The organism is Lactonifactor sp. BIOML-A5, from assembly GCF_009677585.1.
Classification (GTDB): Bacteria; Bacillota; Clostridia; order Lachnospirales; family Lachnospiraceae; genus Lactonifactor.
The window spans coordinates 57,672-115,342 of record NZ_WKYV01000021.1; the positions used below are offsets into that span (position 1 = coordinate 57,672).

Annotated in this window: 52 protein-coding genes (2 of these 52 cut by a window edge); 12 read left to right on the top strand and 40 right to left on the bottom strand. The window is 46.2% G+C overall.

All coding sequences use genetic code 11. The annotated features are described in order from the left end of the window. Window positions 1–467: the 3' portion of a ferritin gene (locus tag GKG41_RS15760; RefSeq protein WP_154260365.1), read on the top strand. 46 nt of this gene lie to the left of the window's left edge; the window shows 467 of its 513 coding nt (coding positions 47–513); the start codon falls outside the window, past its left edge; the stop codon is at window positions 465–467. A gap of 27 nt (window positions 468–494) precedes the next feature. Further along, a complete protein-coding gene (locus tag GKG41_RS15765; protein ID WP_154260367.1) occupies window positions 495–731 on the top strand; it encodes a kinase in 237 nt (78 codons plus the stop codon). A 59-nt stretch (window positions 732–790) separates the two neighbouring features. Here the strand turns inward: GKG41_RS15765 and GKG41_RS15770 are convergent, their stop codons facing one another. The 3 genes from GKG41_RS15770 to ahpC form a co-directional block, all read right to left on the bottom strand. Then, entirely contained in the window at window positions 791–2,056 is a 1,266-nt protein-coding gene (locus GKG41_RS15770; protein ID WP_154260369.1) for an MFS transporter, read from the bottom strand. Window positions 2,057–2,058: 2 nt separating this feature from the next. After that, complete coding sequence (locus GKG41_RS15775; RefSeq protein WP_154260371.1) at window positions 2,059–3,708, bottom strand: FAD-dependent oxidoreductase; 1,650 nt, start codon at window positions 3,706–3,708, stop codon at window positions 2,059–2,061. Between the two features lie 73 nt (window positions 3,709–3,781). Next, window positions 3,782–4,345, bottom strand: a complete 564-nt coding sequence (gene ahpC / locus GKG41_RS15780; protein WP_072851923.1) for an alkyl hydroperoxide reductase subunit C — start codon at window positions 4,343–4,345, stop codon at window positions 3,782–3,784. Window positions 4,346–4,474: 129 nt separating this feature from the next. Between ahpC and GKG41_RS15785 the strand changes: the two genes are divergently transcribed. From GKG41_RS15785 to GKG41_RS15795, 3 genes are all read left to right on the top strand, one after another. Beyond that, a complete protein-coding gene (locus tag GKG41_RS15785) occupies window positions 4,475–5,269 on the top strand; it encodes an SDR family oxidoreductase (protein ID WP_154260373.1) in 795 nt (264 codons plus the stop codon). Between the two features lie 170 nt (window positions 5,270–5,439). Next, window positions 5,440–7,215 (top strand): BlaR1 family beta-lactam sensor/signal transducer, encoded by a 1,776-nt coding sequence (locus GKG41_RS15790; RefSeq protein ID WP_154260375.1) that lies wholly within the window; start codon window positions 5,440–5,442, stop codon window positions 7,213–7,215. Window positions 7,216–7,311: 96 nt separating this feature from the next. Beyond that, window positions 7,312–7,689 (top strand): BlaI/MecI/CopY family transcriptional regulator, encoded by a 378-nt coding sequence (locus GKG41_RS15795; protein WP_154260377.1) that lies wholly within the window; start codon window positions 7,312–7,314, stop codon window positions 7,687–7,689. Between the two features lie 40 nt (window positions 7,690–7,729). Here the strand turns inward: GKG41_RS15795 and GKG41_RS15800 are convergent, their stop codons facing one another. Continuing rightward, window positions 7,730–9,844 (bottom strand): penicillin-binding transpeptidase domain-containing protein, encoded by a 2,115-nt coding sequence (locus tag GKG41_RS15800; protein WP_154260501.1) that lies wholly within the window; start codon window positions 9,842–9,844, stop codon window positions 7,730–7,732. 192 nt (window positions 9,845–10,036) lie between these two features. Here GKG41_RS15800 and GKG41_RS15805 point away from each other — a divergent pair, with 192 nt between their 5' ends. Beyond that, a complete protein-coding gene (locus tag GKG41_RS15805; RefSeq protein ID WP_154260379.1) occupies window positions 10,037–10,360 on the top strand; it encodes a helix-turn-helix domain-containing protein in 324 nt (107 codons plus the stop codon). A gap of 269 nt (window positions 10,361–10,629) precedes the next feature. Here the strand turns inward: GKG41_RS15805 and GKG41_RS15810 are convergent, their stop codons facing one another. The 5 genes from GKG41_RS15810 to GKG41_RS15830 all read right to left on the bottom strand — a co-directional run bounded on the left by GKG41_RS15810 (window position 10,630) and on the right by GKG41_RS15830 (window position 15,774). Continuing rightward, complete coding sequence (locus tag GKG41_RS15810; RefSeq protein ID WP_154260381.1) at window positions 10,630–11,244, bottom strand: ATP-binding cassette domain-containing protein; 615 nt, start codon at window positions 11,242–11,244, stop codon at window positions 10,630–10,632. After that, window positions 11,234–12,184 (bottom strand): ABC transporter ATP-binding protein, encoded by a 951-nt coding sequence (locus GKG41_RS15815; protein WP_154260383.1) that lies wholly within the window; start codon window positions 12,182–12,184, stop codon window positions 11,234–11,236. Before GKG41_RS15815 ends, GKG41_RS15810 begins: the two co-directional genes overlap by 11 nt. 11 nt (window positions 12,185–12,195) lie before the next feature. Next, window positions 12,196–13,038 carry an ABC transporter permease gene (locus GKG41_RS15820; RefSeq protein WP_154260385.1) on the bottom strand — a complete coding sequence of 281 codons (843 nt, stop codon included), beginning with the start codon at window positions 13,036–13,038 and terminating at the stop codon, window positions 12,196–12,198. Beyond that, window positions 13,028–14,023 (bottom strand): ABC transporter permease, encoded by a 996-nt coding sequence (locus GKG41_RS15825; RefSeq protein WP_154260387.1) that lies wholly within the window; start codon window positions 14,021–14,023, stop codon window positions 13,028–13,030. The genes GKG41_RS15820 and GKG41_RS15825 overlap by 11 nt, the downstream gene beginning before the upstream one ends. An 80-nt stretch (window positions 14,024–14,103) precedes the next feature. Beyond that, window positions 14,104–15,774, bottom strand: a complete 1,671-nt coding sequence (locus tag GKG41_RS15830) for an ABC transporter substrate-binding protein (protein WP_154260389.1) — start codon at window positions 15,772–15,774, stop codon at window positions 14,104–14,106. 339 nt (window positions 15,775–16,113) lie between these two features. Between GKG41_RS15830 and GKG41_RS15835 the strand changes: the two genes are divergently transcribed. Then, on the top strand, window positions 16,114–16,797 hold the full coding sequence (locus GKG41_RS15835) for an ABC transporter ATP-binding protein (RefSeq protein WP_154260391.1): 684 nt from the start codon (window positions 16,114–16,116) through the stop codon (window positions 16,795–16,797). Next, a complete protein-coding gene (locus tag GKG41_RS15840; protein ID WP_154260393.1) occupies window positions 16,794–19,472 on the top strand; it encodes an FtsX-like permease family protein in 2,679 nt (892 codons plus the stop codon). Before GKG41_RS15835 ends, GKG41_RS15840 begins: the two co-directional genes overlap by 4 nt. Here the strand turns inward: GKG41_RS15840 and GKG41_RS15845 are convergent. From GKG41_RS15845 to GKG41_RS15895, 11 genes are all read right to left on the bottom strand, one after another. After that, entirely contained in the window at window positions 19,469–20,668 is a 1,200-nt protein-coding gene (locus tag GKG41_RS15845) for a HAMP domain-containing sensor histidine kinase (protein WP_154260395.1), read from the bottom strand. The genes GKG41_RS15840 and GKG41_RS15845 overlap by 4 nt on opposite strands. Continuing rightward, the gene (locus tag GKG41_RS15850) at window positions 20,665–21,330 is read right to left on the bottom strand and encodes a response regulator transcription factor (RefSeq protein WP_154260397.1); all 666 of its coding nucleotides are present in this window, start codon (window positions 21,328–21,330) and stop codon (window positions 20,665–20,667) included. The genes GKG41_RS15845 and GKG41_RS15850 overlap by 4 nt, the downstream gene beginning before the upstream one ends. Window positions 21,331–21,441: 111 nt before the next feature. Beyond that, window positions 21,442–23,346: a DNA mismatch repair protein MutS gene (locus GKG41_RS15855; RefSeq protein WP_154260399.1), complete on the bottom strand. Its 1,905-nt coding sequence runs from the start codon at window positions 23,344–23,346 to the stop codon at window positions 21,442–21,444. Window positions 23,347–23,740: 394 nt separating this feature from the next. Further along, complete coding sequence (locus GKG41_RS15860; protein ID WP_154260401.1) at window positions 23,741–24,505, bottom strand: EFR1 family ferrodoxin; 765 nt, start codon at window positions 24,503–24,505, stop codon at window positions 23,741–23,743. Between the two features lie 174 nt (window positions 24,506–24,679). Continuing rightward, window positions 24,680–25,567, bottom strand: coding sequence for an AraC family transcriptional regulator (locus GKG41_RS15865; protein WP_154260403.1), 888 nt, complete (start codon window positions 25,565–25,567; stop codon window positions 24,680–24,682). A 67-nt stretch (window positions 25,568–25,634) separates the two neighbouring features. Then, entirely contained in the window at window positions 25,635–26,792 is a 1,158-nt protein-coding gene (locus GKG41_RS15870) for an aldo/keto reductase (protein WP_154260405.1), read from the bottom strand. 101 nt (window positions 26,793–26,893) lie between these two features. Then, the gene (locus tag GKG41_RS15875) at window positions 26,894–28,027 is read right to left on the bottom strand and encodes an aldo/keto reductase (RefSeq protein WP_154260407.1); all 1,134 of its coding nucleotides are present in this window, start codon (window positions 28,025–28,027) and stop codon (window positions 26,894–26,896) included. A gap of 165 nt (window positions 28,028–28,192) precedes the next feature. Beyond that, complete coding sequence (locus GKG41_RS15880) at window positions 28,193–28,345, bottom strand: hypothetical protein (RefSeq protein ID WP_154260409.1); 153 nt, start codon at window positions 28,343–28,345, stop codon at window positions 28,193–28,195. Between the two features lie 46 nt (window positions 28,346–28,391). Then, complete coding sequence (locus GKG41_RS15885; RefSeq protein WP_347563334.1) at window positions 28,392–28,724, bottom strand: YolD-like family protein; 333 nt, start codon at window positions 28,722–28,724, stop codon at window positions 28,392–28,394. Next, on the bottom strand, window positions 28,714–29,982 hold the full coding sequence (locus GKG41_RS15890; RefSeq protein ID WP_347563333.1) for a DNA repair protein: 1,269 nt from the start codon (window positions 29,980–29,982) through the stop codon (window positions 28,714–28,716). The genes GKG41_RS15885 and GKG41_RS15890 overlap by 11 nt, the downstream gene beginning before the upstream one ends. Before the next feature lie 344 nt (window positions 29,983–30,326). Next, entirely contained in the window at window positions 30,327–30,869 is a 543-nt protein-coding gene (locus tag GKG41_RS15895; protein WP_154260411.1) for a cupin domain-containing protein, read from the bottom strand. 189 nt (window positions 30,870–31,058) lie between these two features. Here GKG41_RS15895 and GKG41_RS15900 point away from each other — a divergent pair, with 189 nt between their 5' ends. Further along, the gene (locus tag GKG41_RS15900) at window positions 31,059–32,654 is read left to right on the top strand and encodes an L-serine ammonia-lyase, iron-sulfur-dependent, subunit alpha (protein ID WP_154260413.1); all 1,596 of its coding nucleotides are present in this window, start codon (window positions 31,059–31,061) and stop codon (window positions 32,652–32,654) included. A gap of 36 nt (window positions 32,655–32,690) precedes the next feature. Here the strand turns inward: GKG41_RS15900 and GKG41_RS15905 are convergent, their stop codons facing one another. The 8 genes from GKG41_RS15905 to GKG41_RS15940 all read right to left on the bottom strand — a co-directional run bounded on the left by GKG41_RS15905 (window position 32,691) and on the right by GKG41_RS15940 (window position 42,080). Beyond that, on the bottom strand, window positions 32,691–33,149 hold the full coding sequence (locus GKG41_RS15905; RefSeq protein WP_154260415.1) for a GNAT family N-acetyltransferase: 459 nt from the start codon (window positions 33,147–33,149) through the stop codon (window positions 32,691–32,693). Between the two features lie 392 nt (window positions 33,150–33,541). After that, a complete protein-coding gene (locus GKG41_RS15910; RefSeq protein ID WP_154260417.1) occupies window positions 33,542–33,907 on the bottom strand; it encodes a hypothetical protein in 366 nt (121 codons plus the stop codon). Between the two features lie 72 nt (window positions 33,908–33,979). Then, on the bottom strand, window positions 33,980–35,707 hold the full coding sequence (locus GKG41_RS15915) for an alpha-glucosidase (RefSeq protein ID WP_154260419.1): 1,728 nt from the start codon (window positions 35,705–35,707) through the stop codon (window positions 33,980–33,982). Next, window positions 35,704–37,560: an amylosucrase gene (locus GKG41_RS15920; protein ID WP_154260421.1), complete on the bottom strand. Its 1,857-nt coding sequence runs from the start codon at window positions 37,558–37,560 to the stop codon at window positions 35,704–35,706. The genes GKG41_RS15915 and GKG41_RS15920 overlap by 4 nt, the downstream gene beginning before the upstream one ends. A 4-nt stretch (window positions 37,561–37,564) precedes the next feature. After that, complete coding sequence (locus tag GKG41_RS15925) at window positions 37,565–38,926, bottom strand: glycoside hydrolase family 32 protein (protein WP_154260423.1); 1,362 nt, start codon at window positions 38,924–38,926, stop codon at window positions 37,565–37,567. 28 nt (window positions 38,927–38,954) lie between these two features. Beyond that, window positions 38,955–39,815 (bottom strand): carbohydrate ABC transporter permease, encoded by an 861-nt coding sequence (locus GKG41_RS15930; RefSeq protein ID WP_154260425.1) that lies wholly within the window; start codon window positions 39,813–39,815, stop codon window positions 38,955–38,957. Beyond that, window positions 39,815–40,687, bottom strand: coding sequence for a sugar ABC transporter permease (locus tag GKG41_RS15935; RefSeq protein WP_154260427.1), 873 nt, complete (start codon window positions 40,685–40,687; stop codon window positions 39,815–39,817). Before GKG41_RS15935 ends, GKG41_RS15930 begins: the two co-directional genes overlap by 1 nt. A gap of 16 nt (window positions 40,688–40,703) precedes the next feature. After that, window positions 40,704–42,080, bottom strand: coding sequence for an ABC transporter substrate-binding protein (locus GKG41_RS15940; RefSeq protein WP_154260429.1), 1,377 nt, complete (start codon window positions 42,078–42,080; stop codon window positions 40,704–40,706). A gap of 294 nt (window positions 42,081–42,374) precedes the next feature. Here GKG41_RS15940 and GKG41_RS15945 point away from each other — a divergent pair, with 294 nt between their 5' ends. Next, window positions 42,375–43,415, top strand: coding sequence for a substrate-binding domain-containing protein (locus GKG41_RS15945; RefSeq protein ID WP_154260431.1), 1,041 nt, complete (start codon window positions 42,375–42,377; stop codon window positions 43,413–43,415). A gap of 49 nt (window positions 43,416–43,464) precedes the next feature. Here the strand turns inward: GKG41_RS15945 and GKG41_RS15950 are convergent, their stop codons facing one another. Next, entirely contained in the window at window positions 43,465–44,568 is a 1,104-nt protein-coding gene (locus tag GKG41_RS15950; protein WP_154260433.1) for a zinc-ribbon domain-containing protein, read from the bottom strand. A 364-nt stretch (window positions 44,569–44,932) separates the two neighbouring features. On the opposite strand from GKG41_RS15950, the gene GKG41_RS23590 reads away from it, so the two are divergent. After that, window positions 44,933–45,154 carry a hypothetical protein gene (locus GKG41_RS23590; RefSeq protein ID WP_226904021.1) on the top strand — a complete coding sequence of 74 codons (222 nt, stop codon included), beginning with the start codon at window positions 44,933–44,935 and terminating at the stop codon, window positions 45,152–45,154. A gap of 19 nt (window positions 45,155–45,173) precedes the next feature. Continuing rightward, window positions 45,174–45,602: a CPBP family intramembrane glutamic endopeptidase gene (locus GKG41_RS15955; protein WP_226904020.1), complete on the top strand. Its 429-nt coding sequence runs from the start codon at window positions 45,174–45,176 to the stop codon at window positions 45,600–45,602. Here GKG41_RS15955 and GKG41_RS23205 read toward each other — a convergent pair. The 11 genes from GKG41_RS23205 to GKG41_RS16005 form a co-directional block, all read right to left on the bottom strand. Continuing rightward, complete coding sequence (locus GKG41_RS23205; RefSeq protein ID WP_173015625.1) at window positions 45,599–45,766, bottom strand: hypothetical protein; 168 nt, start codon at window positions 45,764–45,766, stop codon at window positions 45,599–45,601. The genes GKG41_RS15955 and GKG41_RS23205 overlap by 4 nt on opposite strands. 18 nt (window positions 45,767–45,784) lie before the next feature. Next, a complete protein-coding gene (locus GKG41_RS15960) occupies window positions 45,785–46,624 on the bottom strand; it encodes a CPBP family intramembrane glutamic endopeptidase (protein WP_154260435.1) in 840 nt (279 codons plus the stop codon). Further along, window positions 46,621–47,190, bottom strand: a complete 570-nt coding sequence (locus GKG41_RS15965; RefSeq protein WP_154260437.1) for a TetR/AcrR family transcriptional regulator — start codon at window positions 47,188–47,190, stop codon at window positions 46,621–46,623. Before GKG41_RS15965 ends, GKG41_RS15960 begins: the two co-directional genes overlap by 4 nt. Window positions 47,191–47,295: 105 nt before the next feature. Then, the gene (locus tag GKG41_RS15970) at window positions 47,296–48,063 is read right to left on the bottom strand and encodes an ABC transporter ATP-binding protein (protein ID WP_154260439.1); all 768 of its coding nucleotides are present in this window, start codon (window positions 48,061–48,063) and stop codon (window positions 47,296–47,298) included. 70 nt (window positions 48,064–48,133) lie between these two features. Continuing rightward, the gene (locus tag GKG41_RS15975) at window positions 48,134–50,467 is read right to left on the bottom strand and encodes an ABC transporter permease (protein WP_154260441.1); all 2,334 of its coding nucleotides are present in this window, start codon (window positions 50,465–50,467) and stop codon (window positions 48,134–48,136) included. Between the two features lie 116 nt (window positions 50,468–50,583). Beyond that, the gene (locus GKG41_RS15980) at window positions 50,584–51,219 is read right to left on the bottom strand and encodes a TetR/AcrR family transcriptional regulator (protein ID WP_154260443.1); all 636 of its coding nucleotides are present in this window, start codon (window positions 51,217–51,219) and stop codon (window positions 50,584–50,586) included. Window positions 51,220–51,340: 121 nt separating this feature from the next. Then, window positions 51,341–52,246 (bottom strand): LysR family transcriptional regulator, encoded by a 906-nt coding sequence (locus tag GKG41_RS15985; protein WP_154260445.1) that lies wholly within the window; start codon window positions 52,244–52,246, stop codon window positions 51,341–51,343. 114 nt (window positions 52,247–52,360) lie between these two features. Next, window positions 52,361–53,164: a pyrroline-5-carboxylate reductase dimerization domain-containing protein gene (locus GKG41_RS15990; RefSeq protein WP_154260447.1), complete on the bottom strand. Its 804-nt coding sequence runs from the start codon at window positions 53,162–53,164 to the stop codon at window positions 52,361–52,363. 17 nt (window positions 53,165–53,181) lie between these two features. Beyond that, a complete protein-coding gene (locus tag GKG41_RS15995) occupies window positions 53,182–53,973 on the bottom strand; it encodes a radical SAM protein (RefSeq protein ID WP_199884597.1) in 792 nt (263 codons plus the stop codon). 16 nt (window positions 53,974–53,989) lie between these two features. Beyond that, a complete protein-coding gene (locus tag GKG41_RS16000) occupies window positions 53,990–56,371 on the bottom strand; it encodes a formate C-acetyltransferase/glycerol dehydratase family glycyl radical enzyme (protein WP_154260448.1) in 2,382 nt (793 codons plus the stop codon). A gap of 307 nt (window positions 56,372–56,678) precedes the next feature. Then, a protein-coding gene (locus GKG41_RS16005) for a trimethylamine methyltransferase family protein (protein ID WP_154260450.1) crosses the window boundary here: on the bottom strand, window positions 56,679–57,671 show its 3' portion. The gene runs 426 nt beyond the window's last position; 993 of the gene's 1,419 nt are visible here — the last part of the coding sequence; its start codon lies off the right edge, out of view; it ends in the stop codon at window positions 56,679–56,681.

Consider the following 57,671-nt stretch of genomic DNA (forward strand, 5'->3'; position numbering starts at 1 on the left):
AAGAGTTTTATTCCGCTTATCTCTATCTCCACTTTGCTAATTTTTATGTGGAGCAGGGTCTGAACGGCTTTGCCAACTGGTACCAGGTACAGGCACAGGAAGAGCGGGATCATGCTATGTTATTTATACAATATATGCAAAATAATGATGTACCCGTCACGTTTGAGGCAATTGAAAAGCCTTCTTCTGGTCTCGGTGAAAATATGGATGCCCTGAAGGAGGGATTGGCCCATGAGCAGTATGTCACCGGCCTGATTCACAACATCTACGATGCCGCTTATAGTGTAAAGGATTTCCGGACCATGCAGTTTTTAGACTGGTTTGTCAAAGAGCAGGGGGAAGAGGAAACAAACGCGAATGATTTGATCAAAAAAATGGAGCTCTTTGGTTCGGATCCAAAAAGTCTCTATATGCTGGACCAGGAGCTTGCAGGCAGGGTATATGCTGCGCCTTCTCTGGTGCTGTAAGGCAGAAAAAAGGGAGGAGAGACCTATATGCGTCTTGAACAGATACAGACACTGCTGAAAGAACGGCAGCAGCCCTACTCCTATGTGGAAGAAGACGGCTGCGGCAGCATTGACTTTGAATACCGGGGAATTGCCTATCATGTCTGGGAATTCCAGGACGAGGCCTGGGGGGCTGAGACCAATGTGAGAAACGGCGGCTACAGCGAAGATCTCTACGGGGATTATGAAGCCCAGATCATACAGATTATTAATGAATGGAAATAAACCCGGAAAACCGGAAAACCAACTGATTGGTTTTCCGGTTTTTCTCTTTGGTGCTATTGCTATTTTCTGGTCTTCCAGGTAGGACAGCCGTCTATGGTACACCGGTTTTTCCAGCCTGCAGCAATACAGAACGCAGATATCAGCAGCAGAATGATAATGCCAAATAAAACCGGACGGTAATCATTTATAAAATCGTAGATAAACCCGTAGGCTGGAATCAGGAGGATAGATGCCAGAGGAGCTCCCATGGAAACCTTGGCATATATCTGCTCATAATCCTTCTGTCCATAAAAGGTAAGGGTCAAGATAGGCGCCAGCACCATAACGCCGGAGCTGACCAGGCCGTGCAGAAAGGTCGCTAGTCCAAAGATCATAAAGCTGTGGGATGCGAAAAGAAAGCCTGCTGCCGCCAAAAGTCCGATCACAATGATGCCATAGCAGGTTTTCAGACTGCCGATGCGGTCACTGATCATGCCTATGGCCACGGATCCGATGGAGCTTCCAACAGAGGCAAAGGCCAGCGCCATCCCTGTACTCTGGGCGGAGTAACCCAGCAGCTGTCCGTAGGTGGGAATATGCTGAACAAATACCCCCACTCCTGTAATCGCAATCATAAATATCAGCAACAGATAAAAAGATATGGATTTTAAGGCTGTCTTCTCCTCTATCTCTAGCTGCTGTTTGGGTTTTCCTTTGTCTGCCGCCGTCTTTTTTTCTTCTGCTCCATAGGGCAGCATACCGCTGTCTTTGGGCGAATTGCGCAGAAGTATTAATGACGACAATAAAATAACGGCAAATGTAACCCCTCCAACCATGATATAAGCAGTTCTCCATCCGCTTCCGGCTATGACAGCAGAGGTGACCGGCTGAAGGACAGCTCCAAACAGACTGACGCAGGCCATCTGGATGCCGAGCATAAGGCCTACATTTCTGGAAAACCACCGGTTAATCAGAATCGGCCCCAGAAGATTTACCACTATGGCCGCCCCTATGGCCTGGGGAACCGCAAGAAGATACCATCCGTATACCTTATTTAAAAACCCGCAGGCCGCAAATGAAACAGCCTGCAGTGCAGCCCCGGCCAGCGTCACTATCCGGATATCGTACTTGTTGATTAGCTTTCCCGCAAGGGGAAGAAAAAGTACCAGCACTACGGAGGAGATGCTCATGTAGAGGGAGAGACTTCCTATTCCAACCCCAATTTCCCGGGATACCGGCAGGAGGAAGAGACCTGAGGTCATATTGATTCCGCCCCCCGCAAATCCCCGTATTAGTATTACTCCCAGCAGTATATTCCACGCATAATGCCATCTTCTTTCAGTCATAGCTACCCTTCCTTTTCTATCTGCTCCAGAATCTGTTCCATGGAGAGTGCCCCGAATACGGTCTGTTTTTCATCTATAATCAACGCCGGTACACTCATAAGGCTGTACGTTTTTTTCAGCTGGGGGAACATACTGATATCTATCATTTCTGCCTCTATCTGCGGGTTTAAGACAGCCAGATGCTGTGCGGCTATTACGGTCTCCGGACAGAAATGACAGGACAAAGAGATTGCGATTTGCAGCTTTACCTTCCTTTGGACAGCCATCACCCGGTTTTGCACAGACTCTTCCACTCCCTGGCCAGGACCTGACAGATTATAGACAGCCAGCACGAAGGAATTAAACTCGTGGCCCGCCGGGATTCCGGCAAACTTAACCCCGCTGTATTCTTTTGTTTCTTTCAGAAGCGCAATCATAGGGAAGTTCTCAGCATTTACTTCTGCTTCCAATTCTTTATCCTCCCCCTTGCTCAGGATTTCCATATGAATCTTATTGCCTATACTGCATACCTCTTCACAAAATTTTCTAAGCTCTTCCGACTTTTTGCTGTCATCCAGGATAACTGCCAGGTAAGTCTCTCTCTCCAGTTTGTCAAACACCGTCTGTACCTGAGAACGCAATTCCTGTGAGATAATAGCAGGCTCATCTACAGAGTCCGCCTCTTTCTGCTCTGACACATCCCGGCTTTTTTCCTCCCGAATGCCGTGCCTTTCCTTGTATTCTGTGATGTACTTTTCTACCTGTGTTGCCGCAATCGCCCCGTCAGAGGTAGCTGTCACCAGCTGCCTAAGAAGCTTTGGCCTGAGATCCCCCGCAGCATAGACGCCGGAAAGATTTGTCTCCATCCGTTCATTGGTTATCACATGCCCTGCCTCGTCTAATGCAACCTGTCCCTGATACAACTCTGTGGAAGGCTGATAACCGATAAAGACAAAGATGCCGAAGGTTTCATCCTCCTTCGCAGCTTTGTACTCAAAGATCTCTCCCGTCTGATTATTTTTAAATACAGCCCCTCTGAGCACAGTATCCCCGTATGCCTCTGCAATCTCCGTATGAAACATAACTTCAATCTTCGGATGGGAAAGCACTTTGTCAGAGATGGATTTTGCGCACTTAAAAGCGCCTTTTCTCACCACAACAGTCACTTTTTTCCCAAACCGGGTAAGGTAGAGAGCCTCTTCAGCCGCACTGTAGCCGCCGCCGATTACAAAAATATCTTTTCCCTCAAAGAAAAAGCCATCACAGGTAGCACAGTACCCGATTCCTCTGCCCCTAAACTCCTCTTCCCCCGGAAACCCCAGTTTTTTAGGCTCTGCGCCTGTGGCCAGTATAACAGCCCGGCTTCTTAAAACCCCGGAGCTTGTCTCTACCTCTTTAATCTCCTGGGTAAGCTTCAGGTTCACTACATCCTGCTGGATAAATTCTGTTCCAAAGGAAGTAGCCTGCTCCAGCATTCTTTCTGCCAGTTCGGTCCCGGATATTTTTTTAAAGCCCGGATAATTCGCGATCTCATCTGTAATTGCCGCCTGACCGCCGGCTCCCTGTTTTTCCACAACAGCAGCCTTTAGCTTTGCACGGCCCGCGTAGATTCCCGCAGTCAGACCGGCACAGCCCCCTCCCAGAATCAGCAGATCATATATATCATTTTCCATATTTAAAATTCCTTTCCTGACCGTACTCAAAAATGCCGCATGGGGACCAGCTGCAGGTCCCTGCGGCAGATTCTTATAATTTTCCGATTAAATCAAGACTTGGAGAAAGTGTTTCCTCACCTGGCTTCCATTTTGCCGGACATACCTGGTCGCCGTGAACTGCTACAAACTGTGCAGCCTGTACCTTGCGCAGAAGTTCTTCCGCATCTCTTCCGATGCTGTTATCGTTTACTTCATACGCCTTTATGACTCCTTCCGGATTCACAATAAAGGTTCCGCGAAGAGCAAGTCCCTCCTCTTCTATGAGTACTTCAAACATGCGGGCCAGTTTTCCGGTAGGGTCCGCCAGCATCGGGTACTGGATCTTTCTGATGGTATCTGAAGTATCTGCCCATGCTTTGTGGACGAAATGAGTGTCTGTAGACACAGAATAGATCTCGCAGTCAATTTCCTTAAACTTCTCATAATTGTCAGCCAGATCCCCCAACTCGGTAGGGCATACAAATGTAAAATCTGCCGGATAAAATACAAATACCGACCAGTGACCCTCTATACAGTTTAAGGTTACTTCTTTGAACTCTCCGTTCTGATAGGACTGCACCGCAAAATCCTCTAATTTTCTTCCAATTAACGCCATAATTTCACCTCCTGATTTATTCTGTTTTAGTATCTGCGTACATGGCTGCTTTATGCAAAAAACGGAGTGTATATTTTGTGTACATCCGATAAAACTAACTGTAACATTATAAAATGAAGGTGGTAAAACATGAAAAAACTCCAAAACAAAACAGCTCTTGTAACCTCTGCAACAAAGGGCATCGGCCTGGCCTGTGCGTTAAAATTAGCAGAGGAAGGAGCCAGGGTATATATGGGTGTCCGCAGAATGGAGGATACTCAGAAAATTTGTGATGAATATAAAGAAAAAGGGTTTGATATGGCCCCAGTATATTTTGAAGCCACTAAAGAGGAGAGCTACGCTTCTATGGTGGATGAGGTGTTGGACCAGAGCGGCAGACTGGATATTCTGATTAATAATTTCGGCGTCGGCCGTCCCTCTGAGGATTTGGATCTGATTCACAGTTCCGAAAAAGCTTTTTTTGATCTTCTGCATCTGAATCTTGGAAGTGTGTACCGAATCTCCAAGCTGGTAATTCCCCATATGATAGAAAACGGCCAGGGAAGTATCGTAAATATATCCTCCGTCGGAGGGTCTATCCCGGATATCACCAGAATCGGCTATGGGGTATCCAAGGCTGCGGTTAACAATATTACACAGCAGATTGCCCTGCAGTATGCCCGGGATAACATCCGCTGCAATGCCGTTCTTCCCGGCCTGACAGCTACCGACGCCGCACTGAATTCCATGCCGGAATCCTTTGTGGCATCCTTCCTGTCTCATGTTCCCCTGAACCGCATGGGCAAGCCTGAAGATATGGCCAATGCAGCACTTTTCTTTGCCAGCGATGACTCCTCCTATATTACCGGACATATCATGGAAGTAGCAGGCGGGTACGGCCTGGGAACACCACAATATGCAGATATGGTTCGGAAATCCTTATAGGGAAAGCTGTCTAATGGGTATTTTAAGGAATCTGCCAAAAGAGGGCCTGGAGCAATCCGGCTCTCTTTTGGCATAACACTGACTCTTGACTTCCCTTCTCCCCCATCTTATAATTATCTTATATTTATTACATATGTAAGACTTACCCGGCTCTGAAGGAGGGTCTTTTCATGAACGAGTTTGGTTTACGGTTTATACTCAGTAATCTGTTTCTTACTGTTATAATAGCTGCCATTCTGGCAGTAAAAAAACTTTTTCAAAGACACATGTCGGCCAGCCGCCAGTATCAGCTCTGGTTCCTGTTTTTACTGCTGTTAGTTCTGCCTTTTCTGCCCGCTAAAAATACCAATTTTTCTGTCTATTCCTTGATATCCGGACATAAGACCGCCAAAATAGGCAATTTTACTGCCCCTGGCACAGTTACCGTTCAAAATGGAGACGCCCTTCTTTTAGGAGATTACGCGCTTCCTGTGAAGCAATCAGATGTCTTCCGCCCGGGCAGTATTCTTGTAATCCTGTGGGTTCTGGGAATGGGGGTTATGTGCTGGTACACTCTGCGCTCTAACGTAAGATTATACCGCCGCCTCAGTGCCGCCCTTCCCATACAAAATGTACAGGTACGGGGTATTTACCGGCAATGCGTCAGAGAAAGCCGGGTGAAACGGGAAATCCCGCTCTTCAGCAGTGCCTTTCTGCGCTCACCCATATCCGCAGGATTCTTTCACCCCCGGATTATTCTTCCTATTCATTTATTATCCCATGCAGATAAGAATGACATCCGGTACATCCTGCTGCACGAACTCCAGCATCTGAAAAGAAAGGACCTGGGCATGAATCTGGTGTTATGTCTGGTTCAGATTGTATACTGGTTTCACCCTGCCGTATGGTATGCTCTCAGACGGATGCGGGATGACAGAGAGCTTGCCTGCGATTCCCAGGTGCTGCAGATATTGGATGAAGGCAGCCGCAGAGAATATGGAATGACTCTGCTCAAATTTGCAGGCAGCTTTTCAGAGGAGGCTTTCACTGCTGCTACCGGTATGGGAGGGCCAAAAAGACAGCTTGAAAAGCGTATTCTTGGAATTCTCAGTTATCGCAGAGAATCACCTGTCTCCAAAGTTAAAAGTATCCTTGTCCTTCTTCTGACAGGTATTATGGTCCTGAGCAGTGCACCTGTCCTGTCAGCAGGTGCTTCTCCAGAACCTTATCCCGTCCCTTCCTCCAAGGTCAGTAATTTGGAAGCAGATTCCTATTTTCAGGGATACCAGGGCAGCTTTGTGCTGTATGATATGAGCGAAGATCGATGGGATATCTATAATAAAGAAGGTGCCGCTGCCAGATATTCTCCTGATTCTACCTATAAAATTTATACCGCTCTTTTCGCCCTGGAAAGTGGGATCATTACCCCCCAGTCCTCCGGCCTGTCCTGGGATGGCTCTGCCTATCCCTTTGAGTCCTGGAACCGGGATCAGGATTTGGATTCTGCAATGAAGAATTCGGTCAACTGGTACTTTCAGAAATTGGATGCAGAACTTTGTGCGGATAACGTGGGAAGGTATCTGAAACAAATTAGCTACGGAAATCAGGATATCTCCGGAGGAATGACCCAATACTGGCTGGAATCCTCCTTAAAAATATCTCCCGCTGAACAGGTAGAACTGCTGGTTGATTTTTATAAGAACAATTTCAAATTTTCTCAGAAAAACATACAGGCTGTAAAAGATTCCATATTTATCACTGCAGAGGATGGGTATCGGCTGTACGGTAAGACTGGCACTGGAAATATTGAGGGTGAGAACAAAAACGGATGGTTTATAGGTTATGCAGAGACGGACAATAACACCTATTTCTTTGCTGCAAACCTTCAGGCTGACTCAAATGCCGACGGTTCGCATGCAGCCCAGATCAGCCTGGATATTTTAAAATCACTGGATATCCTGTCATAAGGCGTTTATCCTGAACGCTTCTCAGACACATGCCTGCTCTGGGTGAGTATGCAGGTACATCATTTATGTTAGCATTCTATTTAGGAGGATTTAAGTATGAAGAAATTACCTCAGATTACAGAGGCAGAATATGAGATTATGAAAGTTGTCTGGAAAAAGGCTCCCGTCAGCACAAACGAGATCACAGAATTTCTCGTTAAGACAACGGCCTGGAGTCCTAAGACCATTCAGACGTTAATCAAACGTCTGGTAAATAAGGGTGCGCTCACCTATGAAAAGGAAGGACGTGTTTTTGTCTATACTCCATTAGTGCGTGAAGATGAATATCTGGATTATGAAAACAGCACTTTTTTGAACCGGTATTACGATGGAAATCTCACTTCTATGATTACCAATTTTCTGGAAAAAGAACGCCTTTCCCCGGATGAGATTCAAAAACTGAAAGACTTGCTGAACCGTAAGACAGATAAATAGTTGGTGTGACTTCTTCTAAATCCCATACACCGGCTCCCTTTTATTGCTCTGAAAAGTACTGTTCTAACATGTGGTTTACATGTTCCACTACACAGCCGCTCCCGCCCCTGTCCTTTACATCCTCTGTCATGTTCAGCAGCAAAAGAGGTTTTTTCTCATTGGGATCCGCTGTAAAGACTCCAAACCATCCAAGTTCTGTACCCCCGCTGTCCTCTTTGGAAGCCTTAATCTCCGCTGTGCCTGTCTTTCCTGCCAGAACTACATTCTCTCTGTGGGCAGCATATCCGGTTCCCTCCGGCGTATTGATCACTTTTTCCATCCCCTTTTTTACCTGTTCTGCAATTTCCGGAGTAAACGCACCAGGAATCCAGTATTCTGCCTCGGGTGTCTCCCTATACTGCAGATAAGGCTTTACTACACTACCGTCATTTACAAAAGCTGTATACAAAACCGCCAGGTGCAGGGGATTTACCAGAATCTGTCCCTGCCCATAGCCGCTGTCTGCCAGCATTACTTCGGAGTCAATTTCTTTGCTGTTAGAATACTGCGATATTCCCATGGGAATCTCAAAAGGAATCTCCCGGCCAAAGCCCAGTTTATCCAGGGCCTCCTGCAGGGGTTGTGCTCCTATTCTGAGAGCCGCCTTTGCAAAATAGATATTGTCTGAACAGATCAGCGCATTTTCCAGGGTCGCTGGTTCACAGGCATGAAGGGTAGTCACAAAATAGTCCCCCCAGCTTTTGTCTTTCTGCCAGCTTGTTCCCTCACTTCCATAATCCTCATTCGGGTCAATTGCCCCTGCCGCCAGCCCAATAGCTGCCGTTATGGGCTTAAAAGAGGAGCCCGGTACCAGTGTCTGGCGATAGCGGTTAACCAGAGGCGTAGACTTATCCTCATTCAGTTCTGACCATCTCGCCTCTGAAAACCCTCTGATAAAATCATTGCTGTCAAAAGACGGTGTGCTTACAAGAGCCAAAACCTCCCCTGTATATGGATTCATAGCCACAGAGCAGCTTTTTTCCTCTCGGAACTCCTCATAAAGACTCTGCTGAAGTTCTGCGTCAATGGTCAGCTGAATATTCTTCCCGTCCTCTTTGGCAGAGAATGCCAGCGTTTCTTTTTTGTTTCCGTCTTGATCTATAATCTCAATCTCATATCCGTCTCTGCCTTTCAGCTCTTTTTCATAGAGACTCTCAATACCGCTTCTCCCGATTACACTATTTGTCCCATATCCTTCCCCCTCATGTTTCTCCAAATCCTCAGCAGTCACCTTCTGAACATATCCGGTCAGATGGGAAGCGCTCTTATTCAGAGGGTAAATCCTTGTCTCTACATCAGATAGCATAACCCCCGGTATTTCCAGAAGCGCATCCTGCAGCGCCTGGTTCTGCTGTGTCTCTTCCTCCGGCTCATAAGTTAAAGTATCCAGCTCTGAAATCTTCGGCAATGTGGCAATGGGCACAAAAGTATCCTCCCTCACCCATTTCGCATCCAGCCTGGTTTGAATCGCATCTGCAGATGTTCCCAAAAGCCCGGCCATTTTTTCCAGGTCCCCGGCAGTATCCTCTCTCATCTTTCCCGGAACCAGTCCCACTGACGTTGACAGCCCCTGACCTGCCAGTACCACACCGTTTCTGTCCTGAATCTCTCCCCTTGCTGCTTCCTGGACAGAAACCTGTACCTTATCCTCCTTCTCCAGGCCGGGAAATATCACATGATCGTCCCATCGAAGGGCGTACCCCTTCTCCTTTACAAAAGCTGCCTCATTCTCAAAGAAAAATTCTCCCGCTACTCCTTTGATTGTCTGTTGATAAGATACTGTTACCTGAGACTTATGTTTTTTTATCTCCAAAACCTCTGTGCTGACCTCAGAAGTCTCTATCCCCTCATAAATATTCTGATTGCGCAGGATAAATGCTTCCTCCGTATATGCAGTCCTGCTCTCATCGCTTAACATAGCATACATACCCTTGTAGTCCTTTTGTTCTATACACTCCATATAGTGAACCAGAAGTTCCTCCGGCTTTTCGTAAAATCCAGGAAAAGTCCGCAGAAACACCCCGGCGGACACTGCGGCCGCTCCGCATATTCCCAGCACGATTACTGCGGCCTTCCTTCTTTTTTTTCTCGTCTTCCTCTCTGTCCCGTTCCCCATAGTTCTGCCTTTCTTACTATTGTTAAATACTCCCTGTGTAGTCTGTTGCATTTAAATATTACACTTGTAAGATTTAAATGTCAAGTTTTTTCTCTGTCTCCTCTCTTGCCTTTTATTCTCCATCCTGTATATAATATAAACAAACGCTCAAAAAAGGCACTACATATAATTAGATACTATGGAGGTTTTTCTATGGAAAACATGAAAAAAATACCAGAATGCCCTGTTGAAATTACACTGCAGCTCATCGGAGACAAGTGGAAAGTCCTTATCATCCGCGATCTCCTCACGGGCACAAAGCGTTTCAGTGAGCTGATGCGTTCCGTCACAGGCATCACCCAAAAAGTCCTGACCAGCCATCTGCGGGCTATGGAAGCCGCCGGCCTCGTCTCCCGCAAAGTCTATCCGGAAGTCCCTCCAAAGGTAGAATATTCTCTGACTGAAACTGGGTATAGTTTAAAGCCAATATTGGATTCTATGGTGTTGTGGGGGATGCAATATAAAAGTAAATTATAGTTTTGTGTAATAGTTTTGTGTATGTGAAGTTCGGGGTTATGTAGTCGGCGAGCGAGGCGTTGCAGACGGACGGATATAGAAGGGAGCACCGGGGAGACAGGGCTAAGCCAGGGGCCGGGCCCTGTCTCCCCGGTGCTCCCTTCTATATCCTGGCAGAGACTCACTTCACATTCACGGAAAACGGGTGGGGAAGGTCGAGAGTTGTACACTTATCCTCTTGATGTTTTGGATAAACTGCCAAAAACCTCCCTCATCCTGGAACTTTCCTCTCACCGTCCCCCTTGCTCCCGCAGATCAATACACCTGGTGCATACCTGCTTTGCAAGGGCCTTGTTGTGTGTTACCATTAAAAGCCCTATATTCCTCTCCTGCACTTCCTTTACCATCAGATTCCATATCTGGGCCTGTGTAATCACATCCAGCATCGTACTCATTTCGTCCGCCAGCAGGAAGCGTGTTCCCTGAAACAGGGATCTGGCCACACAGAATCTCTGAAGTTCTCCTCCGGACAGCTCCCTGGGATATCTCCCCAGCCAGTCCTTCTCAATGCCCAGGGCATCCATCACTTCCTCCCGAAACATGCCGGATTCTTCCAGAACTTTTTTCATCTTCCACCTGGGATTAATTGCTTTTTCCGGATGCTGATAAATCAGCTGTACCGGGCTGACCCCTCTTTTTTCCAACGGTTTCCCGTCCAGAAGAATCTCTCCGGAAGCTGGTTTCAAATATCCTCCCATCAGCCGAAGAAGGGTACTTTTCCCATAACCGCTGGGGCCAATCAGACCCACACGCTCCCCTTCTTCTACCATCACTGTCACATCCTCCAGAATCCACGGGGATCGCTCATTATACCGGAAGCTGACATTTTTTGCTTCAAGTCGCATGGATACACCTCACTGTTCCCCCACGCAATTGTCGCATGGGTATTGGTTTTTCACACTCTTCTGTACGGTTCGGACATCTGGGCGCAAATAAGCACCCCTTAGGCAGTGCCTTCGCATATGGCTGAAACCCAGGGATCGGGACGAAACCGTTCTGGGGCAGTGCCCTCCACAGAGCCTGGGAATAGGGATGCCGGAGAGCCTCCGGGCCTTCCCTGAAGTCTTCTGAGGGGGCAATCTCAACCGTCGTCCCGGCATAAAAGACAGCCACACGGTCTGCCACATGGAATGCCAAATCAATATCATGAGTAATCAGGATCACTGCTTTGCCTTCGTCTGCCATTTCGCGGAAACAAGTTAATGCCTCCACTGCCATCTCCAGATCCAGTCCCGGGGTAGGTTCATCCGCGATAATCAATTCCGCACCGCTGATCAGTGCCGTTGAGACCAGAACTCTTCTGGCCATGCCTCCTGACAGCTGAAAGGGATAGAGCCGCTCCACATGTTCTTCCAGATGCAGCCTGGAGAATACCTCTTTTTGATCTTTTCGCTTTCTCTGGTCTGGCTTTTCTCCCAGTACCTGTGTCCCTACTCTCATAGAGGGATCCAGGTAGGCAACTGACTGGGGTACAAGCGCGATTTCCCTTCCTCTCAGCTGTTCCTTCTCCTTCTGTATCAGAGGCATACCTTTATAATACATCTCTCCCGTCGTGGCGGCATTGTCCGGCAGCAGTCCCATCACCGCATGGGCCAGCAGACTCTTCCCCGATCCGCTGGATCCTGCTACCGCCACAATTTCTCCCTGCTTCACATCTATGTTCAAGTTTGATATTACCTTCAGATCATACTGCTCAAGCCCCGTATCGTACATGTGAAAGGATACGGAAAGATCTTTCACCTCTAAAAGAGGATGTGCATACTCTTCCTTTGTTTTCTTTTCCATTCCTCTGCCTCCTATTCATGTGCACTGTAGGGATCTACAATTTTTTTCAGGTTCTCTCCCAGACGGTCAAAGAGCAAAACCACGATGACCAGCATCAGGCCCGGGAAAAAAGCCAGCCACCACATGCCTGTGGACAGATATTTCATAGATTCCGACAGGATAATTCCTATAGCCGGCTGCTCCGGCGACAATCCGAATCCCAAAAAAGTCAGGGAAGATTCATGCATAATGGCATGGGGAAACATCAGGATTAATCCGATGAGGAACTGAGGAATCATATGGGGAAGAATATGATGTATGGTTATCCACCTGCTGTTATGGCCCAGCCTTCTGGACACTTCGATATATTGCTGGGAACGAATCTGCAGCACTTCGCTTCTGATGAGTCGGGCCAGTCCGGTCCAATGGGTCACAGCCACTCCGATCAGTACTCCCCTCAGTCCTTTCCCGCAGGCAAAGGATATTAATATGAGCAGTACTGTATGAGGTATACCCATAACCAAGTCAATCAGCCAGTTGATAAAATGATCCAGTCTGGAGGATCCTGTTGCTGCGGCCACCCCTACAAGCAGTGCGATAACCGCACTTACCGAGGAGGCCACCGTGCCCACCACAATGCTGATGGACAGCCCTTTTATGGTTCGCACCAGCATATCTCTTCCTAACAGATCGGTGCCAAAAGGATGCTCCCAGGAGGGCTTTAAGCCTTTTTGGGAAAAATCTGCCTGTATCAGCTCATCAGACATAATAGTTCCCGCCAGATAGATACCAAAAAGAAAGGCAAAAATAAGTATCAGGGTCAGTATGGTTCTGGTTCTCCTGTTTACAGGAAATCTTCCGGTCCTACTCTTCATGTTCATAACCCTCCCTTATCTGGGGATCTGCAATTCCATAGATGATATTGGCCAGCATATTTCCCACAAACACAAATACTGCGCTGAATAGCGTAATTCCAAGAAGCAGGGGGATGTCAGATCCCATTCCCGCAGCCGAAGCTGCCGCTCCCAGACCCGGATAGGAGAATACAGTTTCTGCCAGCACAGAACCGCCGAACAGCTCACTAAAGGAGCCAAACTGCATAGTTACTGCCGGAAGCAGGATGTTTCTCAGTCCGTGCCGTTTCCAGATACTAAAATGAGACTCTCCGCTGGCTTTTGCAAAAAGAACATAGTCACTCTCCAGAACGTCCACTAATTTCTCTCTGGTATGCAGAGCCACATTTGCAAAAGACAGGAAGCTCAGGGTAAGTGCCGGCAGGATCAGGTGGTGAATGCGCTGGAGCAAAGTCACCTGATCCGCCGGAACTCCTTTGGGCACGCTCATTCCCATGGGAAACCATCCCAATTTAACAGAAAACACCATCAAAAAGACGATTCCTATCCAAAATGTGGGGATGGCGCACATAGTAAGGCAAACTTTTTTGAGAATCCTGTCCGGCCACTTTCCATTGTAAACTCCCATTATGCAGCCTATGGTAAATCCCAGTACACCGGAAAACACCCAGGCGGTCAGCATAAGCGCCAGGGAAGCCGCAAATTTTTCCCCGATGATATCAAGTACCGGTCTGCGGTAGATCAGGGAGGTTCCAAAATCTCCGTGCAGCAGAGATTTGGCCCAGATTGCGAAGCGTTCTACCGGGGGATCATTGAGTCCCCAATATTCGGCAATTTTTTCTCTCTGCTCTTCACTTACATTCGGTACAGCGCCCACATACTGCTGTACCGGATCCACCGGAGACAAGCTTACCAGGATAAAACTTATGATGCTGATTGCGATAAGCAAAGTCACAAAGCGAATTGCATACCGCCCGGTGCTTTTTACTATTCTTTTACTGTTCATCTTCTGCTCCTTCTGACCGTCCCTGCCTCAGCAGGGCGCCCCAAAAAGGGGACCGGTTATCCGCCCGTCCCCGATTCTGGTTATTCTTTCCATTCCCACTCAGCAAGGTTGGCTATCAGAGGCCACGCTGCACCGTGAGCATGGATTCTCTGTTCTCCTATATCAAGTCCTTCTTTTACGTAATAAAGGTGAGACATATTCACATAGAATGCCCAGGGTGCCTCTCCTCTCATAGAAGTTCCTGTAGTGCCGTCCCACTGGGCCTTCTTCCACCACTCCAGAGACTCTTCCATTGTTTTGGAGTTCATGGCCTTGTCCAGATAGCCGTCCACAACTTCACTAGTGAAAAATTCAGGATTGTAAAAGTCTGTCTTTCCCGCATTGCTGCTGTGGAAAAGCATATAAGAAGTCATTGGACTGTCTGACCCCCATCCCATGATCATTGGCTCGGAGAACATCCTCTTAACTGTATCGTCGGCGCTGACCCCTTCCACATGGATTGCAATTCCCAGCTTCTCCTTTGCCTGATTCGCCACGGACATAGCCACTGCCTGTCTCATGGAATCCCCGGCAAAGTACATCAGGTTAAATTCTGCCTTAAGATCGCCCTTTTCCCGGATCCCGTCTCCGTCGGTATCCTTCCAGCCGGCTGCCTCCAACTGCTGCACTGCATAATCAATATCTGTTTCAATGACATCTTCCTCGTTCCACCAGGGCAGGCCGTCACATTCTGAGTACGCAGGTTCTGCAAATCCATTTAGGGCCTCATCGATGATCTGTTCTCTGTCAATTCCGTAACTCATAGCCTTGCGGATTGCCAGGTCCGAAGTGACATTATTGCCAATTTTATATCCATCCTCTGTCGTCTTTCCCTCTTCGGGCAGCATAGGAAAGGTAATTCCCCGGTTATCCACTGACTCAACCGACACCACCTTCATCCCTTCGATTTCTGTGGCAGCCAGCGTTGCCGAGGTGAGCGCAAGATCTACCTCTCCAGCCTGAGCAGCTACAAATCTGGCATCCTCCTCCTGCACAAGGAAGACTGCCTTCTTTATCTTCGGCTGTTCCCCATAGTAATCTTCATTGGCTTCCAGAATAAACTGCTGCCCTTTGTCCCACTGGGTCAGTTTATAGGGTCCGGAGCCGATAGGTTCCATACCAAAGGAATCCGAATATGTATCCTCTGGCACGATACCCGCCCCTGCCACTGTATAGATAAAAGTAACACAAGGTTTGTTCAATTTAAACTCAACGGTAGATTCATCTACTGCCCTGCAGCTCTCCAGCATGGTAAGATCCACATAAGTTGCCTTATCTTTTGTAGTATTAAAGGTAAATGCAACATCTGAGGCGTCCAGCTTTTCGCCGTTGGTAAACTTCACGTCGCCGCGGATTTTGAATGTCCAGGTCAGACCGTCCCCGCTCATACTGTATTCGGTAGCCAGGTCATTTTCCAGCTGGTTTTTTCCGTTTACTTTTACCAGAGTGCTGAACAGAGGAGAGCCTGCATATCCAAATCCGCTGCAGGGATCCCAGCTGTCTGTATCGTTGGAGAATCCTACCGTAATTTCTGTCTTTCCTCCCCCCTCAGTCCCTTCCTCACGGCCGTCTGTGTTTTCTTTTTCACTGCTCTGTGTTTCCTTCTGCTGGTCCTTTGCTGCTTTTGTACCAGAGTCTCCGGAACCGGAACATCCTGCCAGCAGAGCTGCTGTACATATGAGAGCTAAGATAGCTTTCCTTCTCTTTTTCATACCTTACTCCTTTACTTTGTCCTTACCCCAAAGGGCAAGCTCTTAATTTTCTACAGGATAACTAAGAATCCGCAGCTGCACAAGCCACCCCCAGGGATATTTCATTTATCTTTTTTTCTCCAGAAAAGAGGCAGAAAAATGGCTTTTTCAAAAGACTCCCATCCCTAACCGGGGGTTCCCCTTCTCCAGAGAAATTAATAAAATCCTGGATTTTGTCACTTTATTGTCACCTGAAACGGCTATCATGGTATCATCAAATAAACCGAGAGGGAACCAGCAGCATGTACCCTCAGGACTTGCATGCGGCACAGCCGTATGGCAGCAGAAAGGAGACTATTTATGGAAATACTGCGCTGCAGCCACCTGACCAAAACCTATGGCAGTGGCTCTAATAAAGTAACTGCACTGAATGATATCAGCCTGTCCCTGGAGAAGGGCAGTTTTACTGCAATTGTCGGCACTTCCGGCTCTGGAAAATCTACGCTTTTACATATGCTGGGGGGCGTTGACCGGCCAACCAGCGGAAACATTTATATTGAGGACACAGATATTTCAACGCTCTCCATGGAGCAGCTGGCAGTCTTTCGCAGAAGAAAAGTTGGTCTGGTATATCAATTTTACAACTTAATCCCCACACTGAATGTTCAGAAGAATATACTTCTTCCGATTCTTCTGGACGGGCAAAAGCCTGATATGAACCGTTTTCATCAGATTACGGAGGCCCTCGGACTTTCAGACCGTCTCTCCCATCTGCCCCGGGAGCTATCCGGAGGACAACAGCAGAGGACGGCAATCGCCAGAAGCCTTATCTACCAGCCAGCCATCCTTCTGGCTGATGAACCTACCGGTAATCTGGACCGAAAGAATTCAGAGGAGACCATAGAGCTTCTGAAGTTATCCAACCGTCAGTACGGACAGACGGTTCTGCTGATTACCCACGATGAAAAAACTGCGCTGGAAGCGGATCGTATCATTACGCTTGAGGACGGCAGGCTTCTCCATGATGAGGCGGTGACTTTATGAAAATAGTAAGAGAATATGTTTGGGATACCCTCCGGCAAAATAAACGCACCAGCATTGCCATTATGGCTGCCCTTTACCTTATGACAGCCATGATGTCCTGCTTCTGCGAATTTGTATACACCATGTGGACGGATTCCCTGGCTCTGACAAAGCTGGAGAACGGAGACTGGCACGGGGAGCTTTTTGACACAACTTACGGCAGAGACCTGGAACAGATAGACAATTACGCCTCTGTATCCGCCGTGCTTGTAAAGGGTCCCTGGGAAGTGGCACAGCTTGGGGACAGAGGCCGCCGCAACTACATTATCTCCCGGGGCGCCAATAAAGAATACTGGGAATCCATGCCTGAAAAGAACATACTGCTGGAGGGAAGGATTCCCCGAAAAGACAATGAGCTGGCTCTCTCAAAACAATATTTTGACGACCATCCGGAAGCAAACCTCGGAGATACGCTTACTCTTCCTGTAGGACAGCGAATGTATGAAGGCAAGGTATGTCAGGAGACAGCCGGCTATCATGAGAATGAAAGCTTCCGCCAAAGCGGCACAAAATCCTATACTCTTGTGGGCAAGCTGGATGCAACAACCTCCTCCTCTGTTCCCGCCTATACCGGACTTACCTATCTGGACACGAAAAGCCTCCTTCCGGACGATCAAATTACCGTTTATCTGCGGTTTGATCCCATGCGCAGTACATACCGGGAGCTCCCTTTGCTGGCAGAATCCATTGGATATGAGAAAGATGAATATGAATCCTATTCACTGAAATATAATGCAAAGCTCCTGGCCCATTATGCCATCCTTCCTCCGGAGCTGAAAGAAAGTTCAGCCCTACTGGAGGCCTTTGCGGTTCCACTTATGTTTCTCGTAATAGCCGCTTTAATTGTAGGGGTTTTTGTCCTGATGATTCACAATGCCTTCGCGCTCTCTGTCAGTGAAAAAATAACCCAGCTGGGCACTCTTTCAGGCATAGGAGCCACTCCCGGACAAATTATGTCCGCTGTGACCTCAGAAGGTTTTATACTCATGCTGCTTCCTCTGCCACTGGGACTGGTCACAGGCTGGGTGCTAAATACAGGAGTATTCGCCCTGATCAATGCTACTAACGATGTAGGAAGATCCTCGCCTGATATTGCGGCATCCTTTGGGATTCCCTCCATCCTTCCCGCTGTACTCCTGTCCTGGATCACGGTCTGGCTTTCTGCGCGGATACCTGCTAGAAAAGTTGCTAAAATGATGCCTGTGGAGGCTCTTCGTCAGGGAGACCAAATCAAAGGAAAGAGACTGAGAAAAAGCCATATCACCAGCCGTTTTGGAATTATCGGAGAACTGGCCGCCAATGCCCTGGCCGCCAGAAAGAGGTCTTACCGGACTGCAACTATCTCTCTGTGCCTGTCCTTTTTGCTTCTGACCGGATTTCTGTATATTCTTACGGCCCAGAAGGCTGCTCAGGCTGTCTATCAGGGAAAATCAGACAGAAGTCAGCATATCACCTTTACCATAAGTGATGGACGCCCTCCGGAGCAGGAAGCCCTGGATGCTGTTAAGAATATTCCCGGCATCGCCAGGGCAGATATCTACAACACTCTGGCCTGTGCCACCTGGGTGACAGAACAGGAAGCCTCCGACGATATGGAGACCTATCTGGGGGGATTTGACAAAATCGTATCAGAGAAAAAATATTCTACCATTGAGCGTGATGGAAAATACAGGATTTTTTCTACCCTGATCGGACTGGAGGAAGACAGCTTCAGAGATTACTGCAACCGGCTTCAGATCGATCCTGCGCCTTACTTTGCTGATGCTTCCAGAGCATTGATTTACAATCAGACCGAGGACCCCAATGTGAGTACCAGAAAAACCAGTGTGTACAGAGATCTTCTGAAACTCTCCGAAGGCCAGAGCATCCCATTTACAGAACAGGCTTATGACGAGGACACCGGCAGCTATGAATTTGCTTTGACCGCAGGAGCGCTGGTAGATGAACTGCCCTCTCCCGCAATGCGGTTTTCCAGATTCACACTGATTGCCGTCATGCCTATGGAGCATGTTCTGAAAATTGGTGCATCCTGCGGTGAAAAAAGGCAGTTTTCCTCCAGCAGCGTTACCGGCATCCTTCTTACAAGCGAAGACGGCAGTGTCTCCTATCCCCGGATCCAAAAAGCCTCTGAAAGGACAGAGGCTGTGCTGGCAAAATATTACGGAAGCGGAGATTATGTCGTATCTGATTTGGCTATGAGAAAGAAGATGAGCGAAGACTCCAGTCTGGCCATGAGTATCATTGTATCCTGCCTCACATGCCTCCTTGCCCTGATAGGTCTCTCCAATGTGTGGGCCAGCATCTCTGGGAATCTCCGCCTTCGAAGCCGGGAGTTCGCCATGCTGAAATCTGCAGGCCTCTCCCCCGGGCAGCTCTGGAGGCTGCTGTATCTGGAAGGTATCTCTCTGGGTCTGAAGCCGGTTCTGTTAAGCCTGCCCTTTCAGGCTGCTATCCTGGGGACATTCCTCTCAATCAATGAGATTTCCCTGTCCCAGTACCTGCCTTATGCCCCTGTCTTTGCCCTGCTGGGATATACCCTTCTGATACTGGCTGCTGTCATGGGGGCCTACATTGCAGGAGGACGAAGAATTCAAAGAGAGACTATCATTACAGCTGTTAAAAACGATACCCTTTAGCAGTCTGCTTTCGTACTGCTATGAGGTTCAGGATAAAAGCGCAGGCGAAAGCGGGCATGTCCGGCGGGGGAATTCTCCGCCTGGATATGTCCGTTTTGGCTTTCTACAATCGCCTTTGCCAGGGCCAGACCAATTCCCGCACTGTCCTTAACTGCTCCTTCCCCTCTGTAAAAGCGCTCAAAGAGATGAGGGAGATCTTTTCTCGAAAATCCCCGTCCTCCATCCTCCACCTGAATCTCAGTATACAGTGGATTCTTATGGTAATTGACGCAGATCCTCCCCCTCCTGGGCGTGTGCTCTATACAGTTTTTCAGAATATTAAGCAGGGCCTCCCCTGTCCACTGTTCATCTGTCGAAAAAAAGACATCGTCCTCGCCTTTCGGTGTGATCTCCAGGGTTATGTTCTCCCTTTCCAGAATTTCCCGAAGGGGTTCAGCCGCGTTTTTGATAAGCTCCAGGGCCTCCACACGGCTTTGCTGAAACTGAATCACATGGGAATCCAGCCTGGCCAGCGTGAGCAAACCATTCACCAGACGGGTCAGACGGCCCACCTGGCGCTTCAGATGTGCCATATATCCGGCCGCCTCCTCTGTCTGATACTCTTCCAGAAGTTCCGTCATCAGCGACATAGACGTAAGAGGCGTCTTCAGCTGATGGGCAATATCCGCAATCCGCTCTGATAAGACCTCATGTTCCTTCACTGCCTTCTCCTTTGTACAGGCCAGTTCCATCACCGTCTTATAGCTCTCATCCTCCAGGCGGGAGAACTCATCCTCCGTCCTGGAAAGGGCGCCCGCCTCCCCCCGGTTCACTGCCTGCAGATATTCTGTCAGTTCCCTGATCCTTTTTCTCCGCATACGCCGTCTCTTCACTCTGTGGGCATAAAGGCATCCCCCTGCCGCCGCGAAGATCAGAGCGTGTATGCCCCAGGCAAACAGCAGATTATGTTCCAGATTTCCATAGGGACGGTATCCGTATTTTTTCAGATATTCTTCACCTCTTTGGACATCCTCGTCTGATTTACCCTTGAGACCCTCTGCCACAGAATTGCTCTCCAGTACGGCTCCTGTCAGACCGGCAGCTTCCCGGTATTCATGAGCTGTTAAAAAAACAGCGGAAATACTTCCCGCCGCCAATCCTACTATCAGCCAAACGATAATTGCCTTTGCAAAAGCTTTACCCCCAGTCTCCGTCATCTGTTTTCCTCCAAACGGTAGCCAATTCCCCTGACCGTTACAATATACTCCGTATTTCCCAGTTTCTCTCTCAGACGTTTTATGGTAACCGTGAGGGTGTTATCATTTACAAAGTTCCCCTCTGCGTCCCAAAGTTTTTCCAAGATCAGTCTTCTTGGCAGTGTCCTTCCCTTATTTTCCATCAATACCAAAAGAAGCCGGTACTCCAGTGCGGTTAAACCAATCTCTTCCCCTTCCAGAACCGCCTGCATCCGCTCTCTGTCAAGTGAAAGTGCACCGCAAGTAAGAACGACTTCACGATGTGCCGATACCCGCCTGAGAACAGCTCCGATACGGGATTCCAATACCGAAATATTGAATGGCTTCGTGATATAATCATCCGCTCCCATATCCAGACCTTTTGTAATATCCCTCACTTCATCCCGAACAGTCAGAAATATAACCGGAATATCCATACGCTGCTTCACCCATCGGCAGAGCTCATATCCGCTTCCATCCGGCAGATTCAGATCCAGCAGAATCAGCTGATACCCCCCTGAAAGCAGGCTTTTTGCCTGTTCCATCGAGGAACAGGCAGTCACCTGATAACCTTTTTTCTTTAATGCCGACGAAATACCAAAGGAAATGGCATCATCATCTTCAATGAGCAATAATTTTGTCATTTTATATCCCTTTCATCTCCTGTTTTCTCAGTTCGCAGCCAGCGTCTTACCTTTTATTTTAACACTTTTCCTGCTAGAATTCTATCCGCATTCTGAATCTGGAAGCTGCTGCTAGGATTCATCATACACCAGTTCTGTGTCTACATATTTTCTCTCCATCTGATGCCGGGCTTTTCTCTTTTCCACGCTGTCAAAGATAATAGAAAAATCATAATCCTCCGGATAAAGCTGCTGGGCTGCCACCTGCAGCTTGATTCGTTTATGGCTGATCCATATTTTTTTGTCCTGCATCTGTACCCGCAGGACCCCTTTTTCATTGGCTGTCTGACACACAATGCCAATCTTTTTATCGGGGAAAACCATAACACTGTCCCCTAACTGATATTTCATAGCATTCTCCTGGCGGGATACTTTTTTTGTTTTCTGAATCCTGGGATGGGACGTCTTTTGGAATTCTTCCCCTCCGGTGATACCGCCCCACCGGGCGTCAAAGGTTTCTGCATAGGCTGCCTTTGCAGCTCTTTTTAGCATACGTTCCGGCATTCCCAGCTTGCCTGCAATATAAAAGGCACAGCTCTCCCCAGCCTCGCCGATGACCAGCTGGTATAAAGGCTTCAGACTTTCTTTGTCAAAGGTCATCCTGGCATTTACGATCCCCGACTCCTGTTTTGCATATTCTTTTACCTCCGGATAGTGGGTGGTAACTAAGAAAAGGGCGCCGCTTCTTTTCAATTCTTCCAGAATTGCGATGGCAATTCCCATTCCCTCCGCAGGGTCCGTGCCAGAACCCAATTCATCCATGATAACCAGGCTGTCCCGGCTCACAGTCCGCAGGATATTCAGCACATTCGTAATATGGGCGGAGAACGTGGACAGGTTTTCCGACAGATTCTGTCCATCCCCGATGTCACATAAAAAGGCATTGTTCATACATATTTCTGCCTTCTCACAAGTCACATGGAGTCCGCACTGAGCCATCATACAGGTAAGAGCAACTGTCTTGATGGCAACTGTCTTTCCTCCTGTATTCGGCCCTGTGATAATTACACCGTTTACTCCTTTTCCTATCTCAAAATTAAGAGGAACATTCACTTTCCTGTCCATAAGCGGATGTCTCGCGTTCCTCAGCCGTATATACCGCTCCGTATTAATTTCGGGAGGGATTCCGTCATATTCTATACTCAATTTTGCCTTGGCAAACATAAAATCCAGCTTCTCAATGGTATGGCTGTTTTGTTGGATTACCCCGGCCTTATCTGACAGCATTGCGGTTAACGTGTATAAGATCCTGATCTCTTCATTTTCCTCATCAATTCTTAGCTCCTGCATCTGCTCATATAATTTAGCCACAGTAGATGGTTCTATGAATAAGGTATTGCCAGTGGAAGATTTGTCAATCACAGAACCGCTGATTCTGAATTTATACTCTTTTTTTACCGGAATGCACAGCCGCCCGTTTCTTACAGTACTGAAGCTGTCCGCCATATACTGCTTATTAGCCTTTATCACAGAATCGGCTTTTTCATGCATTTTTGCATCTGTCCGCTCAATGGCTTCTCTCAGTGTTTTCAGCCGCTTAGAGGCATAGTCATCTATTTTCCCCCCTCTGATCTTCTGGTTCAGTTCCTCCCTGATTTCATCCAGAGGTTCCAGATTCTCCTCATAGTAAGCCATCCCTATTTCATAGGCTTTTCCTCTGTTCAGGTAATCCTTCATTCTTTTCACAGCGGAAAAGGTAAGCGCAATAGCCTCCAGCTGCTCCGGAGTCAGGCATCCCCCTTGTTCTGCCAGTTTAATCCATGCTTCAATCCCCTGCAGAGCTGTCAGAGGCGGATTACCGCATGTTTCTATCATAACCTTTGCCTCTGTGGTCTCTCGTAACTTTGCTTTTACTTTTGTCTCTGATAAGTAGGGTGTTAAACTCTGTATCTTTTCTTTGGCTTTGTCTGTACATGCCAGTTCTGTTAGTTTTTCTTTTATTTTATGGAACTCAAGTAATCTTTCTGTGTCTGTCATATGACTCACCTTTCTCTTGCCTTTCTTGTTTTTGTAAAAATAAAGCCGCGGAAGTATCGCCTTATCAGACATACGACTCCCGCGGCACACAGATTTGTTGTATAATGAAACAGACATAAAAAAGCACAGCCATAGAGCCATGCTTTTTTTCCGTTCATTTTATATACAGAGTTCTGCAAAATGTATGTTAGCATTGTATAAGGCAGATAAAAGGGCGCAACAAACCTCCTGACGGAATCTGTTATACCCTCACAACTATTTAATTAGCTGTATTCTCCATTATAACCACAAGTAACATACACTACCTCTTTTTCATTTTAATTTTTTTTGATTATAAGCTATCTTTCACCCGTTGTCAACAGATTTCCTGTTTTTTATCTGCAGTCTTATGTACTTACAGGATAAAAAATTCATTCTCCCGCCGCACGTCCTTCAGTGCTCCCAGCATCTGCTCCATGCGCTCCTGCAGGGGAGGGGGCAGAATTCGGGACTGATTGGGACAGACTGCGGTACAGGCCATACAGAGAATACAGGTATTTGGATCTGTGGCAATGTGCCCCTCATTCACTGTAATCGCAGCTGTAGGACAGACCTCTTCGCATTTGCCGCACAGGCTGCAGGTTTCCAGGGATATGGGCGGGGCTGGGATCGTCATTGCCTCTTTATAAGGCTGATTTCCGGGAACCGTAATCTCTGTACGGCTCCGATTGTCCAGCTTGCTTTCTACTCGTTTGGCAAACCCGGTGATTTCAGAAACGTCCTTTTCATCCGGTCTGCCCTTTCCTACATCGGGTGCCATTGAGTGCTGAGCAATGCATGCTCCCGAAGCCGCAATCTGGAATCCCTGATGGGAAACCGCCTGATTCAGTTCCAGCAGCGCATCCTCATATGCCCTGGTACCATAGACAACAAACGTAACTGCCTTCTTACCGCTTCCGTCCAGTGCCTTTATCTTATCTGCGACGAGGGCCGGTATCCTTCCTCCAAAAACCGGTGCTGCAAATACTGCCAGTTCTCCGGCCGGATTGGCTGGCTCCTTCTCCCTGAGGCCCAGATTATGATCCATCACCTCCCCTGAAATTGCTTTGCAGAAAGCTTCACCCACCTTTTTTGTCCCTCCCGTGGGACTGAAATAATAAAAATCTGTCCTGTTCACCATAAAAACGCCTCCAAACGTTATTCATATATTATAATCAGTATAATCCCCTCTCTCTGTGTTGTCCACCCCGCCTTTATGTATTATCCTTCACACAGACACGAGAATCACTCCTGATGTCCCGGGAATGCAGCAGGAGCAACGGGGAATATCAATACCCTGTTGCTCCTGTTTACATTATGGCTGCGTGCTGCTTTTTACGGGAAGCATTTCAATATATCCTCTTGTACCGATGGGTTCCAGCTGGATGCGGGGATTCCCGGTATCCCACTGATATCCTGCGACGGCCGGCTGATATTTTTTAATGGCCTCCTGGACTTCTTCGATCGCCTGGCAGTAATCCTCCTCCGCAAAGGGTTCTCCCTGAAACACCACATACTCTGCCTCCGGAAGCTCCAGTACATCAAATCCCTCCGGAACTTCTCCGTGGTAATCCATGGGCACTTCTACTCCCTGCACATACTCGGAGGTACCCGGTCTGCGCATTCTCTCCGGAAGCCAAAGACATACCGGTTCTCCGCCGATGGACTTTATGCTGGTAAGCAGTCCCCATACATCACATCCCACTTCCTCACAGTACGTAAAGTATTCTGTGGCTGTTTTTCCTCTTTTAATCAAGGCCTTTCTTTCCGGCTTATGAACCATATGAATGTATACATTTTTTACCTCTGCCATTTTTCTGTTCTCCTTTCGAATCTCGTTGTATAAAACTCCATAGGGAACGAACAGATACAAAGGAACCGGATGTCTGGCATATTCACCGGGATTGCACCCGAATTCTCGGAAAAAGGCTCTCTGATATCCTTCCGCGCTTTGAAAGCCTAAATCAAAAGCCACATCAATCACCTTGGCATCTTCATCCCTCAACCGCAAAGCTGATTTGGACAGCTTTAATCTCCTGATGTAATCTGCCGGAGTATAATTCGTATACTCCCGGAACAGGCGGTAGGAGTACCAGGGCGAGAACATAGACGCCTTTGCCAGATCTGCCAGTGTAATGGTTTCTTCTAAATGTCTTTCAATGTAGTCCTGCATTCTCTGAACTGCCAAAGTCTGTTCCATCATCTGTTCACCTCCTGATGTGGCTATCATACCTTATCCCGTCATTTTCTTCTCGACTTTTTTTGCTGTGTTATCTGTAAGCCCCCTGCTGAAACAGAATATCTGCCTTTTCCATCCGTTCCACTACGTGTACTCCAAAGGGACAGCGCTCCTCACAGCCTCCGCAGCCGATACAATCTCCTCCGCCGGCGGTAAGGCCTATGTAATGGGCACGCACGGCGGAAGGCACCTCCTCTTGCATAACTGCCAGATCGTAAAGCTTATTAACCATAGCAATATCGATCCCTGCGGGGCAGGGGGCACAGTGTCCACAGTAGGTACACTGACCTGAATAGGCATGGCGGGGGGCATTTGCCAGAACAGTTGCGTAATCTTTTTCTTCCTCAGCGGCAGTCTCATAGGCCACTGCAGCCGCCACATGCTCCGGCGTGTCATATCCCACCATCACACTGGCCACAGCCGGTCTGGTCAGCGCATAATGAAGACATTGAACCGGAGTAAGAGCCACTCCGAAGGGAGACGTCTGAGCAGAGAAGAGACGGCCGCCGGCGTATCCTTTCATAACCGTAATGCCGATTCCCCGTTCCTCACAGATCCGGTACAGTGCTTCTCTTTCCGGTGCAATTCCCTTTAAAGCTTCGTCATAGGTTTCCGCAAAATACTCATTCATATCTTCTGTGGCAGGCAGCAGGTCAAAGGCCGGGTTAATGCTGAATAAAATCATCTCAATCTCCCCGCTTTCAGCTGCCAGTTTCGCAACATCCGGATTATGGGTGCTCATTCCAATATGGCGGATGATTCCCTTCTGGTTCAGCTCCCGGACATATTCTATAAAAGGGCCTGTCATTATCTGTTCAAACTCTGCCGCCTCATCTACAAAATGTATCATACCAAGATCCACATAGTCTGTTCGCAGGCGCGTCAGCAAATCACAAAATGCCTCTTTTACTTTTTCCATGTCCCGGGTACGCACATACTGTCCGTCCTGCCATGTGGACCCCAGATGCCCCTGAATAATCCATCGATCTCGTTTTCCCTCTATAGCTGCTCCAATGTTGGAGCGAACCTTAGGCTCTGCCATCCAGCAGTCCAATATATTAATCCCCTGCTTTTCACAGCATTCTATCACTTCTTTTACTTCCTCGGCATTATGGCGCTCCAGCCATTCCGCACCCAGACCGATCTCACTGACCTCAAGACCAGTATTTCCCAATTGGCGGTATCTCATCCCGGGTTTCCTCCTTCGATTTTACTTTTCCTTTTATTCTACTCTGTCTGTACCAAAACTGCCAGCACAAGTTGAACAGACCCCTGCCCCTCTGTCTGAAATTACCCGTTTAGTTTTGCTGCGAAGTCGGCCATGGCCTCTGAAATCTTTATCTGCTGGGGACAGACTTCCTCACAGCTTCTGCATCCGACGCAGGCACCCGGCTGTTTTTCTTCAGGAACCGCCATCAGAGCCATAGGGGCGATAAATCCTCCCCCGGTGAAACAATGCTCATTATATAACTCAAGAAGGGAAGGAATATCCAGTTCCTGAGGACAATGGCTCGTACAGTACCGGCATCCCGTACAGGGAAGTGCGATATCTTTCACCATACGATCCGCCACCTGAAGTAGGGCATCCATCTCTTTTTTGTCCAAAGGCTTATGGGACGCAAAGGTCCTGATATTTTCCTGAAGCTGCTCAAAGCTGGACATTCCTGAGAGCACTACAGTAACCTCCGGCAAGGTCTGAAGAAAACGGAACGCCCAGGCAGGCATATCCTCATTAGGGCGAAGTTCTTTTAATGTGACGGCATGGGCTTCTTTAAGAGACGCCAAACGGCCGCCCCGAAGAGGCTCCATAACCCAAACAGGAATTTCATATTGGTTCAATAGCTCTACCTTAGCTTTGGCATTCTGGAAAGACCAATCCAGATAATTCAGCTGTATCTGACAGAATTCCATATGTTCCCCGTATGCTTCCAGGAAACGCTTCATCACCTCACAGCTTCCATGGGCAGAAAATCCAAGATGACGGATGCGGCCTTTTTCTTTCTGCTCCATCAGATACGAAAAAATGCCGTAAGTCTCATTCAGATAAGCATCAATATTCATCTCACAGACATTGTGAAACAAGTAAAAGTCAAAATACTCCACACCGCATTTTTCAAGCTGCTGCTCAAAAATCTCTTCCACCTTATCCATATTAGAAAGATCATATCCTGGAAATTTGGTGGCAAGATAATAGCTATCCCGGGGATAGTCACTCAGCACTTTTCCCATAACCCTTTCCGAGTTCCCATTGTGATATCCCCATGCGGTGTCATAATAGTTAATACCATGTTCCATGGCATAGCTTACCATCTCTGAAACTGCACACTCATCGATCCTGGCATCATCGCCGTCAATAACAGGAAGCCGCATGGCCCCCATTCCTAATGCTGACAATTTCAAATCCTGAAAATCCTTATATATCATTTTACAGTACCCCTTTCTGTGATATAAGTTCAAATGAATGTCTAGTCCTGACCACAGCCTTTTCTTTAAAGTGCAGTCTCTGTATGTAGTACATCCATTCCTTAGCTTTTCTACAGGATACTCCCTGGAGTTAACTCAAAGTCAAGTACTTTTATACATGTTTCGCTAACATGTATGTTCATGTGTATGACGCTGTATAGGGCCACCGCCGTTCAAATCAACATAAGCCACCGAACCGTCTATGATCTGTCCCATTTCTCCAAACAGCCTTTTTGCTTTAAAGTTCACATGATTTGGAGGTGTTATAAATTCATTCATCTTCCAATTCTCCTTTCTCCCGACTTTTCTAATATCACAGTATCTTCTACGACTCCCCTGAAATCTCGGTAATATCATACAAATCATCAAATGAAATCTTAGTATTTACAATTTTTAGTACTCTTGCCGTCTCATCAATTCTGGATACCATCCCTGTCAGTTTGATATATTCATTTTGACAGAAATATACAACTGTTATAATGTCATTTTTATGCACCTGCCTCAGTTTTCGATCCAGCTCTTCCTGATAGTCTTCCGACAGCTTTCCCTTTGGCAGCACTACCTTTTCTTTCCTGCGCAGGGCATCGGGATAGCCTTTCAGGGCGGCAAACGGCATAAACTGCTTTGCCCTTTCCTCTCTGCTCATTTTAGATACCACTTTTATGCCCTCCTATCTGCCGGTTACGCTCCATAGCAGTCGCTCCCTCCTGAAGGTTCATGCCTTTTAGAATCGCATTCTTCCCATATTTTTCTTTGATGTTAAGCATAGCTTCCTGCATTTTATGTTCCCGCTCCAGCTCTGCCGGATCCGTAAACAAGTCATACTGCTGATACCTCTCGTCCACCACATGGTTGAAAGTAAGATTTATCCTGTGAATGGGTGCAGACCGATCCACAATCCGCCCGTACAGCTTCATTGCAGATGCGATTATCTGCTTTGCGGAACTGGTTGTAACTGTCATAGAAGCTGTCCCATGTGCGGATTTCTTCTGTAACCGGCTGCTGTATCCCACATGCAGGGTAATGGAATCCGTCACAAGCCCTTTATCCACAAGCTCCAGAGAGAGCATATCAGCCATTTCCTTCACAACCAGTATCGCATCCTGATAGGTATAGTCACAGGGAAGCACCTGTCCGCTTGATATACAGTTCTCTTTTGTCCGATACGCTTTGATGTCAGCCATGGTAACGGGTTCCCGCCCCCATGCATGGTCTATGAGAAGCTCCGCGTCAACCCCGAACATTTTGTACAGCATGGCCTCATCGGCCTTTGCCGCCTGCTCCATGGTAAAGATACCAGCCCGCTTTAGCCGGTTTGCTATCCCTGTCCCGATTCTCCAAAAGTCCGTAAGCGGCCTGTGGGTCCATAAAGTCTCCCGGTATATCACCTCATCTAAAACCCCGATGTGATCCTCCGCATGCTTTGCCGTGATATCCAGGGCAATCTTGGCCAGATAAAGGTTGCTGCCGATTCCCGCAGTTGCAGTAATCCCTGTGGTGACCAATATATCCTGCATAATCTTTATGCTCAGATCCTTTGCCGTCATCTGGTACATAGACAAATAGTCTGTAACATCCATAAAAACCTCATCAATAGAATAAATATGAATATCCTCTTTTGCGATGTACTTCAGATAAATACCGTAGATCTCGGCAGAATAATCAATATAGAGCTGCATTCTGGGCGGTGCCATGATATAGTCAATTCCTGCCGGAATCTGAAATACTCTGCATCTGCCCGGTACACCCAAAGCTTTCATAGCGGGTGAGACTGCCAGGCAGATTGTCTTTTCCGTACGCTCCGGATCCGCCACCACAAGTTGGGCCTTCATAGGATCCAGCCCTCTCTCCACGCATTCTACCGAGGCATAAAAGGACTTCAAATCAATACATACGTAGATTCTGTTCTCTGTCACTGATGGACGCCTGCTTTCCTTCTTAATTTTCTTCACTGATACCATTTTACCAGAACAGGAGTTTGTTTTCAACTGGCAAACTCCTCACAGTTCTCCCTGTGAATTCATGGTTACTCTTTACTCGTGCCCGGTAACTATTCATGCAAGTCTTTGGATGTCAGCTCTATACCGGTGAAGTATAATGCATATAAATAAATTTTTATATATAAAAAAATTTAGCCAATCTTTTTTACAAATATAAAACCCAAAGTACTGTACAGAGCATCCAATATTCCTCTTACCACCTGTCCTCGATTCCGGCAATAAAAAAAGTGCGCAGGCATCTAAATCAGCCTTTGCACCTTTTAATGAAAATTTGTAATCTGTTTTATCCACAGGCTTGAACAGGGTACTTCCGAAAGATTACTGAGGCTGTGCTTTTTCCTGGAATCTACATAAAAAGCATCGCCCTTATGAAGCACAAACTGCTGTTCATCCAGAGATATCGTCAATTCTCCTTCTAACACGAATCCGATCTCATCATAAGCATGGGTCCATTCCTTCTTATATTCGCAGCGGGGCTCCACAACAATCAGAAGTCCGTCCAGTCTCTCCGGGCCAAAATTGATGGATTCATAGCGAATCTGGCCCTTCTGCTCAAAAACAACTTTTCTGTCCTGAGCACGAATTACATTCTCCCCCCAATTCTTATCATCCAGCAATTTCACAAGTTCTATATCTAAAGCGGCGCAGATACGCTGAATATTATCAAGCGTAGGACTGCAGAGATTTCTTTCCAGATTACTGATAAAAGCAGGGGAAAGCCCAGTCTCATGTCCCAGCTCTGTGAGTGTCACTCCCCGCCTTTTGCGCAGATTCCGCACCCTTGTTCCTATCCCTTCTCCCATAAACCTGTTCTCCTTTTGTATCTGTATTTTTATACCGACGACAAAATCATATCATTTTTCACAAATACATTACAAGTATAATTTTTTACGATTGTAAAAAAATCTGTTGACTTTAATTGAGACTGCATTTTATAATACACCTAATCATAAAATAATTTTTATATTTATAAAATTTTAAGGAGGGTTTTTATGCAGCGCCAAAGTCCAAGTATTTTTAATGATATTGTCGGCCCCACTATGATTGGGCCTTCCAGCTCGCACACCTGCGGGCCTTCACGCATTGGTTTTCTGGCACAGCAGCTTCTTCCGGGAACTTTGAAAAAGGCTACTGTGGCTTTCGCTAGAGAAGGAGCTTACACTATGATGTACAAGGGGCAGCGCTCTGATATGGGGTATGTGAATGGTCTACTGGGCAGACGTCCTGAGGATCCCAGGCTTCGCAATGCATTTGGGGAAGCTGAAAAAGCTGGTGTGGAAGTCCGTTTCGAAATACAGGATTTTCCTGCTATTGTACCCAATATTTCACATATCACTTTGGAAAATTCAGAAGGAAAACAGGTTATTGTACATTCCGATTCCACCGGGGGAGGCACTGTAAAACTGTTAAAAATTGATGACTTCGACGTATCCATCACAGGGGACTGCTACGAACTCATTGTGAGAGCAGATTGCGATACTGCTGAGCTTGGGCACATCTGCACCTACATACAGGCATTGAATGACAGGGATGAAGGAAGCAGCATATCCGCCCGCGAAGAACGCGGGCTGATTAATCTGAAATACCGGACTCCGTTAAAGGAACAGGTTCTGGAGCAAATTAAAAAAATACCCTCTGTCTCTGAAGTCATTATGATGGAGCCTGTCCTGGCCGTTCCTTCTAACCGGCACTGCAAACTCCCATTTGCAAGTGCAGAGGAAATGTTAGCATTATCACGCTCCGAGGGCAAGGAGCTGTGGGAACTGGCTGTGGAGTACGAAATGGTCCGCAGCGGCTGGAGCAGGCAGCAGGTATGGGATTATATGAAATATGTTGTGGATACCATGGAACACAGTGCAAAAGAGGCCCTGAAGGGCGAGATTGATATGCGCGGCATCATCTCCCCCACTGCAGGCAATGTTGAGAACTATATAAAAAAAGATTCAAAAGCGCTGGATATGGGCGTATTAAACACAGCCGTTCCCTGGGCCATGGCTACTATGGAATACAGCAGCGCCATGGGAGTTGTTCTCTGTGCCCCCACCGGGGGGTCAGCCGGAGTCTTCCCCGGAGCTGTGCTGGGCGTTGCCAACCATCTGGGACTCTCCACAGAAGAAAAAATCCGTGCTATGTTTGTTACATCCATCATAGGTATTGTCATGAGCAAAGATTGTAATTACTCTGCGGAATTATACGGCTGCCAGGTTGAACCGGGAGCCGCTTCCGGTATGGCAGCAGCCGGACTGGTATACATTATGGGCGGTACCTCCGAACAGATGTGTCAGGCCGCATCCTGTGCCGTACAGAATATTCTTGGCACCATATGTGATCCGGTAGCGGGATTAGTGCAGATCCCATGCATTAACCGAAATGCCATGTCCGCGGCAAACGCCGTGGTATCCGCTAATATGATTCTGGGCGGTTTTAATCCCCTGATTCCTCTGGATCAGACTGCGGAGACACTATTTCGCGTAGGACGGCAATTACCCTCTGAATTGCGTTGTACCTGCCATGGCGGATTATGCACGACTCCCTGCGGTCAGCAGTTAGCCGCAGAGCAAGAAGCCCGGGATAATGACAGAGCGTAAGACACCGCTCCGGCACTTATCTTCTGCAGCTATAGTTTACCTGCAAAAACCAGTATACACCATTATTTTCTCACCCTTAGTATCACATTTTCCATTGAACTGAAACCCAAGCTGCTTATACAGGTGTATTGCAGCCGTATTGCTCTCATATACGCTCAGATACACCTGTTTTTTTCCATATTCTTGGTGCAGCCGTTTCAGCAAAGCCGAGACGGCCTCCCTTCCATACCCCCTGCCCTGATGTTTTCCATCTATCAGGATACGATCCAGCCATACTTCACCCTCCCGTTTAGAAATTTGGAAGCAGCCATACATAGCAAACCCTACCAGCATATTACCGTCATAGATACCCACCGGCCTCCACTTTGGGCTCTCGTCCGCCTCTTTCATACAATCGCTGACACTCTCAATAAACCCGGTCTGTTCCGGTAAAGTCCGTAAGCTCTCCACATCTCTTCTGATTGCCGGATTAACCGGCACAAAATGTAAATTCATAGTCATACACCTGTTCTCTCTCTTTGTTTTCATATCTCTGTTCAAAAATAGTGCGGATTCCAGGCCTGTCACCTGCCCCTAAACAAAAAAACCGGACAAAACAGAGTCACTTCCGGCCGCCTTATGATGAAGTTGTACGCAAAATCATCTTAGCAGCCAGTTTGATCAAACTGTTTTATCCGGATCATTGCAGGTACGCCCGCATTCCGTATCTCTATACTAACAGACAGCAGGATTTTCGTCAATAATGTTCCGCCTTTTAGACACGGTGCCTGAATATGCTTATCCGTAACAATTTTGTTTTTATCACATACACTTTATTAAAAAGAGGAAATATATATGTGTTATAACGAGTGTCACTGCAGTTCCGGCAAACCGCAGGAACTGTGTTCCTATGCGCAGTATGGAGTCCAATCTAACCCGTCTTCTAATACTGATCTGTCCATGATGACTCTGTTCCAAGAGGGTAAACAGATATCTTTAATGGATACTAAAATAATATTAGAACCAGGATATTTATATCTCATAGATTTTATTTTTTTAGCAACACCAGAGGCTGATAGTTTTATGCAGATTACTCCTAAAATAAATGGATCCCTTAAGCTATTATACTCATTTTTTGCTCCAACCGGCTCTGCGTCACGTAATGCTTCTGCATCCGGAAGTTTCACCATCCCCGTCATCGAAGACAGCGCTGCAGTATCCTTCAATCTGACGTATCCGGAATCTGTCAGAAATATAGATATAACCGGCGCCATATCGGTTACTGCTCTGCACAAGATTACAGGAAGCAAATGCCGCTAACGTAACCTGCTGTACCAGCGGTCTTTCTATATGAAAAAGTTTTCCGCAGATGATGCGTCCTTACTGTCAAAACAATTGCTGCCAAAATCAGCACGCTTTTCATCTGCGGGGAATCGCCTGTACAATATGCCGGCCTCGTACGCCCCAAGCACACCGTTTATCCCACTGCGCTCATTGAAGATAAGCGTCTCAGCCTCCCGCCACTTCTCCGGCAGGGCAAACGCCGCTTCCTCACAGCTAAAGTTCGCATACACCAGTATTTTGCCTCCCTCACAGCTCCTCGTATACGCAAAAATCCGCTCATCGTCCTTTTCAAGCAGTTCAAACTCGCCGTCTACAAACACCGGATATTTCTTTCTCAATCTAATTAGTTTCTTATAGCAGTAGTATACCGAATTCTCATCCTCCATCTGCTGTTTTACATTGACCTCCGTATAATCAGGATTCACCTTTATCCAAGGAATTCCACAGCTAAATCCGGCATTCATTCCGTCGTTCCACTGCATTGGTGTTCTGGCATTGTCCCGGCTTCTGGCATGGATGGAATCCATAATATCCGCTTTGGAAAAACCCTTTGCCAGCCGTTCTTTATACATGTTGATCGTCTCTATGTCCCGGTATTCCCCGTACTCATACTGTACATTTTTCATGCCAATCTCTTCACCCTGATAGATGTAAGGTGTTCCCTGCATTCCGTGAAGCACAATGGCAAGCATTTTCGCGGACTGGCTGCGGTACACCCCGTCATTCCCCCAACGGGAGATTATTCTCGGCAAGTCATGGTTTTCCCAGAACAGGCTGTTCCAGCCGCATCCGTACAGTCCTGTCTGCCATTTCTCCATAATTTCCTTGAATTTAACCAGTGAAAATGGTGCAAGATCCCATTTCTCTTTTCCCTCCTGCTGGTCGATTCCCATGTGTTCGAACTGAAATACCATGGAAAACTCGCTTCCGTCCGGATTGCTGTAGAGCTTTGCCCGCTCCACATCTGCGCCCCAGGCCTCCCCTACGGTAATCAGATTACCCTTCCGGAAAGTCTCACGGCTCAGTTCACGGATAAATTCATGAAGTCTCGGCCCATTTCCTGTTATCAGGTAATCCGGCTCCTTGGCTATTTGATCGATAACATCGAGCCGAAATCCCCCTACCCCTTTTTTCATCCACCAGAGAATCATGTCATAGATCTCCTGTCGCACCTGCGGATTCTCCCAATTTAAATCCGGCTGTTTTACAGAGAACTGGTGGAAGTAATACTGAGAAAGCTCTGGCACCCACTCCCATGCTGAGCCGCCGAAGGCCGCCTGCATCTCGTTGGGAGGCTGACTTTTTACACCGTCACGCCATACATAATAGTCATGATACGGGTTATCCCTGCCCTTTCGCGCTTCCCTGAACCAAAAGTGCTCATCTGACGTATGATTGAGCACCAGATCCAAAAGGATTTTAATACCCCGTTTTCCGGCCTCGGCGATCAGCTCCTCCATATCCGCAAGCGTCCCGAACATAGGATCAATATCCTGATAATTCGAGATGTCATATCCATTATCATCCTGGGGAGAACGGCACACCGGGGAAAGCCATACGGCATCGATACCAAGATCGGCCAGATAGTCCAGTTTGCTGATGATTCCCTGCAGATCTCCGATTCCGTCTCCGTCACTGTCTTTAAAACTGCGGGGGTATATCTGATAGATTACCGCCCGCTTCCACCAGTCTTTTTCTAATGCTGCTGTCACTGTACGAACTGTTGTCATTGCACTTGCTCCTCTCTGCTGCATCTCTTCGCCCACACAAATCCATGGGCCGGAAGCCAGACATCCCTCATCTGCCGGTTTTCTCCAGTAAATAAATCAATGTACATGCCGTCCTCCTGCATCCATGCCGTCCTCCTCTGACTGCTGAAGTTAAAAATCCCAAAAAACCTTTCTTCTTCTGTCTCCCTCATTATGCAAAGAACCCCATTGTCTTTTACATCGTATGTATATACGTCTGCATCTTGGGAAAATACCTTCTCCCTCCCGCGAATCCGTTCGAGCCTGAGAAGTGCCTGAAATATCTGCCCTTCCACCGCAGTCCCGTCCTTACGAAGCCCGGCAAGATCCCAGCGGAATTTTCCACGATGCACATAACGGGAATCCATGGATTTCAGCGGATCATCTTTATAACTGTAGTCATTGACCTGACCAACCTCATCTCCGCTGTAGAGCATCGGAATCCCCGTCTGTGTCATCATGTAAGCGTGGAGCATGATGTCCAACTGAACCGCTGCTTTTAGCCTGACAGCATCCTCCTCAAATCCCGCACTCTCTATTCCGCACATAGAAGCTGTTGTTCCGCAGAATCTTGCATCTTGTGTGACCGGATCATCATTGTACAGCTCCCCTCTGCTTACGCTTCCACAGAACCTGCCGGTGAAATAATCATTCAGAAACCGTTTGTGCGGTGCCTCTTTCATTCCCCACCATTTTAAAGTATCATAGTCAAGTCCCCAGCCTATATCATCGTGACACCTTAGATAGTTCAAAAAGGTATATTCTTTGGGCAGACTGTTGACGGTATCCAACTGCTTTCTCAAAAGCCGGATATCACCGACCGCCACACTGTTCCATGTAGTAGCCATCGTGGTCACATTATACAGCATATGGCACTCCGGTTTTTCTACTGTTCCAAAATACGGTACTACCTTTTCCGGTTCCATTACAACCTCACCCAGCAAAATAACGCTGGGGCAGACGATCTCGCTGATGATACGCATCATGCGCACTATCGTATGCACCTGGGGAAGGTTACGGCAGGCAGTCCCCAGTTCCTTCCAGATATATGGAACCGCATCAATGCGCACCACATCAATACCGCAGTTTGCCAGATATAGAAAATTGTACATCATCTCATTGAACACTCTTGAGTTGCGGTAGTTCAAATCCCACTGATAAGGATAAAATGTCGTCAGCACATGGGCATTTTGCTCCGGGAGATAGGTAAAGTTACCCGGCGCGGTAGTCGGAAACACCTGGGGTACTGTCCGTTCATACTGTCTCGGTATCTCATAGCTGTCGTAAAAAAAGTAGCGGCTCCTATATTCCCCATCCCCTTGTCTGGCTCTTATTGCCCACTCGTGATCCTCGGACGTATGATTCATAACAAAATCCATACATACGTTTATTCCCTTTGCATGGCACGCATCGGTAAGTTCGGTCAGATCTTGCATCGTACCAAGCTCCGGTCTCACCTTCCGGAAATCAGCCACCGCATATCCCCCGTCCGAACGCCCCGCTGGTGTGTCAAGGAACGGCATCAGGTGCAGGCAGTTCACATTACATTCTTTCAGATAGTCAAGCTTTCCCTGCACCCCCTTAAAATTGCCTGCAAAATTATCAATGTATAGCATCATGCCAAGCATATGGGGTTTTTTGAACCAGTCCGGCTCGCAAAGCCGCCTTTCGTCACGATTGTGGAGTTTCTGACTGCGCATTTTATAATATTTGTACATCTGTGTGCACAGCTCTGCGAACATATCCCCATTTTGGTACAGCTCCATATAGAGCCAGCGCAGCTCGTCATGGTGCTTTGCCATTCTGTTTTGAAAAATATCTTCTTTTTTCCCCATTGCTTCACTCCCTGCCTGTTTCCGCCTGGAATAGCTGTTCCACAGGGCCGCTTATCCCCCTTTCCAAGCCATAAACCACATTACTTACCACATACTGCCCCTGGTTCACGAACACCTCAATTAGATTAGGCTCTGCAAAGATATCAAGCTCATACCGTCCGCAAAGGGGGGGCGTACTGCTTGTCATGCGGTACTGCTCTGCCTCTTTTGTATCCCTGCCGTAATCTTTTCTTGCAAATACTCTGCGTCTGTCTGTGTGAATGCAATCGTTCTCAGCTTTGATACAGTATCCGCCGATATCCAGCATATCTCCTTCTTTTAACACGGTCTTTATCCGAAAGGGCTTCTGATAATCTATCTCTTCCCTTTGCAGCACTACTTTACTAAAATACTGCTCTGTCTCTGGGTGCACGCGGAAATAAATGTGCCCCGCCTCTTCTTCCACTACCCTCGGAAGACACATCATGCCCTTCCATGGATTCCTGTCCGGTGCATCGACTGCATAAGGCATCCGCATCCACGCAATCATGACCCGCCTGCCATCTTTATCAAGAGTCGTCTGGGGTGCGTACAAATCCAGTCCGTAATCCACAAATTGACTGGGTTGTAACAGTTCAAGCTCACAGCTTTCCTCCTCAAAATCCACCGGTACACATATGGATTGATGGGCATATTCCAGACCATCTTCCAGAATACCCATAGGAGAACCAATAAACACATAGCCTTCTCCCGCCTTGAAAATATCAGGACATTCCAGTATTTTCCCGAAGGCTTCATCCCGGCACTGGTTCACATAGGTCCATGTCCCGGCATCTCTGCTCTTGTAGAACAGCACCCGTCCATACTTCCCTTCAAAGGTGCTCCCCAGAATCATATAATAAGTATCGCCGCTTTTCCACACCTTCGGATCTCTCGTATGGACAGCATCAGCGATTGCCATATCTGTACTTACCGGAATAATCTGCCGTTTATCCCCCCAGTTGTCGAACTGGTACCCATCCGGAGAAATCATCATCGCCTGACTGGTTTCGAACGTTTCTCCCGGACACAGATGTATGTTTTCCGGATCTTCCTTCAGATACCGCACCGCCGAATAATACAGATACAGCATTCCGTCTTTTTCTATGGCACTGCCTGAAAATACCCCGTTTCTGTCATAGTCCTTCGTAGGGAAGAGGGCAACCTCCTTATGCTCCCAGTGAACCAAATCATCACTGACCGCATGTCCCCAATGCATTGTCCCCCACACAGGAGCGTAGGGGAAATGCTGATAGAACAGGTGATATTTTCCTTGATAATAGATAAAGCCATTAGCGTCATTTATCCAGTTTCCCGGAGCCTTAAGATGTAATATATCTTTTATCATTCCACTACCTTTTCTTTCCTCGTGTTATTTATTTTACCGCCCCCGCAACAACGCCGCTGATAATCTGCTTTTGAAGTATAATATACAGAATCAGAATCGGTATTACGCACAACAGAAGACCGGCCATAATTGTTCCGTAATCCGCAGAGTACGTGCCGTAGAAGCTGTAGGTCGAAAGCGGCAGCGTCAGAAGCTTTTTATCTGTCAGCACTAACGACGGAAGCAGAAAGTCATTCCAGAAGGCCAGCGCATTTAAGATTACCATCGTAGAGATAATTGGCTTAAGCAGCGGGAACACAATTTTAAAAAATGTCTGCCCTCGGGTACAGCCGTCTATGTAAGCAGCCTCCTCCAGTGCGATGGGCACACTGCCCTTGATAAAACCATGGAACATAAATACCGACATCGCCATAGAAAATCCTGTGTGCATAAATATCAAGGTAATTCTGTGATTCAGCATATTCAAGGTTCCCCCGTAAATGCTGACCAGCGGAATCATAATCGCCTGAAACGGTATAATCATAGATGCCACCATCAGTGCGAACGTAATTTTGGAAATCGTATTGTTGTGACGCACGATATAATATGCCAGCATGGCTGCGAACAAAGTCACAAGGAGTGTCGCCGAAACGGTTACAATCAAAGAGTTCTTAAAGGCATTCATAAAGTCCATCTGTGTAAATGCTTTAACAAAATTGTCAAAGGACAGTCCCTTAATTGTGTACAGCCAGGAAAACGGGCTTTTAATAATATCTCTCTTCTGCTTTAAAGAGTTGATTACTACCATCAGGAACGGGAACATATAGGCAAGAAATATAATTATCAATCCCCCTGCAGCCAGTATATTAGTCGCTTTTCTTTTATTTCCCCCGATTGACGTCTGCTTCATTATGCTTCCACCTCCTTCTTCTTCGTCAGGTACACCTGAATACCGCTGATACATGCCACAATCAGAAACAGAATAAGCGCCTCTGCCTGCCCCAGGCCAAACTGTCTGGAGGTGAATGCTTTCTCATACACATGCATGGCGGCCATTTCTGTCGTTCCGTAAGGCGCTCCTGCAGTCAATGAAAGGTTTACATCGTATACCATAAATGCACGAGAGAGTGTGAGGAAGAGACAGATTGTCACCGATGACATCATAAGCGGCATAACGATACTCTTCATCTTTCGCCAGCCGGAGGCTCCGTCGATGCTGGCCGCTTCCATAACATCCTCGCTAAGTCCCATAAATCCTGCCACATAAATAAGAATCATATATCCGGACAGCTGCCACACGGATACGAGCACCAATGCGAGGAAAGCTTTTGTGGGATCAGAGAGCCACGATACCCCGAAAAGGTTCCAGCCGGTAGCCTCGCCGACATTTACAAACACTCTGGAAAATACAAACTGCCATATATATCCCAGCACAATACCTCCGATTAAGTTAGGAGTAAAAAATCCCGCTCTGAAAAAGTTCTGGCCTTTCATTCCCCGTGTCAGAAGATAAGCCAGCAAAAAGGCAATTACATTGACTAAGAGAACAACCAATATTACATATTTGAACGTCAGCCCCAAAGAAGTCCAGAACTGCCCATCCTGCAAAACCCCCATAAAATTCTTAAAACCGATAAAATTCTTTGCTTTAGAAACACCATTCCAGTCTGTCAGCGTAAGGTATACCCCGTAAATAAAGGGGATAATTACCACAGCAAAGAAGCAAAACATACCCGGCAGTGCAAACATACAGAAATCTTTTCCTCTATTTTTATTTCTCATTCTTTTCCCTTCTTTCCTACTTCTGTTCTTTCCAATACTCTGCGATAGATTCTGTCAGTTCCTCCCTGCCGCTTCTCCCGGCCAGATATTTCTGCATTGCCGCACCCAGCACTGCCCAGTGATCGTTAGGTACGATGGCCGATGCATTATATGTCTCACCGGCCTGCACCTTCTCATAAATGTCTGCACTCAACGGATCCGTTGGCTCATATGGATTATTTATAAAAGGGGGGATCACATTGCAGGTCTTTACAAGCATCTGCTGTCCAATCTCAGAAAATACAATCCAGTTCAAAAACTCCCGGGCCGCAGCCTGCTCCTTCTCCGACGCTATTTGTCCGTCCAGCATCACCTGCTTCGACGGAGATGCCTGAATCTTCTTATTTACAAAGTCATCAGCATCGCTGTTTAAGAAATATGGAAGGAAGCCGTACTCCTCTTCCTCCCCGGCTCCTGCTTCGGTAAGATTGGGCCATGCCCAGTTTCCGTTGAACCAGAATGCCGTCTTGCCATCAGCCAAATCTATTGCCATCTCATCGTAGTCGGCTCCCAGCGGATCGCCTTTTGCCACATTATATTTTTTCAATACATCGAACATATCCAGAAACTCTTCCAGTCTGTCATATGTGTCAAGATTACATTCTCCGTCCTTAATTTGTTGAATCACCTCCTGTGCCCCTTCTGAAGTACCGTCATAGGTCTCATAGATATACTGCAGATGGTGCGCTCCAAGCGACCAGTCTTCCTTCGCAAGCGATACAGGCTTCTCAATTCCGGCAGCTTTTAGCTTTTCAAGAAGTTCTACAAAGTTATCTAGTGTACCAATGGACTTGGGATCAAATTCCTCACCCAGCGCCTCTTCAATCACTGCTTTGTTGTAAATCAGCCCTCTTCCCTCAATACATAGAGGAAAGCTGTAGACTTTTCCATTAACCTCTGTCAGATATTCTCCGGCCTGGGCAGTCCATGCTTCCCCTGTCAAATCTGCGGCCTTTTCCTCTGCCAATGCAATTACATCCGTGGTATCCAGAATCGCCATTGTAGGCGGTGTTCCAGAATTATACATACTGACCACCTTAGTGTAGGGCGAATCACCGTCTGTCACCGGCATAACTTCCACATGCACTTTAGACTTCTCTTCAAATACAGCAGACATCTTCTCCAGCGGAGCCTGTATCTCTGCCTTTGAATTCAGAAGTGTAATCTCTGTTCCCTCTAACGACGCATCATATGTAAATGTATCTGTAGATGTGTCAATCGGTACCTCCTTTACTTCTTCGTTTGGATCGTCCGGGTCACTTGCAAATCCGAACCGGCAGCCAGACAGTGTTGTCACCGCCAGCGCTGCTGCAAGAACCCCTGCTATCCCTTTTGCCCTTACTTTCTTTTTCATCCAGTAAATCCTCCTAATCTCCCGCTACGCCATATACCCGGCTTTGGTACTTCCATTTACGAGCTTTGATTAACCGGTAAAGTAACCGGTTACTTTTGTAACTCCAGCATAGCATAGATATACTTCATAGTCAATCACCAAGCTAATTTTCAGCAATAATATACGGTATGGACTATTCAAAATTGTAGATATGTTACAAAACCGGTTACTTAACCGATTACTTGTTGCCCTGGTATTTGATTTTTGCTATACTTGTACATAGAATTACATTATAAAGAAAGCAGCGTGATAACTATGGCCCAGAAAAAGAGAGTCACATTTGACGATATTGCAAAATATACCAACTTTTCCAAAACAACGATCTCCCGCTACTTTAACAATCCGGATTCCCTGACGCTGGAGAACCAGCAGATCATCTCTGATGCGCTGGTGAAGCTGGATTACAAAGAGAATAAGGTGGCCCGCATTCTCGCCAGCGGGAAGACTGAGTTTATCGGCATCATTGTGCCAAACCTGTACCTTCGCTATTACTCTGAGATGCTGGATCAGATACTCTCCACCTATGAGACCTTTGGCTATAAATTCTTAGTCTTCATCGGCAACGGCAATGAGGAGAGCGAGCGGCGCTACATTCAGGAGCTGCTCTCCTATCAGATAGAAGGAATGATCATCCTAAGCCACACCATTCCCTCCCATGAGCTGGCCGGACTTTCTATTCCAATTGTGACAATTGAGCGGGAGGATCGTTTTGTATGCAGCGTCAACACCGACAATTATATGGGTGCTGTACAGGCCACAAGTCTCCTTGCCAGGCACAAGTGCGATGTACTTATTCACATAAACTCCCCTACTCCAGAAGAACGCCCGGCCTACGGACGTATCCAGGGCTTCCGGGATTTCTGCAAGGAACATCACTTGAAGCATCAGATCATCATCGAGGATCTGGGAAGCACCCACGAAAGCAGCCAACGTCATATGAACCACATTTTAAACCAGATTGAAATGGACTACCCGGATCAGAAAAAAGGCATCTTTGTATCAAGTGATACTTATGCCAATGTCCTTCTCAACCTGCTGTTTCGTAAGTACGGTACTCTGCCGCAGGATTACCTGATTATCGGTTTTGACAATTCTCCCGTATCTGAAGAAGCTATTATCCCGATCAGCACCGTCGGGCAGCAAATAGAAAAACTGGCGTACGAGGCTGTCAGTATGCTCGTCACGCAGATGAATGAGCGCAAAAAGAGACGGCCCGTTCCTTTGAAAGAACCAATTCATAAGATGGTAACACCTATCCTTATCCGCCGCGAAACCACGGAAGGATTACTAGAATAGCAATAAAAGCTCCCGGATGTTCCGGGAGCTTTTATTGCTATTCATGAATTTATTCATAATATGTTCCTGTCTGATAATGGGGAGTAAACTCTAGATTATAGCCATCAAGAGACAATTTGCTGTCACTGAAATATACATCTACCGTAGCTACTTGCTCCGGTTTCCATGATTCCACCTGACTGGCATTGCCACTGGCAATAATACTCCCATCTCCATCTAACACATTTACATCCGCATAGAAGTATTCAAAAGTACGATCTGTCGTATTCTTCATTGTCATTTTATAAGTCTTATAACCCCACTCGTCTTCAGTAGTATCGATTGTAAACCCTTCCGTCATCCTCTGAATGTTTTCTCTTACAGATTGCTGTTCCGCTGCAGATGAAGCATCTACCAATATATCTTCTACTGTTTCCTGATGCTTCTCATCTACTTTCAAGCCATAATCTTCAATAAACTTCTGCAACAGCATTGAACGTTTTGCATAGACATCTGTCCATTGAGTATAATATGTATTATAATCTACTGTATAATGCTTTGTAGCCTCTTTGGCTGCACGTACATAATCAATGTATGTACGAACATCATCTTGCAAGTCGGCATTGTCAAAGGTTTTGTCATAGTATGGTTCAATTTCTGCCAATTCAATATCACAATATTCGCTGAATATATCCGGATCTTCATACCCCTTACCCTGCTTTGTGTATTCATCGGATTTATCCCAACGATTCATTAGTCCCTTAGACATAGCACGCATATACTGTCCGTCTACAGATAATTCATACTTGCATTTCTCAACCATTTCTTTGCAATCTTCATAATCGCCAAGAGCAGCAAATTTTTCGCTTGCTTCCTCAAATCTTTCATCCTCATAAAGCTCAACCGCCGCTTTATAATTTCTTGCATCCGCAGTCATTATATAATAGCCTGCAATACAAGCGATGACAAGAACCACTATAACTGCACCTATGGCAATTATCTTCTTCGAAAAATGTTTCACATCTTTCTTTTCTGATGAAACAGGTTCTTTCTGCTGCTCTGTAACCTTTTTTTCTTCCTTTTTCATTTCGTCAATCGGATATCCACAGTGTGGGCATTTCCCGGCCTTGTCACTGATTTCACGATTGCACTCCGGACACTTAATCAATGCCATATAGTATTCCTCCCTCATGCTTTTCAATTTTTGCAATATTCTTTAAAACATCGCATCCATCAATATTTATTTTATCACGACTTAATGTAAATTCCGACATAAATTTATAATTATCTTCAAAACTTTTCCTCCTCTCCGTCCACAAGTGCTGAAGAAGCCGAGCCGATTTTTGCTGTCATAGCAAAGACAAGAAATATCCCCATGGAACAAGCGCGAGTTATCTTCAAATCCTTATTTTTGTTTGCTCATGGATATGCCAGTATGTTCGCAAACAACGATATGGAATACGATGAAGAAACCATTTTATCGGATTTAGATTTAATATTTGATGGTACGCTATATGCGTTAAAAGGAGGAATATAGAGTGTATCGTTTATATAAGAAAAATGTATTGAACTTTTCTTTGGCGTGGATTATTGCCTATGTTGTTTTACTTAGTGCTGCTGACAGCTTATCGGTTTCGCTCGGTTTTGAAAAGATAATCACCGCACCTGTGAGTATGGTCTTTGCCCTGCTTATGTTCTTTCATGGGGAGCCTAAAAAATTATTTATACTTTATTCCGCTTGGTTTGATGATAAGCGTTAATTTGTGGAATGGCGTTACAATGAATGTTTCTGTATTGGAGACCGTTCTATTTATTCTGAGTATGCTTTGTGTAGGATTTATTGAGGAAGTTATCTTCCGTGGTTTTCTTTTCAAAGCGATGTGTAAGGACAATATAAGGTTAGCGATTTTTGTTTCAAGTATTACCTTTGGCCTGGGGCATATTGTAAACTTGCTGAACGGCAGAGAGTTGTTACCCACGCTTTTACAAATCTGCTATGCAACCGCAATAGGCTTTTTATTTACGATTATTTTCTATAAAGGAAAAAGCCTTTTGCCGTGTATCATTACACATAGCATTTTCAATTCAATAGCTATCTTTGCTGTTCAAAGAACGCAAATGTTCAGTATCATCACCTCCATTCTATTATGCGTTATTTCTCTCGGATATGCGTTATGGATATTGAAAAGAGCTGAAAAGTCTGCTTAATTTGACCTCTTATCCATGTCAAGTGCGATAAATCCTGCCGTAACTGCCAGTGCAAGCATAATGTCATGTTCTCCAAAGGGATTTATCACTATGGAATACAACAAAAATGCTGTACAAATCAGTAATACGGCTACTACAATCCTACGCAAAATTTTTTTATTCATCTGCAAGCCCCCTCCCTTTCAATTTACATAAATTCCCATTTTTTTCCGCTTCTTTGCAATCATCATAATAAACGCCAGTGAAAGGACATTTGACAAAACGATCCGCAGAATACTCAATTCGTCCGCACCGGTCTGCGTAACTATATGAAGGGAATTCGTTATGAAATTATTAAAAAAATGTTCAAACATTCCCGCCCAGATGGTTCCTGTCAATGCAGCACACATGCCCCACTCATATCCCAGAATTCCTGCAAGCAGGATATATCCTGCCGCCATCACCACGGCTGTTGGTATATTCATACTTCCATCCAGCACCCAGACCACCACCATCACCACATGCCATAGTCCAAATAGCAATGCCTGAATCAGATTACTTATTTTCTCCGGATACACAGTCTTTGCCATCTGCAGAAACAATCCGCGGAACAAACCTTCTTCTGCCAGCACATTCAGAATATTTCCTGCGATACAGATGGATACCGTAGCGAAGGATAGTCCTGTTATATTCTGACTGGTCAATGCAAAATTGGAAATGTAAAAACGTAGTCCAGGCTGTCTTCCCATGGCCATTAATATCATGTATTCTACGCCATAGGAAATAGCAAAGGAACTAACCCCTAAAGATAATCCCAGCACAGCGCTGCCTAAAATGCCTTTTCTACGAAATCCCAGCCAACAAAGATTTTTCCCTGACAAATAAAGTATGACTCCAATCAATGCAATGGCAAACAGCTTACAGAAAACATTTTCAGCTAAAATTGTCTGGTCTGTCCTGATAAAGAGGAATTCTACATACTCCGCTATACTGCATAATAAAAAAACACATAGAATGCCCCATAGGATTTTCCTCTGCTTCATTTGCTGCCTCCGCCCTGGTACTGCTTCTTCAGCGCTTCAAATCCATCCGTGAGAAAACTGCTGATTGCCTCCTCGTTTAGATCCACGTAGGAAGTGGCAACCATAGAGGCAATGCCGTGAATGTAAAATACCATCTCTGTCTGAAAACGGTACGCTGTTTCATAATCCAGTCCAGTTTCTGAGGAAAGCAGTTGAATGATGTCATGCATCTCTGCTTTTCCGTCACTTTCCTGCTCCTTGGAGCGGTCGCGCATAAAAAGTAATCGAAACAACTCTCTTTCCTCTTTTGCGAATCGGATATAGGTCATCCCGATTCCCTTGTAGGGCGGATACATTCCTTTTTCCATGTCCTCCTGTACACAGCTTTGATACACCGCTCTGGCTGCTTTCAATACTTCCTGCTGTACCTCTTCCATATTTTGAAATACTGTAAAAATGGGACTTGCGGAGCTTCCAAGCTGCGCACTCAGAGTTCTGGCTGACAATGCTTGTGCACCGCTGCTTTTAATAATATGTAGTGCGGCCTGTATGATTTCCTCTCTGGAAAACTTTGCTTTTGGCGGCATGTTCTTCCCCTCCTGCTTTACTTTCATCTTTCTAATACACATGTATTAAAACGCCTGTATTTATTATAGAAAGAACGTCTCATACTGTCAAGAGGGTTTTCTGTTTTACAATCCAAGACTGGAAAGCCACCCTGCTAGCTTCTGCTCCCTGCTTTTCAAGTCTCCCGTTTCCCCTTGATATTTTCCCAGATGCTTTTCACCTGCTATGACGCCATCCATCATGTACAGCACCCGCTGTGTTTTCGCCGCTACCTTTACATCATGGGTAACAAGAAGGATAGTTGTACCCTTTTCATTTATTTTCAGCAGTATATTCATAATCTCTTCGGCAGCTTTTGAGTTAAGCGCCCCGGTAGGCTCATCTCCGAAAAGAATTTCCGGCTGGTTCATCAGCGCCCGGCAGATGGATGCCCGTTGAAGCTGGCCGCCGGATGCCTGTGTAATATGACGGTCCGCCAACTGCAAAATTCCTGTCTGTTCCATGAGCTTTTTGCCCCGGTCCTTGATTTCCTGCTTTGTTTCCCTCTTTGAGAGGCAGGCGGACAGGAGAATGTTGTCAAATAAATTCAGGTTTTTCAGAAGGTTGCTCTGCTGGAAAACAAAGCCCATCCTATGCAGGCGGATTTCTGCCAGCTCGTCCTCTGACAATGCAGAAAAATCCATATCACAAAACCTGACGCTTCCCTGTGTTGCCCTGTCCATACCGCTGATGGCATATAAAAGGGTGGATTTCCCTGAGCCGGAGGGTCCCATGACAGAGATAAATTCTCCTTTTTCTACAGCTATACTGACATCGTGCAGCACCCTATGTCTGTTGTTTTTCCCCATTTCATATTCTTTGGTGAGATGTTTTACTTCCAGTATTGTATTCATATTAACCTCATTTCTGCTTTTCTTTTAATGAATATAGTTTTATTCCAATCTTGGAAAAAAGGTGCTTGCTCTATTTTGCTGCCAGCATGGCGTGGATACTCTGAATCGTCTGCCTGCACAGAATCATGGCTGCGGCTACTGCCAGCATCAATGACAGAGGGCATAAAAGCCAGGTATACATAGGATTTACCACAAATGTTATATCCGAGATTCCTGATATAAGCAGTCCTGCCAGCTTCTCACCCAGCAGGTTCGCCGCCAGTATCCCAAAAGCCACTCCTGCTGCCAGGAGTAAGACTGCACGGGTAAGGTATTGCTTCATGATATGATTGACTGTAAACCCCAGGCTTTTCATCACTGCAGTCTGTCTGGCCTCCTTTGTCATGAGCATCTTGAAAAACATGCCTGTTATCAGGGCTGCCACAGCAAGAGAAAGTACAAAAGCGGATTTCGCCACCAAACGCAGCTGATCGAGCACCCCGCCCAGCGTTTGATCCACATATTCCGTTACATCCGTTACCTTCGCCGGATGGAATATTTTACTGTATTCCAATCTCTTTTCCTCCCGGGAAACCCCCTCCTTCAGGTTGATATTCACCGTGAACCATATCACTTGTTCCATTTCCATAGGAAGAATAGCTTTCGCTGTTTTTCCCCCGTTGGTGACGTCCTGATAGATACCGGATACAGTCATCTGGCGTTCCTCGCCTCCCGCAACCAGAATCAGACTGTCTCCCGGTTCCTTCTGATACTCTTTTGCATTCATGGTTGACAGCGCAATTTCATTTTCCTTCTGTGGTGCAGAGCCTTTTGTATACTCCAGAGGGAATTGGTTAAAATCTCCGATTTCCACCTTCATATTGTCGTATGTACCCTCACTGTTCGACACCTTAAAAGTGCAGGTAAACAAAGCCGAATACTTGGAAACATCCCCATCCTTTTTCAAATATTCTTCCGTTTCCTTATATCTTGCAATAATATCCGGCGTATGCTGCAGGTCAAGACGGAGATCGCATTTTCCCGCACCCATGTAGGTGACAAAGTTTGGTGACTCTAAGGTATCTAGAAGGTTAACGGGAACGATCATCAAAAAGGTGCAGAGAACAAACACAAAGCATAGAAGCCCGTACATCCGGAAGTGCTCCAATACCTCCTTCACTCCGAGAAACATGTTTACATCTTTTATCCGGCTGTGGGAGAGAGTATATTTTCCTGTCCTTGATCCTTTGTCCGGTGCCATGCCAAGACGCAGTGCCTCCAGTGCGGAAATCTGGCGGAAACGGCGCAGAATCACCATACAAAAGATAATAATTGCAACAAAAACAATTCCAGCGCCTGTAACAGGAAGCAGCCAGTTCCATATGGTCTGCTTTCCTTTTCCCATGTACAGAGAAATATTTGCTGTAAACAAGTTTCCTGCAAACAGAGATAGCAAATAACCCAGCACGCAGGCAAAAGCAGAGATAGCCGTGTATTTCACCATATAAAGTTTCCTGATATTCTGATTTGAAATCCCTATGGCCTTCATCACACCAATTTCCCGGTAATCCTCCTCTATGGTGGTGAGCATGGTAAACCGCAGGCAAAGCGCGGCAATCAAGACCAGCAGACAGGCAATGAAGATAATGACAGATGCGGCGATCCCGTCCGACATTCCATTAATCACCTTCACCAGGTAATAGCCCATTGCCGTACCCTTTTGGGGCATATTGGAATCCTGGTAAAGTGTTTCCAGCTCCTGTATCCTGGACATATCATGAAGCTGAAATTCAATTAAATATTCAATTTCACCTAAATGTTCATGCAAAAGTTCCCAATCTCCGTCACTGACCAGAAAACGCTTGGAATTTATCATGGAGGGGTTCATCAGGCTGTCACGTAAAAACGCTACAATGGTAAAATCCTTAGCAAAATCTCCATCCACCACCTGTACTTTGTCCCCGGGATGCAGATTGTATCGCTGCATATGATAGATTGGTACTGCTATTTCCCCATCTGATACCTGTAATACCTGATTATCTGTATCCAAAAGATAGTCAAACTGCTGATTCTGCCTGACAAAGGAGTTTTCCATCAAGCTGTCAGCCTCTGATTGCTCCCGGCCTCCTATGTAAATATTGGCCCCATTGATTCCCAAAAGCTCAACGGTCTGCTGTGCCTTAACAAGACTGCGGTTTTCCCTTACAAAATTGTCCAGTTCCGTCTGTTCCACTTCTCCGGCATGGAGCTGCGAGAAGTGAGCCACATCCGCACTCGCAAGCAGTGTATCCATGGAACCTGACAGCGTAAGGATAATCGTAATTGCACCTGACACCAACATTGCAGCCAGAATAAAAAATCCGCATAAGGAGGCGGTAATTATCCGGTTTCTCTTTAAATCATTTTTTAACATGTGAAGCATCATAAGTCAGCCCTGCCTTCCTGTGTACAAAATTATACTGGTGTTTTTTATATGATATACGTCTTTAGACCGTCTGTCTGTCGGTGGCTGTGTAAAAAACAAAGAGACTTTTTGTCCCCTTATTTTTCGCTATCCAGAAAAAGAGGAAGTATTGCTTCCTGCATACTGCCCCGCTCCATCCCCAGAAGCCGTTCTAAATTGTAGATAAATGCCTCTATTTTTATTCGTTTTATTTCCCCATCATTCTGGGCAAGGTCATCAAATACCGTATTGGAATACAGCAGAGTCATTTCCACCACTTCCGCTGGATAATCCGTGTGACATATCCCCTGTTCTATGGCTTCTTCTATCAACTCTGTAACCAGAGGATTAACTTCCGCAAGCAGGCTTTCCTGCAGCTTCTGGTGCAATAATGCATTCTGAGGCTTATGTACCTGCTCCATAATCACACTTCCAGCAGGACTCTCTACATTGAGTGCACGTACAGCCAGTGTAAGGCGCTGCAGAACCGGCACTTCTTTTTGAAGGACAATACTTTTTGCCTTAGAAATTAACCTGTCTGTGATACGGTCAATCATGGCGTTCAGAATGTCTTCTTTTGACTTAAAGTGATAGTATAGGGTCCCTCTGGCAATTCCAACCTCATTCAAAATATCATTGGTACTGGTATGGTCAAAACCTTTTGTCCCAAACAATCTCTCTGCCACATCCAGTATTTCATTTCTGCGTTCCTTCGCGTCTTTTACCATGCGCATTACTTCTACCACCGTTTCATTACAAATTTGTATACCGACAATCTGTCGATAACACTTTATCATGAATACACATGCATGTCAATTTAATCCGCCACAACTTCGCTGCCCCAGCTGCTAAAATTTATGATTCCCCGGGCTGTTTTTCTGTATCAATATAATATTCTTTCGTCAAATCCAAAAAGAGGTTTATAACAGGATTGTTATTATTAGGATTCACCACACACACATAGGCATCCGTATATTCGGAGTCAAACTTGATAGAATGATAATGCGGATTATTCAACGATGTGGGATCATATGGATTTGAAATCGTAAGTCCATTTTCTGACAACACCTTAAAATATGCAATTTCCGACGAAGGTACTTCGACCTGATGTACATCTGCGAGATCAAAACGGCCTTTGAATATTTTATTCACCTGATAGCCATTGGGCCCTGTAAAATAAAATGTTTCCCCTGCAAGATCATGATATTCCAGTGACTGTTTGCCTGACAGCCTGTGATGTGACGACATAACAATAAGAGCATCTACTTTTTTCAGCTGCTTAACATCAAATCCCAATTCATGCCAATGAGGGAAATCAAGGCCCATTGCAATGTCTATGCTTCCATTAGTCAGCCCTTTGATCTGCTCCCAGGAAAACAATTTGCTGCACTGTATTTGCAATGACGGGAAGTCTTCACGGAGTTTATTGATTATTGACAAAAAAATATACTCTGCATAATATCCCGCCTGAAAAGAGATTGATAAAGAACCGCTCTTCCCTTCTGTAGCCATCTCTGCCATTCTTAGGGCATAGTCCATCTGTAAAAGCGCTTCTTTCACACCATCGTACAGTATCTGTCCAGGCTTTGTAAGACACAGAGGTTTGCTGTTTCGATTGAAAAGTGCATACCCCAATTCGTCCTCCAACATCTGTATCTGTCGGCTGATTGTCGGCTGAGATGTGTAAGCCTGTCTTGCCGAGTGAGTAAAATTCCCGGTTTCGGCAACGGAAATAAAATACTTGAGCTGTAATAAAGTCATAACAACCTCCACACAGGGTATTCCTATACTCGTATCCTTGAAAATCCATTTTCACTATAGCACACAAACAGGGCATCTGCAATAAGATGCCCTGTTTGTGATTCTGGTTCGAAGTTATTGATTTCCCAGCTTCTTACAATGCTCAACAGAAGTTTTTACAAACTCTTCATACATTGCATCAAAACCCATAGATTCGATTTTTTCCAAAGCAGTTACGGTAGCCCCTCCCGGGAGCCTGAGGGCAGTTTCAAGATCTTTCAGACTAATATCTGAAGAAAGAATCATCTCCGCGCTCCCCTTCATTGTCTGGGCAAATAACCGGATTGCCGTATCAGGATTCAATCCGTATTTTTCAGCCTCTTTTACCATTAAGTTAGAAATATGATAGAAGAATCCCGGAGCCGAACCATTGAACGGAAGAATCTCTGCCATCATGCCATCCGGAATCTCCTCTACGATGCCGGATAATCTGAGGATAGACGTGACCTTCTCTACATCTTCATCTGTACAGTTTGCATTACGCGATACCGCAAATGCCCCTGCTCCTACCCGTGAGCTCATGTTCGGCATACAGATAACAACTTTACAGTCCTCACCCAGATGTTCCGTATACCATGGCTGCTCAATACCCGTAACAACTGTCAGCATTAGCTGTCCCGGCCTGTAGCACGCCTTCAGCTCGTCGATAATAAGTCCTGCCACTTTAGGCGTCACCCCCAGAACCAGCATTTCTGAATGGTCAACCAGATCTTTCATGTTGTCAAATGTCGCATAGCCTTTCGATGCATAGTCTTTGCGGGTATCTTCATTGATATCATAGATACCGATTTCAGCCGGATTATAATCCTCATTAAGCTCTGCTCCTGTGTGCATTGCACGAATAATGTTTCCTGCGGCAATAAAACCATAACGTAACATAATTGTTTCCACCTTTCTTAAATGATCGTTTTAATATATTTATTTGTAATACTCATACACCACTCCATGTATTCTTTTGAAGGTGTTTTAACATCCGGCAGCTGATATGTAAGCCCTAGTTTGCGGTAAGTATCCGTCCCCAGCCGATGATAAGGCAGCAGCTGCAGGCAATCTACTCCAGGCAGTTCCATAAGAAATTGCCCTAGCTGCTCCAAATCCGTTTGTGAGTCATTCACTCCCGGAATCAACGGTCTGCGTATAATCAGCTTCATACCACTTTTCTCAGCCCCGGCTTTCCGTATATTATGCAAAATAATGTCATTGGGTACACCCGTGTACTTCATATGCGCCTTGGGATCCATAAGTTTCAAATCCACAAAAGCGGTGTTTGTATTTTTTAAAATCGGCTCAATCATACTCCATTCTCCATATAAAGAGGTTTCAATACAAGTGTCAATGCCCTCCCAGCATGCGCGGCTCACCAGATAATAAGTAAATTCCGGCTGAGCAAGGATTTCTCCGCCTGACACGGTCATCCCTCCGCCTGAGTGAAAATAAAACGGAATATCTTTTCGGACCTCTGCCATAACTTCTTCAACCGTCATGACAGCCCCATAGGTGATGCTTCCATCCAGGGTAGTCTGGATTCCTTTCTGATGACTTTCCGGAGTTGAACACCACCGGCAGCGCAGCGGGCACCCTTTCAAAAACACAACTGTCCGTAAACCATCTCCATCATAAATAGAACTTTTTTCAATCCGAAGCACAGACCCCTGAAGATCCATTTTTTCATAACTTTGATATCCCATTTTTCCGCCCTTTCAATCAGCCCCAGTTTGCAATCTCTGTACGCTGGATTATGTCGTCCTGGATATCCTTGCCCAGTTCTACAAAGAATGCAGTATATCCCGCAACTCTCACCAGCAGATCCTTATGGTCTTCCGGATGCTTCTGTGCATCAATGAGCACCTCAGGATCAATAATGTTGTATTGGGTATGATAGATATCCAAAGTACACTGTGTTTTAAGCAGAACCATCATGTTAGTTAACCCGCGCTCGCCTTCCAACAGTTTTGGATCAATCTTCAAGTTCATCTGGGTCCCCTGGGTAAAACGTGCATGCGGCAAATTACTGATAGATTTCAAAAGGGCCGTGGCTCCATTTACATCCGTACCTCCCGTGGCGCCAATCCCATCTGCAAGCGGCGTCCATGCCTTCCGTCCGGACGGAAGCGCTCCTACACTCTGTCCGATCGGTACATTGCCGGATACCGGAAGCATGCCCGCAGTCAGCTTTCCAAAGGGAGAGTCATATTTCTCAATCTGATCTACCAGATAATTGTAGATTTCTCCCGCACAGAAATCTGCTTTCGGATCATCGTTGCCGTATTTTGGCGCCTCCATACACATCTTATGAATCTCCTCATATCCATCGAAGTTGGCATCCAATGCTTTGCAAAGTTCATCCATGGACACTTTCCTTTCATCGTAGACAAGATATTTCACATCTGCTACAGAGTTTATGATATCTGCCTGCCCGATGATATTGATTCCATTTCCCACATTAAATTCAGCTCCTCCATTGGCATAATCTTTACCCACCTCCATACAGTGCGGATAGGTAAGAGAAAGTGCCGGTACCGGCCGGTAGTTCTCACTGAGATAATCCAGATAAGAATTCATGGTTGCCATCGTATGTACAAAATAATCTATTTGCTTTTTAACTGCTGTCATAAAATCATCAAAAGTCTTGAAATTGCGAGGATCACCTGTCTGAACGGACACCTGTTCACCTGATTTGCGGCTCTTGCCATTTGTCATAACCATATCTAAAACTCCGCCCATGCTGATTTCCCCAATATCCGTGTAGGATTTTAAGCGGCCTTCCAGATTCGTCTCCACACAGCCGCACGGAGTCCAATCCCATGCCTGTGACAATGGAATCCCCTTATTCAAGAGCATCTTAATCCCTGCATCATCATGATAAACTGCCGGCATAGTGCGTCCCATCCGAATACACTCTGCTGCTTTTCTTAAAAATGAATCCGGGTTTTTGGAGATATTGTAGCGCACTGTCATGTTTGGCTCTTTCAATGCAGTATCTTCTGTTGCCTGAATCGTCATATAGGATAAATCATTCACAGCATCATTACCATACTGGTCGATGCCTCCTGCACAGACCTGAACCGTCATATTATAACCTGCAGAAAATGCAGCACTCTCGCCATCCTGAAATAATCCCATCTCCGCAATCTTAATCCAAAAACAATCCAAAAGTTCCTGTGCATGATCCGGTGTTAATGTACCTTCTGCGATGTCCTTTTTGTAATAGTCAATCAAATACTGATCCATACGTCCCAAGTTATAAGAAGACGCATTTTGCTCCATAAAGATACAGAACTCATAAGTAAGCATACTCTGCAGCGCCTCGTAGAAATTACGCGGAGGATTTGCCGGGACATTACGGTTCACCTCGGCAATCTTAAGCAGCTCGGCCTTACGTATCTCATTCTTTTCTCCTGCTGCCATCTGTTCTGCCAGGTCTGCATGACGGTTAGCAAGTGATATGATACCTTCGGCTGTAATAATCAGAGATTTATAAAAAATAATCTGCTTCAGCACATCTTCGCCTGCTGCATCATCGAGTGCTGCCAGTTTTTCTTCTGCTTCCTTCTTAATGCCATTGATCCCTTTTTTCAGCAGTGTTCTCCACCCCGGTGTGTTTTCTCCATATCCGCGGACAAACTTTTTGTCTACATACAGCATACCGCCATCGCGCATGGTTCTGACATCTTCCGGCATCATCGCATTCCAGCGGTCAAGAACACATTTTCCTCTCCAGTATGGGGCAACTTCTTCCATAAAAAGCTTCTTGTTTTCTTCTGAAAGGTAAAAAGGGTCGTATTTACGTGTACTGATTGTATCTAACTCCTTCTCGATAACAGAACAGGCGGAATCCGGGTTAAGAATTCCTGCACGCGGTTTGAATGCAACTCCTCCTACTAAGAGTTCACGATCCTGTATGAAAATCGGTTTGTTTTCATACACCGTCTTCATGGCTGTCGCCTTTTGAATCTGCCACGGCTGACCTTCTGTCGCTTTGAATCCCTGTGTTACATAATAAGCATCCAGAATATCCATTTCCACACGGTGGGACATATAATTTTCTCTCAACGCCTGTATTCTTTTCATATAAGCTTTTGACATGATATACTTCTCCTTTATAAAAGTTTTTAATAAATACCTGATCCGTTATTTAGGGATCGTTCTGCATTCACTCTTACCCAGCTGTTACACTTTAACGTCCTTCTCTTGTTAAAATAATAACACTGCTGCCTCCAGATGTGAAATATCCATGTCAAATACTGACATTTAAAAAGTGAATACCCCCCCCCTTAATTTATGTATTTATCTAAGCTTAAACCGTCCCCCTGTGAATCTTCATAAGCTTTGCGAGCAGTACTCACACTGACGCGAAGTTACTTGTCGGGCGCGCATCGGGGAACCTCCACGGTCACATATTTTCTATATTAGCAAAATACTGCTCCTCAAGGCCGGATTTCGCCAACACTGCTTTCACCCTATTTTTTATCTCCTCATCCAATTGCGGGCGATGAGTTTCGTAATATTTTAATAGTCTGTTAGTCTCAGCGTCAACACTGTCCCAGAAATAATCCGCACCTTTTGCGCTGCGGGAACCGACACGGGGGGCATACAGATCCATAAAATTATCCAGTGTATAATCTGCATCTACGAAACTGCCGTCATGGCCGACTTCTTTGATTTCCTCAAGATTCAATGTCTCTTCATTCACTTCAATCGGTGTGAAGGCAAATTTAACCTGACGCATAATCTCAAAGTCAATCACCATCTTATCAAAGGATGTGGCATTTACACTATCCATAACGCCTCCGGCCTCCATTACCAGGTTAATCCCGTGACGATATGCAGATGAGAATGTCAGCATAGATTCGTATCCGGCCTGACAGTTGATTACCGGAGCATCTGTCTGGCATCCGCCGCCTCTGGAAGGCATTCCGTAAAATTTAGCCATATTAGCTCCAAAGCCCTGCATCAGTGTTCCTTCCGGCGCTGCACATGCGAAGGTAATCCCGCCCCTCATATCGGCGGCTGTTGACTGGATACCAAATACAACCGGAGTTCCCGGACGTATCATCTGTGCCAGCGCAATTCCCGCCAAATTTTCCGCTGTGCCGCTTGCGAGGGAACCTGCCATGGAGAGGGAGCCAGTCGCCCCCAGCATAGTAGCCGGGCATAGGATTGCCGGCTGTCCATACTCAGCCAGCAGCATTAAGCAGTCCAGCATTCTTTCATCCAGAGACAGCGGTGAATTAGTATTGATCAATGCGATCATTCTGGGTTTTTCAATCAGAGCTTCTTTGCTGCCAAAGACTTCACAGCTTGCCTCCATAATCAACTCCATCTCGTCAATCATGCCCGTCGGCAGCATAATCGCCTTGTCTGAATTCAGCAGTGTTGCGTAGAA

Coding starts and splice junctions, on each gene's coding strand:
- GKG41_RS15765 (WP_154260367.1), top strand. CDS start 495: ATGCGTCTTGAACAGATACAGACACTGCTGAAAGAACGGCAGCAGCCC.
- GKG41_RS15770 (WP_154260369.1), bottom strand. CDS start 2,056: ATGACTGAAAGAAGATGGCATTATGCGTGGAATATACTGCTGGGAGTA.
- GKG41_RS15775 (WP_154260371.1), bottom strand. CDS start 3,708: ATGGAAAATGATATATATGATCTGCTGATTCTGGGAGGGGGCTGTGCC.
- ahpC (WP_072851923.1), bottom strand. CDS start 4,345: ATGGCGTTAATTGGAAGAAAATTAGAGGATTTTGCGGTGCAGTCCTAT.
- GKG41_RS15785 (WP_154260373.1), top strand. CDS start 4,475: ATGAAAAAACTCCAAAACAAAACAGCTCTTGTAACCTCTGCAACAAAG.
- GKG41_RS15790 (WP_154260375.1), top strand. CDS start 5,440: ATGAACGAGTTTGGTTTACGGTTTATACTCAGTAATCTGTTTCTTACT.
- GKG41_RS15795 (WP_154260377.1), top strand. CDS start 7,312: ATGAAGAAATTACCTCAGATTACAGAGGCAGAATATGAGATTATGAAA.
- GKG41_RS15800 (WP_154260501.1), bottom strand. CDS start 9,844: ATGGGGAACGGGACAGAGAGGAAGACGAGAAAAAAAAGAAGGAAGGCC.
- GKG41_RS15805 (WP_154260379.1), top strand. CDS start 10,037: ATGGAAAACATGAAAAAAATACCAGAATGCCCTGTTGAAATTACACTG.
- GKG41_RS15810 (WP_154260381.1), bottom strand. CDS start 11,244: ATGCGACTTGAAGCAAAAAATGTCAGCTTCCGGTATAATGAGCGATCC.
- GKG41_RS15815 (WP_154260383.1), bottom strand. CDS start 12,184: ATGGAAAAGAAAACAAAGGAAGAGTATGCACATCCTCTTTTAGAGGTG.
- GKG41_RS15820 (WP_154260385.1), bottom strand. CDS start 13,038: ATGAAGAGTAGGACCGGAAGATTTCCTGTAAACAGGAGAACCAGAACC.
- GKG41_RS15825 (WP_154260387.1), bottom strand. CDS start 14,023: ATGAACAGTAAAAGAATAGTAAAAAGCACCGGGCGGTATGCAATTCGC.
- GKG41_RS15830 (WP_154260389.1), bottom strand. CDS start 15,774: ATGAAAAAGAGAAGGAAAGCTATCTTAGCTCTCATATGTACAGCAGCT.
- GKG41_RS15835 (WP_154260391.1), top strand. CDS start 16,114: ATGGAAATACTGCGCTGCAGCCACCTGACCAAAACCTATGGCAGTGGC.
- GKG41_RS15840 (WP_154260393.1), top strand. CDS start 16,794: ATGAAAATAGTAAGAGAATATGTTTGGGATACCCTCCGGCAAAATAAA.
- GKG41_RS15845 (WP_154260395.1), bottom strand. CDS start 20,668: ATGACGGAGACTGGGGGTAAAGCTTTTGCAAAGGCAATTATCGTTTGG.
- GKG41_RS15850 (WP_154260397.1), bottom strand. CDS start 21,330: ATGACAAAATTATTGCTCATTGAAGATGATGATGCCATTTCCTTTGGT.
- GKG41_RS15855 (WP_154260399.1), bottom strand. CDS start 23,346: ATGACAGACACAGAAAGATTACTTGAGTTCCATAAAATAAAAGAAAAA.
- GKG41_RS15860 (WP_154260401.1), bottom strand. CDS start 24,505: ATGGTGAACAGGACAGATTTTTATTATTTCAGTCCCACGGGAGGGACA.
- GKG41_RS15865 (WP_154260403.1), bottom strand. CDS start 25,567: ATGATGGAACAGACTTTGGCAGTTCAGAGAATGCAGGACTACATTGAA.
- GKG41_RS15870 (WP_154260405.1), bottom strand. CDS start 26,792: ATGAGATACCGCCAATTGGGAAATACTGGTCTTGAGGTCAGTGAGATC.
- GKG41_RS15875 (WP_154260407.1), bottom strand. CDS start 28,027: ATGATATATAAGGATTTTCAGGATTTGAAATTGTCAGCATTAGGAATG.
- GKG41_RS15880 (WP_154260409.1), bottom strand. CDS start 28,345: ATGAATGAATTTATAACACCTCCAAATCATGTGAACTTTAAAGCAAAA.
- GKG41_RS15895 (WP_154260411.1), bottom strand. CDS start 30,869: ATGGGAGAAGGGATAGGAACAAGGGTGCGGAATCTGCGCAAAAGGCGG.
- GKG41_RS15900 (WP_154260413.1), top strand. CDS start 31,059: ATGCAGCGCCAAAGTCCAAGTATTTTTAATGATATTGTCGGCCCCACT.
- GKG41_RS15905 (WP_154260415.1), bottom strand. CDS start 33,149: ATGAATTTACATTTTGTGCCGGTTAATCCGGCAATCAGAAGAGATGTG.
- GKG41_RS15910 (WP_154260417.1), bottom strand. CDS start 33,907: ATGGCGCCGGTTATATCTATATTTCTGACAGATTCCGGATACGTCAGA.
- GKG41_RS15915 (WP_154260419.1), bottom strand. CDS start 35,707: ATGACAACAGTTCGTACAGTGACAGCAGCATTAGAAAAAGACTGGTGG.
- GKG41_RS15920 (WP_154260421.1), bottom strand. CDS start 37,560: ATGGGGAAAAAAGAAGATATTTTTCAAAACAGAATGGCAAAGCACCAT.
- GKG41_RS15925 (WP_154260423.1), bottom strand. CDS start 38,926: ATGATAAAAGATATATTACATCTTAAGGCTCCGGGAAACTGGATAAAT.
- GKG41_RS15930 (WP_154260425.1), bottom strand. CDS start 39,815: ATGAAGCAGACGTCAATCGGGGGAAATAAAAGAAAAGCGACTAATATA.
- GKG41_RS15935 (WP_154260427.1), bottom strand. CDS start 40,687: ATGAGAAATAAAAATAGAGGAAAAGATTTCTGTATGTTTGCACTGCCG.
- GKG41_RS15940 (WP_154260429.1), bottom strand. CDS start 42,080: ATGAAAAAGAAAGTAAGGGCAAAAGGGATAGCAGGGGTTCTTGCAGCA.
- GKG41_RS15945 (WP_154260431.1), top strand. CDS start 42,375: ATGGCCCAGAAAAAGAGAGTCACATTTGACGATATTGCAAAATATACC.
- GKG41_RS15950 (WP_154260433.1), bottom strand. CDS start 44,568: ATGGCATTGATTAAGTGTCCGGAGTGCAATCGTGAAATCAGTGACAAG.
- GKG41_RS15955 (WP_226904020.1), top strand. CDS start 45,174: ATGAATGTTTCTGTATTGGAGACCGTTCTATTTATTCTGAGTATGCTT.
- GKG41_RS23205 (WP_173015625.1), bottom strand. CDS start 45,766: ATGAATAAAAAAATTTTGCGTAGGATTGTAGTAGCCGTATTACTGATT.
- GKG41_RS15960 (WP_154260435.1), bottom strand. CDS start 46,624: ATGAAGCAGAGGAAAATCCTATGGGGCATTCTATGTGTTTTTTTATTA.
- GKG41_RS15965 (WP_154260437.1), bottom strand. CDS start 47,190: ATGCCGCCAAAAGCAAAGTTTTCCAGAGAGGAAATCATACAGGCCGCA.
- GKG41_RS15970 (WP_154260439.1), bottom strand. CDS start 48,063: ATGAATACAATACTGGAAGTAAAACATCTCACCAAAGAATATGAAATG.
- GKG41_RS15975 (WP_154260441.1), bottom strand. CDS start 50,467: ATGATGCTTCACATGTTAAAAAATGATTTAAAGAGAAACCGGATAATT.
- GKG41_RS15980 (WP_154260443.1), bottom strand. CDS start 51,219: ATGCGCATGGTAAAAGACGCGAAGGAACGCAGAAATGAAATACTGGAT.
- GKG41_RS15985 (WP_154260445.1), bottom strand. CDS start 52,246: ATGACTTTATTACAGCTCAAGTATTTTATTTCCGTTGCCGAAACCGGG.
- GKG41_RS15990 (WP_154260447.1), bottom strand. CDS start 53,164: ATGTTACGTTATGGTTTTATTGCCGCAGGAAACATTATTCGTGCAATG.
- GKG41_RS15995 (WP_199884597.1), bottom strand. CDS start 53,973: ATGGGATATCAAAGTTATGAAAAAATGGATCTTCAGGGGTCTGTGCTT.
- GKG41_RS16000 (WP_154260448.1), bottom strand. CDS start 56,371: ATGTCAAAAGCTTATATGAAAAGAATACAGGCGTTGAGAGAAAATTAT.